Raw genomic sequence first — 57,061 nt, 5'->3', positions numbered from 1 at the left:
TGCTCACCTATCTCGCCGATGTCACCGTCAACGGTCATCCGGAAGCCAAGGGTCGTCCGAAGCCGAATGTCGATGCGGCAAAGCCGGTCGTTCCCTATATCGACGCACCGATCAAGCCGGGCACCAAGCGGAAGCTCGACGAACTCGGACCGAAGAAATTCGCCGAATGGGTGCGTGCGCAAAGCCAGGTGCTGATAACCGACACGACGATGCGCGACGGTCACCAGTCGCTGCTGGCAACGCGTGTGCGTACCTATGATATCGCCCGTGTTGCGTCCACCTATGCCAAGGCGTTGCCGAACCTGTTCTCGCTGGAATGCTGGGGTGGCGCGACTTTCGACGTCTCCATGCGCTTCCTGACGGAAGATCCGTGGGAGCGTCTGGCGAAGGTGCGCGAGGATGCGCCGAACCTGTTGTTGCAGATGCTGCTGCGCGGCGCCAACGGCGTCGGCTACAAGAACTATCCCGACAATGTCGTGAAGTATTTCGTTCGCCAGGCGGCCAAGGGCGGCATCGACGTCTTCCGGGTGTTCGACTGCCTGAACTGGGTCGACAACATGCGCGTGTCGATGGATGCCGTCGCCGAGGAAAACAAGATCTGCGAAGCGACGATCTGCTATACCGGCGACATCCTCAATTCGGCCCGCCCGAAATATGACCTGAAATACTATACGGCGCTTGCCGGCGATCTGGAAAAGGCCGGCGCGCACATGATCGCGCTGAAGGACATGGCGGGCCTTTTGAAGCCAGCCGCCGCGACCGTGCTGTTCAAGGCACTGCGCGAGGCGACCGACCTGCCGATCCATTTCCACACGCATGACACGTCCGGCATCTCGGCCGCGACCGTTCTGGCGGCCGTGGAAGCCGGCGTCGATGTCGTCGATGCAGCGATGGACGCCTTCTCGGGCAACACATCGCAGCCCTGCCTCGGCTCGATCGTCGAAGCCTTGTCCGGTTCCGAGCGCGACCCGGGTCTCGATCCCGAGTGGATCCGCCGCATCTCCTTCTACTGGGAAGCGGTGCGCAACCAGTACGCGGCCTTCGAGAGCGATCTCAAGGGACCGGCATCCGAGGTTTATCTGCACGAGATGCCCGGCGGCCAGTTCACCAATCTCAAGGAACAGGCCCGTTCGCTCGGTCTCGAAACCCGCTGGCATCAGGTGGCGCAGGCCTATGCCGACGCCAACCAGATGTTCGGCGATATCGTCAAGGTGACGCCGTCCTCCAAGGTGGTCGGCGACATGGCGCTGATGATGGTCAGCCAGGACTTGGACGTCGCCGATGTCGAGAACCCGGCCAAGGACGTCTCCTTTCCGGATTCGGTCGTCTCGATGCTGAAGGGCGATCTCGGCCAGCCTCCGGGCGGATGGCCGGAAGGCCTGCAGAAGAAGGCGCTGAAGGGCGAGAAGCCCTACACCGCCGTTCCCGGCTCGCTGCTGGCGCCGGCCGATCTCGATGCCGAGCGCAAGACGGTCGAGGAAAAGATCGGTCGCGAGGTCTCCGACAACGAGTTCGCTTCCTATCTCATGTATCCGAAGGTCTTTACCGAATACGCGCTGGCGGCCGATACCTACGGTCCGGTCTCGGTCCTGCCGACGCCGGCCTATTTCTACGGTCTTTCGGCCAGAGAGGAACTGCTGCCGGAGCTGGAAAAGGGCGTTTCTCTCGTCGTGCTGCATCAGGCGACCAGCGAGCCGGACGAGCAGGCCATGGTCAAGGTGTTCTTCGAGATCAACGGCCAGCCGCGCCTGATCAAGGTTCCCGACCGCAACCGGTCGGCATCCAGCGCCGCGCGCCGCAAGGCCGATCTCGGCAATGCGGCCCATCTCGGCGCACCGATGCCCGGCGTCATCTCCACCGTGTCCGTCACGTCGGGCCAGACCGTCAAGTCCGGCGACGTGCTGCTTTCCATTGAGGCGATGAAGATGGAAACCGCGCTCCATGCCGAGAGGGACGGCACGATTGCCGAGGTTCTCGTCAGGACCGGCGACCAGATCGACGCTAAGGATCTTCTTATCGTGTTTCGCGGCGCGGAGGCGTGATCTAACGTTTGGAACGCCTCGCTACTGCCTGACCGACCATCGCCAACGTTTTCCGAAGGAATGAACGTTCACGACCCCTGATTTCTAGTCTTTGACCAAGGGCGCTCCAACTGGGGCTGAAGCGAAAAAGGCGTTTGACATCGTACTGCCAAAACCTGCACAAATCGCGATGCTCGAACAGGCGTTTCGCCGACCGAGTCGCTCGGACATCGACGTCGCAAGCCATTTGGACTCGCCTAACCTTCCCGACATCACGGTTCATGAAACTAACGATGCGGAAGCCACCGCGAAGCGAGATGAATTCCTGAAGCGCTGGCATTCATACGCCGAAGCCGCGCAGTGAACAATTCCTCCCGAGAACTGGCGTCCCCGGCTAATGGTCATCCAGCCGGGAGATCGAGATAGGAGAGCCTGTCCAGGTGCAGGAATACTGTCCGCAAACTACCGGCCAACCACGAGCATTTTTGGCACCGGCCGGCATGCGCGTCGCCTCTCGATTACACCGGGGCTATGCGCGATTGCCCTCACTGATCAGTGTTGGTATGATGCACCATCTACAGTTGGAACAACCATTAGCGCCACGAATTAGCGGCTGAATAGGCCACATGACGAAGCGCGGACAGAGATATCCAAAGCTGCTTAGCGATGCAGAGCCCATGCACGAAAGGTTACCGTTCTGCACCATCGTAGTCATTGCCACGCTGGCGCGTCTGTTCTGCCTGACGGAGGATCTGCTGACGCTGATCGTCCTAGGCAGCCTTCGAGGCACCGGCATGCTCTCGCGCCGTGCGGGAAGCGCTGCCGGCGGCTATTGCCTGCTGCTGGGTGGCGATCGCAGGATCGACGGCTGTCGGCGCTGGCTGGTCGTGAGTGCCGGCCTCGTCAACAAGCGCCGCCGGCGGCATTCCCCCCTGCCCCCGTTGTGTCGTTGAACGGGCTCGTCTGCTGCATGTCACAGCGCTGATCTTCGAACAGTGCGGAGATCTCGTTACGCATTTCCTCGATCGACGCTTCGCGTGCTGTTGTCGACCATCGTCAGGCGATCCATGGATTTATTCGCCCGCGAAACGCGTTCGTCAAACTGCTCCAAGATAAGGGCATGGCCTCTGCAGTCGCAGGCGATCCTGTCCCTCGTTTCGACCGGGCTCGGCCTAGCGGTCGTGCCAAGCAGCGCGGCCAACGTAAGCTTCGGAAATATCGTCTTCCGGAAGATCAGGCTGCGTCGGCTCGACGACAAGCTTCTACGCGCAGACCTCGTGGCGGCATGGAAGCCCGAGACACGCAATGATGCCCGGGCCTTCCTTCTGGACATCGTGAAGTCCATGCCGCCAGGCTGATCGTGTCAGCCGGCTTCCTCCTGAAAGGCCTCTTCCCGCTTGGCGCGAAGGCTCGGCACGAGAACGAGCATCAGAAGCAGGATGGCGAAGCCGATCAGCGTGGCGCTGATGGGCCGCTGCGCGAAAACCATCGGATCGCCATGCGAGATCATCATGGCCCGTCGCAGGTTTTCCTCCAGCATCGGGCCGAGGATGAACCCGAGAAGCAGCGGCGCCGGCTCACAGTCGAGCTTGCGCATGACGTAGCCGAGCGCCCCGAAGATCGAGAGCAGGACGATGTCGAAGGTCGAATTGCTCAGGCTATAGACGCCGATCGTGCAGAAGGCGAGGATGGCAGGATAAAGGTAGTGATAGGGCACCGCGATCATCTTCACCCACAGGCCGATCAGCGGCAGGTTGAGGATGAGCAGCATCACATTGCCGATCCACATCGAAGCGATGATGCCCCAGAACAGGGCGGGCTGCTCCGTCATGACGGAGGGTCCCGGCTGAATTCCCTGGATGATCATCGCACCGATCATCAGCGCCATGACCGGGTTCGACGGGATGCCGAGCGTCAGCATGGGGATGAACGAGGTCTGCGCACCGGCGTTGTTCGCCGATTCCGGCCCCGCCACGCCTTCGATCGCACCCTTGCCGAACCGCTCGGGGTTTCTCGAGAGCTTCTTTTCGACGGCGTAGGATGCGAAGGAGGCAAGCATCGCGCCACCACCCGGCAGGATGCCGAGAACGGAGCCGAGGCCCGTGCCGCGCAGGACCGGCGCCACCATGGACCGCAGGTCCTTCATCGTGGGCAGCAGGCCGGTCACCTTGCCGCTCAGGATGGAGCGACTGTCCTCCTTGTCGCCAAGGTTCGACAGGATTTCGCCGATGCCGAACACGCCCATGGCGACGACGACGAAATTGATCCCCTCGACCAGTTCCATATAGTCGAACGTGTAGCGCATCTGGCCTGTGTTCACGTCCGTGCCGACCATGCCAAGCAGCAGGCCGAGCACGATCATGCCGACCGCATGCAGCATCGAGCCGGACGCCAGCACGAGGGACGCGACGAGGCCGAGCAGCATGAGCGCGAAATAATCGGCCGGCCCGAATTCGAGCGCGAGATCGGCGAGCGGCGGCGCAAACAGCGCGATCAGGAAGGTGGCGATCGTGCCGGCGACGAAGGAGCCGATCGCGGCGGAGGCGAGCGCCTTGCCGGCCTGCCCCTGACGCGCCATCTGGTAGCCGTCGATCGCCGTCACGACCGAGGCGGATTCGCCCGGAAGATTGACGAGAATTGCCGTGGTCGAGCCGCCGTACTGGGCGCCGTAATAGATACCGGCCAGCATGATCAGCGAGGATTCCGGCGGCAAGCCGAAGGTGACCGGCAACAGCATTGCGATCGTTGCCGTCGGCCCCAGACCGGGCAGAACGCCGATCGCGGTTCCGAGAAACACGCCGATGAAACAGTAGAGCAGATTGTAGAGCGTGCCGGCAGTCTCGAAGCCGAGCAGGAGATTTGCGAATGTTTCCATGATATCAGCCAAAAACTGTGCCGAAGAGCGGCATCGGAACGCCGAGGCCTTCCACGAAGAGCCCGATGCACGCCGCGCTGAAGCAGACGAGAAGCGCGAGCGATTTCAAGGACAGGGAGAACCGGCTGCTCCCCATCGCGCTCATGAGGATCATGAGCGGCAGGGCCACGATCAGGCCGACGAATGGCAGGACAAGCGCGAAGAGCGCGCTGCTGCCGATGACGAGGGCGAACCCTTTCCAGTAGATGGTGCGAAGCGGCCCGGGCTCGCCATCGCCGCCACGGATGAAGGCACGACCGAGGGTAAGAAGACCGATGCCGATCAGGATGTATCCGAGGACGATCGGGAAGAACCCGGCATCCATCTCGGTCAGCGACCCGAAACCGTAATCCTGCCCCATGATCACGGCGACGGCGCCGAATGCCACATAGAGGATACCGGTCAGGAGCTCTTTTTGATTGAAGACACTGCTGTTCATGTGCACTCCGCAGGACGGGCGCCACAGGTGTCCATCGGAAACCCGCAGCGCCCGAAAAAGTCGGTTATCAGTTGACGGTGGCGCCGGACGACTTGGCCGCGGCTTCCCAGTTCTTGATCTCGGATGCGATGAACGCCGTATATTCCTCCGGCGTGTTGCCGCCGACGATATAGCCCTTGGCTTCGAGCGCCTGCTTCAGCGTCGGCTCGTTGAGGACGGCCACCATCTCCTTGTGAAGCCGCTCGACGATTTCAGGCGGCAGGCCCGCAGGCGCGGAAAGCCCCGTCCAGGACATCGCCGAAAAGCCGGGATAGCCTGACTCGGCGATTGTCGGCGTGTCGAGATAGAGCTTGTTTCGCTCCGGGCTGGCGACCGCCAGAATACGCAGCTTGCCCGCCTGGATATGCGGCAGCACGACATCCTGATTGACGAACAGCATCGGCACCTGACCACCCAGCACGTCGGTGATTGCCGGGCCGCCGCCCTTGTAAGGGATGTGCTTGATGTCGAGGCCGGCGGCAACCTTCAGCATCTCCATCGCGAGATGGCCGGACGCGCCGTTGCCCGAGCTTGCGAAATTGTACTTGCCCGGGTTCGCCTTGATCAGATCGATGAATTCCTTGAAGGTCTTCGCCGGAAAATCGGGGTTGACGACAAGAACGTTCGGGCCTGCGGCGAACATCGTGATATGCGTGAAATCCTTGACGCTATCGAACGGCATTTTCTTGTAGAGGCTCGGATTGATGGCATTCGAGCCCACGCCGGTCAGCCCGATCGTATTGCCGTCCGGCTTTGCCCGTGACAGGAGCGACAGGCCGATATTGCCGTTGGCGCCGGGGCGGTTTTCCACCACGACGGTCTGGCCGAGCCGCTTCGACAGGGCCTCCGCCATGATCCGCGAGTTCGCGTCGCTCGTGCCGCCCGGCGGGAACGGTGCGATGAAGGTGATAGTGCCGGATGGCCATTCCTGCGCGTTCGCGTCTGCCGGGCTGAACGGCAAGCCTGCGGCAAGCGCCCCTGCCAGTCCCGCGAGAACCGCGCGTCGTTTGAAAAGATGTTTCATGGAACCTCCCTGTGTTGTTCGGTAGCCGGATACACTTGCATCGGCCCCGCCTCCATGGACGCCGGCCGCTCCTGAAGTTGCCGACGATCCTCCCCTTGATCACGCGATAATCTTGATGGATGCCGCGTCCGCGAACAATGGCACACAGCAAGCCTGCACCATTACCGTCTCACAATATGGACTTTTGGGAGAAATTACTGCTCGTGGCGGCACGCGGAAGCATGTAACGTGGCGATATCGAAGACGTGACTTCAAATTATGAGATGGGAAGAGGGCGCGCCCTTTATCGGCAAGCACACCCGCCCTCCATCGACAACTTTACGGAATTCCATGCTGCACGACGACAGGACCACGTATCTCACCGGCATCGGACTGAAGATCGGGGCAACGTTTTTCACCGCTGCGACGATCGCGGCGGCCAAGCTCCTGGGCGACGACATCCCCCTTGGCCAGATCGTTTTCGCCCGCGCCTTCCCGACGCTGCCGATCGTTTGCTTCTTCCTTGTCTCGAAAGGCACCATGCTCCAGTCGCTTCGCACGCGCGAGCCGTTCAGCCATCTGTTCCGGGGCCTGATCGGCGGCCTGGGAATGCTTGCCTGGTTTTCCGCCGTCCAGCGGCTGCCTTTGTCCGATGCCCAGGCGATCGCCTTCGCGAGCCCGCTGATCGGCGTCATCCTCGCCGTGGTGATGCTGAAGGAAAAGGTGCAGGTCTACCGGTGGAGCGCCGTCGTGATCGGATTTCTCGGCATCACCATGATCCTGTCAGAACATCTTTTCGTCGGCCAGATTTCCGATCGTGATCCGCTGGGCGCGCTTTTAGCCCTCGTGTACGCCGGGCTGCTGGCGCTGGCATCGATCCAGATTCGCAGGATGACCAGTTCGGAAAAAACGGAGACCATCGTTCTCTACTTTGCGCTCGCGACAAGCCTGTTCGGCCTGATGACGCTGCCGTTCGGCTGGGTGGTTCCCGACCTTCGCCAGGCGCTGCTGCTGCTCTTCACCGGCATTGCCGGCGCTGCGGCGCAATTGATGCTGACCCATGCTCTGAAGTTTTCGGAAGCGTCGGCGCTCGCGCCGTTCGACTACGTGTCCATGCTCTGAGTCATCGCCTTCGGCATCCTTATCTTCGACGAGATACCCACGGGCGCCGTCCCCGGCGGCTCGGCGATCATCGCCGCCTCGGGGATTTTCGTCATGCTGCGGGAACGGGCGCTTCGACGGCGCGGACGGCTGTAAGGCTACAGCCTGTAGACAAGCAACTGTCCCGAAAGCGGCGCGTTGTCGAGAACTTCCCTTGCGAGGCCGACACGCGCCGACGTGATAAACAGGCTCCGATTGTCCTCGCCACCGAATGCAAGGCCGGTCGGGCGCGGCACGGGCAAGGCCGCGACATGCTCGATTTCCCCTTCGCCCGAGATGCGCGCGACGCTCCAGCCGTCATAGAGCGCGACCCACAGCCGCCCGCCCGGATCGATCGCGATGGCACGCGGCTCACCCGAGACACGCGCGATACGACTGAAAACCCGGGGCGCCTTCGCGCCGGACTGGAGACTGTAGATGGTTCCCTTCTGGGCATCCGCGGCAAACAGCGACGAACCATCGGGCGCCCAGGCAAGGGCGACGACCTGGCCGTTGAGCGACCATGAGTTGCCGTCAGGTCCCTCTATCCGGCTTCCCTCGCCCTCCCTGATCGAGCGCCAGATCGCGCCGGAGGGATGGACCGCCGTCGCAAGCAGGTCGATTTCGGCGCGCTCGGCCGATGTCGATATCTTGCCGCCTGACAGGATGGTCTTGCCGCCCGGCAGCCAGACGTGCAATGCGCCGTTGACGAAACTCACCGCGCGGACCGGCCCATCCTGGGGCAGCGAATGCGACTTGAATGCCGTCGGGCCTGCCTCGAACACGGCAGGCCCGAGCCGATCGATCCACAGGACCGACTGCCGCGCGTGGTCCCACACAGGATCGCTGCCGTAGAATGCCAGCTTGCCGGCTTTCGGGTGCGCCATCGGATGCCCGGAGGTCACGGCGACATGCTCGCCGCCGCCTCGCATCTGCGCGCTGATGTTGCGCGCGACAAGCGCGATCTCAGGGCCGAGTTGCTCCACCCTTTCGCTGGTCAGCCGCCATACGGGCCCGGCGACGCTAATCGCGGCCACCGGCTTGCCCGCGTGATCGAGGATCGCGGCGCCGACGCAGCGGTTGCCGGCGATAATTTCTTCGTCTTCGATCGCGTAGCCTCGATGCCTCACGATCGCCAGGTGAAGCTTCAAATGCGCCGGTTGAATGATCGTGTTTGCGGTGAAACGCTCAAGTTCCTGGTCCCCCACGAGACGTTCCATTTCGGCCTCTGGCAGAAACGCCAGGATCGCCTTGCCCTGGCTTGTGCAGTGAAGCGGCTTGCGGATCCCAAGTCGCGCCGCAGACCGGACAGGGTGCGTGCCTTCGAATTTGCCAAGCGCCATCATCGCACCGTCATGAGGAACGGCTAGATAGGCCGTCTCTCCGGTCATGTCGCGCAATCGGCGCAATTCGCCACTCGCGATCGCCGCAAGATCCGGTCCCGACCAGACGTTTTGGGCAAGCTCTAGGAAACGGTATCCCAGCGTGTAGCCCTGCGCCACCGGATCAAGCCTGAGATACCCATTCGCTGTAATGGCAGAAAGGATGCGGTAGAGCGTGGGACGTGCCCATCCCGTTTCACGAGCAAGCTGGGGTATACTGACGTGTCCAGGCGCAGCGCCGACAATGTCTATCAGTTGAAAAGCTTTGTCGATGAGCGCTGCACCTTTAACGGTCTCCTTCTCCGGCTTCTCAGTCCACTCAACATTCATGCCAATTTCCCTGTCCATAATATGAGATAAACGCCGGCCTGAAATTCTGTTTTGCTTCAATTCCGTCCGTATCATGGATATATCATAGCTCATCAACCTGAACTTGGGTAGGCCATGCAATGGATATGAAAATGGGCGGAAAATATCAGATCCAACACGAAATCGATGTTCCTACATCAGTCATCAGCAGGCTCAAGGAATGCTCCAGCGGCTCCTTGACGACGGAGCTTTTCAAAAAGGGATTGCGTCAATGCTTCCTCGTAGGCCTCAAGCCTATGAACACTGAGGCCGCACGTTTTGCTGGCGAGGCTTTCACATTGAGGATGATCCCAGCGCGTGAGGATCTCGATACGATTGATACGCTGAAGCCGCATCCAAACAAGGACAACCTTCAATGGGAAGCCGTCGAGAACATCGGCGAGGGACAAGTGTTGGTCATCGATAGCAGGAATGATCCGCGAGCCGCATCGGCTGGCGCGATGTTGCCAACGCGCATGAAGATGCGTGGAGCCGCTGCGATCGTCACCGACGGTTCTTTCCGCGACGGACAGGAACTGGCTCAGCTGGACTTCCCGGCCTATGGCCAAATGGTGGTGGCTTCGACCCGCCTCTCCTATCATCGCGTTGCTGATCTTCAGGTTCCGATCGCCTGCGCGGACGTTGCGGTCTACCCGGGCGATATCATCGTCGGCGACGGCGACGGTATCACAGTCATCCCACGCCATCTCGCGGCCGAAATGGCAGACCTTTGCGAAAAGCGGGACGAGCTCGAAAAATATCTTTCCTACCGGGTCGGCTCGGGTGAGGCGCTCTATGGCGTCTATCCGCCGACAGACGAAACACGCGCCGATTTCGCGGCGTGGAAGGCCGCAGGCTCCAAGCCAGAAGACGCGCCGACAATTCGCGCGGGAAAGTGAAAAATGAGCAAGCTGACACCCAAGCAGATGGAGAAGACCATCCGCGACTATTTCGCGGCCTGTAACGCCGCCGACTATGATGGCCTCGTCAATAGCTTCACGCCTGACGGCGTCCACTACTTCCCGCCTGGATTGCCAGACATCCCGTGGCGTGGCGCGTACACGATCGCGCGCAAATGGATCTGGTGTGTCGAGAGCCTCGGCTCTCAGTGGACGATCGAAAAGATCCTTTGCTCATCGACCGAGCCGGAAGCCGTCATCGAATGGACCCACTGGAAGAACAAGGCCGGTACGGCGCTTCGCGGTGACGAATGGTACATCTTCGACGAGGAGACGAGCCGGATCAAGGAAATCCGCGCATATTACGCCTCGCCCGCCGATTCCTCAGTGGCAATCGCGCAACTGCATGATTTCGACTATGCGGGACGAGGTTATCACCTCAAGTCGCCATAAGGCCTCCCAAAGGCAATGCGGCCCCGCGTCGGCGTGCCCGGCACGGGCGCGGGGCCGACATGATTTGAGGAATTCGAACCAGGGAGAAGCGCCATGGGAGAGGCGACAGCCCCGCGTGCGGGCTTTTACAGATACATCGCTCTTGCTCTGATCACCATCGTGCTGGCATTCAGCACCGGCGACCGCGCAACGCTTTCCGTCGCGGGACCGGGGCTCACGAGTGAGCTCGGCATCAGCAAGATCGAACTCGGCTGGATATTTTCGGCCTTCGCCTGGGCTTACGTTCTCGGGCATCTGCCGGCCGGATGGCTCGTCGATAAGCTCGGCGCGAAACGCACGGTCTTCTACGGGCTGATCCTGTGGTCGGCCGCCACTTTCCTCACCGGCTTCGTGACCCACGTCGCGTTCCCGTTCATCGCGCTGCTGTGCCTGCGCGTCCTGCTGGGGATATTCGAGTCGCCCGTCGGTCCGGCCTCCGGTCGCATCATCGCCGCATGGTTTCCGTCAAGCGAGCGCGGCATTGCCGGCGCCGTCTTCAACAGCGCGCAATATCTCTCGCTGGCGATCTTCACGCCGCTGATGGGATGGCTGAACCATCTGTTCGGGTGGGAACACGTCTTCACCGTGATGGGCGGGTTGGGCTTCATCCTGGCAATCGCATGGTGGCGCTTCTACCACGTCCCCAAAAAGCATCCCAAGGTAACGACGAACGAAATCGCCTATATAAGGGCGGGTGGCGGGCTCGTCGATCTCGGCGACGAACCGCGCGACAAAACGGAAGCCGCCAAGGGTCCGACGAGCGGTCAGATATTCGCGCTGTTTCGCAGCCGCATGCTGGTCGGCATCTTCATCGCGCAATATTGCATCACGGCCATTACCTGGTTCTTCGTCTCCTGGTTTCCGACCTACCTCGTGGAGGGCCTGGGTCTCGACATCCTCAGCGCCGGTTTCGTCGCGTCCATCCCGGCGATAGCAGGCTGCATCGGCGGCGTCTCCACGGGTTTCTTCTCCGACTGGCTGCTCAAGCGGACGGGTTCGCTCAGCATCGCCCGCAAGACGCCGATCACCATCGGGCTCCTGCTGACCGGCGCCATGATCCTGTGCAACTATGTCACCTCCGAATTCATGGTCGTCTTCCTGATGTCGCTCGCCTTTTTCGGCAAGGGCTTCGGCTCTCTCGGCTGGACGGTGATCGCCGATACCGCGCCGCGTGAAATCATCGGCGTGACCGGCGGCGTCTTCAACGCGATCGGCAACACTGCCGGCATCGTGACGCCGCTCGTCATCGGTTATCTGGTGGCGGGATCGGGCTCGTTCGCCAACGCGCTGCTGTTCGTGGGTCTCCACGGCATCGTGGCCGTCTTCAGCTACTGGGTCATCGTCGGCCCGATCAAGCGGGCGGAACTGGAAACCGGACCGTCTTCGGATGACGCGATCGCGTCCTACGGCGCGAGCAAGTCCTGAAATGACGAAGCGCATAAAGACACCCGACACGCTCAGAAGCGCCCGCTGGTTCGCGAGCGACGATTTCCGCAGCTTCAATCATCGCTCGCGCATGATGCAGCTCGGTCTTGATCTCGACGACCTGAACGGCAAACCGATGATCGCCATCATCAACACATGGTCGGACATCAACCCGTGTCATGCGCATTTCCGCGAGCGGGTCGAGGACGTCAAGCGCGGCGTCGCCAAGGCGGGCGGCGTTCCGTTCGAGCTGCCGGCCATTTCCCTGTTCGAGAACCTGTTGAAGCCGTCGGCGCTTCTGTTCCGCAATCTTCTCGCCATGGAAGTGGAAGAGATGGTGCGGGCCTATCCGATCGACGGTGTCATCCTGATGGGTGGCTGCGACAAGTCGACGCCGGGCCTTCTCCTCGGCGCGACCAGCATCGGCCTGCCTGCGATCTTCGTTCCGGCCGGTCCCATGCTGCGCGGCCACTGGCGCGGCAAGACGCTCGGTTCGGGCTCCGATGCCTTCAAATATTGGGACGAGCGGCGGCTGGGCACGATCAGCGACAAGGACATCGGCGACATCACCGCGGGCATCGCGCGGTCCTACGGCACCTGCATGACCATGGGCACGGCGAGCACGATGACGGCGATCGCCGAAGCGATCGGAATGACGCTGCCCGGCGCCTCGGCGATCCCCGCGGTCGATTCCGCCCATATCCGCATGTGCTTCCATGCGGGCCAACGTGTCGTCGCTATGGTTTGGGAAGATCTCACGCCCGCGAAGATCCAGTCGCGCGAAGCTTTTCTCAACGGCATTACCGTGGCGATGTCGATGGGCTGTTCCACCAACGCCATCGTTCACGTGCTGGCGCAGGCGCGCCGCGCGGGACAGGATATCTCGCTCGACGACTTCGACAGGCTGAGCCGCGAGGTGCCGGTCATCGCAAACGTGCGCCCGAGCGGCGACACGTACCTCATGGAGGATTTCTATTACGCGGGTGGTCTGCCGGCGCTCATGAACCGGATGCGCGATCAGCTTCATCTCGGCGAGATGACCGTCAACGGCAGGACAATCGGCGAGAACATCGCGGACGCCACCGTTCATGACGACGACGTCATCCGCCCGCTCGATAATCCGATCTATGCCGAAGGCGCGCTCGCCGTGCTGCGCGGCAACCTGGCACCCGATGGCTGCGTCATCAAGCCGAGCTCCTGCGATCCCCGGTTCCTGACGCATACCGGCCCGGCGCTCGTCTTCGACGACTACGCGACATTGAAGGCGCAGATCGACAGCGACGATCTCGACGTCACCGCCGAGCATGTCATCGTGCTGCGCAACGCTGGCCCGCTTGGCGGGCCGGGCATGCCGGAATGGGGCATGGTTCCGATCCCGAAGAAGCTCCTGAAGCAGGGTGTCCGCGATATGGTCAGGATTTCCGACGCACGCATGTCCGGCACCAGCTACGGCGCGTGCATCCTGCATGTATCGCCGGAAAGCTTCATCGGCGGACCGCTCGCGCTCGTGCGCACCGGCGACATGATCCGGATCGACGTCCCCGCACGCAGTCTCGACCTGCTCGCCTCCGACCAGGAAATCGCTACCCGCAGAGAGCAATGGGTGGCACCGCAACCGCGTTACGAACGCGGCTATGGTTGGATGTTCTCGCGTCACATACAGCAGGCGCATGAAGGCTGCGATTTCGATTTCCTGCAGACGTCCCACGGCCGGCCCGTGGACGAGCCTGCCATCTACTGAGGAGAACACCCGATGCATTTCGCCATCATCGCCCGCGACAGCAAGACCCCCGGAACCCTCGAAAAACGCCTCGCGTCGCGGCCCGAGCATATGGAAGGCCTCAAGACTATGAAGGCGGACGGGCGCGTGGTCGATGGCGGCGCCATGCTGGACGGAGACGGCAACATGGTCGGGTCCGTCATGCTGCTCGACTTTCCCGACCGCGCCGCGCTCGACGCCTATGTCGCCACCGAACCCTACAAGCGCGATGGCGTCTGGGGCGAGGTCGATATCATCGAGATGCGCCTGGTCGATTGGAAAAAGCTGATGGGACAGAGCTGACATCCATCTGCCGCAGAATCCGATTTGAAGACATCACCGAACACTGGAGTAATCCCCATGGAACTGGGCGAACAGATCATCAACCCGACCGAACAGAGGCTTCGCCTGTCGACGCAATACGGCGTCAAGCACCTCGTCATCGACAGCCGCCCGAACGAGCAGCTGAAGAACGATGACGGCGCCTGGGATGCCGCCAAGGTCAAGGCGCAGCGGCAATGGGTCGAAGGCTTCGACATGTCGCTCGACGTTCTCGCGCTCGACGTCGATTCCATCCTGCTGGACAGCATCCACAATCCGGAAAAGGCGAAGAAGACCGGCGAGCGCCTGCGCAAGGACATCCGGGCCGCGGCCGATGGCGGCGTTCCCATCCTCAAGTACAATCTCCAGATGGTCGGCATCACCCGCACCGGCTTCGTCGAGGGTCGCGGCGGCGTTCGCGGCAGTGCCTTTCAGGCGAAGCAGTACGACGCCGATGCCGACGCGAAATTCTCGTACTGGGGCGTCGGCCATCCCGGCGCTGACCAGCACGGCTCCGACATCGCCGCCAACGCGCTCGGTACCAGGGAAGCAGTTGGACAGGTTCGCGGCGACCAGTCGGGCGGCGTGAGCGAACGCCAGGGCTGGGATGCGCTCGAATTCTTCGTCGAGCAGGTCATTCCGACGGCTGGAGAGGCAGGCATCCGTCTCGCCGCGCATCCGCACGATCCGGCCTACCCGCCGGGCGGCCTCAACGGCGTCGAACATGTCGTCGGCTCGATCGAAGGTATCCGCCGCTTTCTCGACATCGCGCCGGAAAGCAAGGCACATGGCCTCAATTTCTGCCAGGGAACGGTCGCGGAAATGTCCGAGGATCCATCCGACTACGTCGTCAAGGCGATCCGCGAGTTCGGTGGCCGCGACCGCATCTACATGGTCCACTTCCGCAACATCAAGGGTGGCTACCTGGACTTCTCGGAATGCTTCCCGGACGACGGCAGCGTCGACATGGCGGCATCGATTCGCGCCTACAGGCACGTCGGCTACACCGGCATCCTGTGCCCCGACCATGTTCCCGTTTCCGATCTCGACCCCGCGCGCGAACGCTTCTTCGGCTTCGCGCTCGGCTATACGCGCGGCCTGCTACACGCCATCCCCGCCTGAAATCGATCAAAGGATAGAACCAATGACCCTGACCGGCACATTGCTGATAGGCGGCGCGGAGACGCGCGGCACGAACGGCGAAATCTTCGCCATCGAGGCCACGAGCGGCGACAAGCTCCCGGTTTCCTTCGGAGGCGCGACGGAGACGGACCTCGAACAGGCGGCGTCCCTGGCCTGGGCCGCGTTCCAGACCTATCGTGAAACGCCGCTGGAAGAGCGGGCGATGTTTCTCGAAACGATCGGCGCCAACATCCTCGATCTCGGCGACGCGCTGGTCGAGCGGGCCATGGCGGAAACGGGCCTGCCGAAGGGTCGGATCGAGGGCGAGCGCATGCGCACCGTCAACCAGTTGAGGATGTTCGCCGCCGAAGTCCGGTCCGGACGCTTCCTCGAACGCCGCGCGGACGCAGCCGATCCGGCGCGCACGCCGCCGAAGCCGGACCTCAAGCTGCGCAACATCCCGGTCGGGCCGGTCGCCGTTTTCGGCGCCTCCAACTTCCCGCTCGCCTTCTCGGTCGCCGGCGGCGATACGGCGTCGGCGCTTGCCGCCGGATGCCCGGTCATCGTCAAGGCGCATTCCGCGCATCCCGGCACATCCGAACTGGTCGGCCGCGCGGTCGCCAGGGCGGTCGCCGACTGCGGCATGCCGGCGGGCACCTTCGCGCTGCTTCATGATTCCGGCCGCACGATCGGTCAGGGGCTTGTCGCCGACAGGCGATTCGCGCCGTCGGGTTCACGGGATCTCGCGGTGGCGGCACGGCGCTGATGAAGATCGCCGCGGCCCGGCCGCAGCCGATCCCGGTTTATGCCGAAATGAGCAGTATCAACCCCGTTATCCTGCTGCCGGAAGCTCTGAAGGCGCGCGGCGCGTCGATCGGCACCGCGTTCGTCGGATCGCTGACGCTTGGCGCCGGCCAGTTCTGCACCAATCCCGGCCTGATCGTCGCTCTGGAAGGCGAAGGGCTGGATGCGTTTCGTGATGCCGCGAAGGTGGCCGTCGAGCGGGCCGCAGCTCAGACGATGTTGACGCCTGGGATATGTAATGCGTTCGTACGGGGAACTCAGTCATTAAATTCCAACGCAAAGGTGAGGACACTGGCGATCGGAATGAGAGGCTCCGAAAATCAAGGACAGGCGGTATTATTCGAAACGACTGCCGCGGACTTTCTGTCTGACCACACCATGCAGGAGGAGATGTTCGGGGCCGCTTCTCTCGTCGTGAAATGCAAGACCCAGACTGAACTTTTTGAAGTTTTGAGCGCTGTAGAAGGGCAGCTGACTGCCGCTATTCACTTAGACGACGGTGACAAGGCCCTCGCGGTCAATCTGATCCCCGAACTCGAACTCCTCGCTGGGCGCGTGCTGGTCAATGGTTTCGGGACTGGCGTCGAGGTATCGGCAGCAATGGTGCATGGCGGGCCGTACCCGTCGACCTCTGACGGCCGCTCCACTTCGGTTGGCACGATGGCAATCTACCGCTTCCTTAGGCCCGTTTGCTATCAAGACATCCCTGCGGATCTCTTGCCGGTGCTTGTCAGCAACTGACATTTTCGAACGTAAGGCGCCCGCGAGGGGTCGGGGCGCCTTACGCATAAAATTGTGTGGCGCGCCGACCGCAGTTACACCGTACTTCGCCTAGGTCTGATGGCGCGCATACAGCTTGCACCCGATCACAACTTTGAAAGTGTTGCACCGAAAAGAGCAGGCTTTCAGGAATGCTCGTCAACTGGCTAATCAGGTCCCGGTATCTCTTGTTCGGATCGATATCCTTTAACAGATCGGGGTGAATCGCTTTTACCTAAAGCTCGAGAGCTACGATGTTGTAGTGTGGTCATAGAACTGGTGACAGACACGACGGACGTTTCCACCCTGAACCGCCTTGATAGATTTGTCCCCTCGCGTTCTGACAACTGCCGCATCGACGCCTTAACTTGTTCGTTTGTGGTCCCTTGGCCGAACGGTACCGCCTTAATTCCTTTGTTTGTCCTTTGAGAACTGGGGACAACGTAGACATCAGGTATTCGGTCGAGAAGCAAAGTTTCAAGAGCTACGTCGCCGTAGCGCTGAAAGGAGGTGAAAACCGACCGGTCCAGCCGTAGGCACCTTTGGCGACGGGCAAATTGCCTGTCTATTATGTGGATGGCGGCCGTCAAAACTTGCTTCAAATGCCGCCAATCGTCGAACATCCAACTCATATTATCACATTGTGATACTTGAGCGGGCGAACGATGGTTGACGTGCTGGCATATGCCGCCTGCGAAATGTATGAAGTGCTCTTGGATGACGTGGAGGTCATCTTCGGAGGAGAATCACATGAAAAACACCATTGGGTTTGAAAGCCGCTCTCGAGTTTTAACGGCATTTCTGGCGCTCGCCTCGACGTGCGCATTCTTGGTACCAGTCAGCGTTTCCGCACAGCCGCAACAGATCAACATTATCGATGTTGCCGGCAACCTCGCACTTACTCAGAAGATATTTGAAAATTACAAGGCTGCTCATCCGGACGCTATCTCTCGGTTCACATTTACCAAGGCACCAGCGCCGGAACTCGCTGGGAAGCTGCAGGCGATGCAGAATGCCGGGCGTCTGGATGTCGACATCGTACTAACCGGCACCGATGGGCTCGCAGCTGGTATGGAGACCGGCGTTTGGGAAGACTTGACGGCCTCTGTCAGCGCATTTGGGAATCCGGACAACATCCTGTCACCTGGCGCCATTGGGCTGCAGAAGCTCGCAAAGATGAATGGCATTGTCATCGCGTACTCTCAGCAAGGTCCTTTCATAGAATATGCTCCAGACAGAGTAAAAGCTGCGCCGACGACCGCACAGGAACTGCTGGCTTGGTGCAAGGCTAATCCGAACAAGCTGGTTTACGCACGGCCGGCCAATTCCGGCGCGGGTAGAACGTTTTTGATGGGTCTGCCCTACATACTTGGAGATAAGGATCCCAAGGATCCGATCGCGGGCTGGGATAAGACATGGTCCTACCTCAAGGATTTGAACTCCTGCATCGAGTACTATCCATCCGGGACCACGGCCGCTTTTAAGGAATTCGCAAACGGAACCCGTGATCTGATCGTCACAACGATGGGATGGGATATCAATCCGCGCGCACTGGGGATCGTTCCAGCCGAAGCTGAGGTCAAAATGCTCGAAAACACGACGTTCGTCGGCGACGGTCAGTTTTTTGCAGTTCCCAAGGGGCTTTCAGACGAGAAGAAAAAGGTCGTTCTCGACATCCTGAAGTTCGCCCTTCAGAAGGATCAGCAAGCCATCATCTACGACAGCGGGTACCTTTATCCTGGGCCATCGGTCAAGGACGTCACACTTGACATGGCGCCTGCGGAAAGCCGCGAGGTGATCGAGAAGTTCGGCCGTCCGATGTACGACGAGTTGATCGTCAAAACTCCCACTGAGGTGTTGCTCGAACCGACCGCGATGGTGAAGGCATTCCGCAAATGGGATGAGGAAATTGGCGCCGGCAAGGGCCAGTGAGCGATGCCGGGTCGTCAGGCGACCCGGCAATCTATCCACCTTTCGGTAGCTCGTTGCCGCGAGCAAGGGTGATCCAAACTGCGAAAACGTTGAGGTGTACCGTGTTTCAGAAATTGGAACTGCGATCAATTACAAGAAGCTTTGGCGGATACAACGCTTTACACAGCATGAACTTATCAATTCGAGCCGGCGAGTTTGTCTCGTTACTAGGACCGTCGGGCTGCGGAAAGTCGACAGCATTAAATTGTTTGTCCGGTCTGCTCTCCCTCTCATCCGGCGAGATATGGTTGGATGATCGACGCGTCGATATCGCGCCACCCGAGAAGCGCGGCTTTGGCATGGTGTTTCAGAACTACGCTCTTTTTCCCCACATGACTGTGGCCAAAAATATTGCATTCGGCCTGGCAATGCGGAACGTTTCCGGATCGGAACAAAAGAAGCGCGTCGATGCGGCTCTCTCACTCATCAAGCTGACCGCTCACGCGGACAAGCTTCCCGGGCAGCTATCAGGCGGTCAACAGCAACGTGTTGCCATCGCACGAGCAATCGTTATCGAGCCTCCACTCGTTTTGATGGACGAGCCGCTATCAAACCTCGATGCAGCGCTTCGTATCGAAATGCGGGAGGAAATCCTCCGCATACACAAGACGCTCGGCCTCACGACCATCTACGTAACGCATGACCAGGACGAAGCACTCGCGATGTCCGACAGGATCGTGGTCATGAAAGAGGGTGTCATGCAACAGCAGGGCTTGCCAAGCGACCTCTATAATCGCCCGACCAATCTCGACGTTGCGCTCTTTATGGGTTACCGAAACCTGCTTCCGGTAACGCCAGCAACATCGCATTCTGGTTTTGCGGTTGGGTTCGACGAAAATGTCCTCCTGGCAACGGCGGTCGGACCAATTCAGGGAGTTGGTAGCATGATCGCAGCCTTTAAGCCTGACGATGTATCGCTGGGCGAGACCGGGCTTCTTGCGACAGTCAGCGAGGTAACCTACGGAGGGCGCGAGAGCACAGTCAAGCTCACACTCGCGAATAGCGTCACAGTGCATGCCCGTGTTCGTGACCGGGTCAATGAGGGTGAAGTCGTGCGTTTCAGCGTACCCGCCGACCATCTCCTAGTGTATCCGGAGCCTGCAAAACCGGCGATGAGGTCTTAAGATGACGGCCTCGATCGCAGCTCGAACAGATAACGATACATCAACTGTTGCTGGCAAGGATCTTCGCCTTCTGATGATCATACCCGGTCTTCTGGTCGTACTCGCTTTATTTCTTTACCCGTTCATCTACGGATTTTTGCTATCTTTCGAACCAAAAATCACAACCGCATCATTCATGGTCAACTATCAACGGTTTTTTTCGGAGCCGCGCCTCTATGAAACGGTCGGTAAAACGCTGGGACTCGCGCTACCAGTTACGATCTTCAACGTCGGTATTGCCGTTCCTTTTGCATTCATGCTGCGCAAGCCGTCGGCCGGGCAACGCGCACTTTCCACGCTGCTGGTCATACCGATGACTCTCGGAACAGTCATGGTTGCCGAAGGCCTCATGCTCTATCTGGCACCGAACGGCTGGTTCAATCGCACTCTCCTCGAGCTCGGTGTGATTGGGTCGCCGGTGCGGTTGCTCAATAACTACTGGGGAGTAGCGCTCTCGCTTGTAATTACTGGCTTCCCGTTCGCCTTCATGATGATGCTGTCCTATACAACAGGGATCGATCCGACGCTCGCAAGAGCCGCAGCCACACTCGGTGCGTCACCGGCCCGGCAGTTCCGCCACATCTATCTTCCACTTTTGGTTCCCGGGCTGGCGATCACGTTTTGCCTCACATTCGTCCAGGCGTTCGCAGTCTTTCCATCGGCGGTGCTTCTGGGCGCTCCGGCTGGCATCACCCGCGTGATTTCAATAGCAGCCTACGAAGCGGCTTACGAAGACTACGATACATCGATGGCATCTACGATTGCGATTTTGATGGGAGCCACGCAACTCGTTGTCGTCGTTACAATCCTTTGGCTTCGAAAACTTTCATATCGCGGCCCGGTCGTTGGAGGAAAAGGCTGATGAACGCTATTCAAGAGCGCTTGGCGCCTACGATCTGGCGCTGGATCGTCTGGGCAGCGATGGCATTTTTTGTCACCAATGTCACGCTGATGATTTCGATGGTGCTTCTAAGCTCTTTCGGGACGAGCTGGTTCTCGGGCTGGCTACCACAAGGTGTGACCACGAAATGGTACTCGTCGGCTTGGGATGAATTCCAGCTCAGATACGTGCTGCTTGTGACGGTGCAAATCACCCTATCGGTGGTCGCCGTCTCCCTCGCCGTCGGCGTCCCCGCCGCCTATGTCCTGGCCCGCATGGAGTTTCGAGGAAAGCAAATCGTGATGCTGTGCTTTCTAGTGCCGCTCATGGTTCCGCCTATGACATACGGCATTCCGATGGCTACCGTCCTCTATCAAGTCGGTCTCGGCGGAACAATGTGGGGCGTCATTCTCGCCAATCTTGTACCGAGTGTCCCGTTCGTTGTCTTGGTCATGACCCCGTTTATCGAACAGATTGATCCTAAACTGGAATCGGCCGCTCGCGTCTTTGGCGCGTCCGCGATGACTACCTTCTTAAGAGTGCTCGTACCTCTTCTCATGCCCGGGATACTTGCTGCGGGTATCCTCGTTCTTATCAGAACCATCTCTATGTTCGAGTTGACTTTCCTGACGGCTGGACCGGACAGTCAGACGCTCATAGTCGCGCTTTATTATTCGATCTTCGCCGCCGGCGTTCGCGCCCAACAGTCAATTGATGCAATGGCAGTCATCTACATGGTCACAACGATGACCGGCCTTCTCATCGCTTTGCGTTTTGTCGATCCTTCACAATTGGTGGGTCGCGTGAAAAGTCAGAAAGTCTGAGAACCAGAATGGCACGAATAGTTGATCTGAAAACGATCTTCACCGAGATCCCGTTTGACGACGGTGGACGAGGCGAAGGGATCACCCCTAGTCGCTGGCACAGCTTCCATAACGTCCTCGTTCGTCTCGAAGACGAAGACGGACTTGTCGGTTGGGGCGAGGCTTTCGCCTATTTCTGCGCGCCTGCGGTCGTCGCCGCCGTCGAGAAGATGGTAGCTCCGCTTGTTGTCGGAAAAGACATTGACGACATTCCAGCATGGAACCAGGCGACCCAGAGAGCGCTTCACATATTCGGCCGGTACGGCATCACGATCTTTGCTCTCTCTGGTGTAGACATCGCCCTTTGGGATCTCAAAGCAAAGCGCGCGGGCAAGCGGTTGGCCGAGCTAGTGTCACAGAGGGCCCGCACTGATGTCGAGGCCTATTCGAGTCTCGTTGCCTACCGTGACCCGGTCCTCGTCGGCCGGTACGCAGGCCAATCGGTAGAAGAGGGTTTCAAGCATGTGAAACTGCACGAAATAGCTGCTGACGCAATCGCCGCCGCCCGCCCGGCTATGGGTGACGGAATTGGCCTGATGGTCGATGTCAACTGCAACTGGACCATCGAATCCACACTCAAGATCCTCCCGCAGCTTATCGCGGACAACACAATGTGGCTTGAAGAGCCAATTTTCCCGCCAGAAGATTATAAGGTAATGGCGCAGATCGAAAAGCAAGGGATTGCAATCGGAGCAGGGGAAAACGCCTGCACCGCTTTTCCGTTCAACGAGTTGACGAGTTCCATCACATACCCACAGCCGAGCCTGACCAAAGTTGGTGGAGTATCCGTATTCCTGGAAATTGCGGCAATCGCTGCCCGAGCCGGTAAGGCGCTCATGCCGCATTCGCCGTATTTCGGGCCCGGCTATTTCGCAACGCTCAACCTGTTCGCCGCATTGGATGAACGAAGCCTCTTCGAGTTCCTGTACGTGAAGCCCCACGCCTTGCTCGGGGTTGAGACGCCCCTCCCAATCAATGGGCGGATCGCACTACCAGCAGGGAAAGGGATCGGGTTTGAACCCGACGAGGATGTACTGCGGGCATTTGCGGCAAAGTAACAAGAGGCCTCTACATGGAAATCCTTATCACCGGTGCCTCCGGCAGCGTAGGCACAGCTCTTCGCCCGCAACTTCGAGACCTTGGATATCGCCTACGGTTACTCGATCTCAACCAACCAGACGACACCGCTCGGGGAGACCTGGTATTCACGGGCAGCATTGCGGATCCAACGCTGCTCCGGGAGGCGTCTGAGGGCGTGGCAGGCATTCTCCATCTGGCGGGATGTACTACCGATGCGCCGATGCCAGACCAAATTCAGGGGAACGTGATAGGAGCTTCAAACGTCTACGAGGCGGCAAGGCAAAACGGAGTTCCGCGCGTTGTTTTCGCCAGTTCTCACCACGTAGTCGGTTTTTATCCGCGCCGGCGTCGGATTGATGAAAATATTCTTTTGCGGCCCGATAGCCGTTACGGCGTCACCAAAGCTTTTGGCGAGCAGTTGGGCGCGTTCTATGCCGACAAGTATGGGATGCGCAATCTCTCAATTCGTATCGGCTTTGCTGATCATGAACCGATTGACCGTCGCCGGCTGTCGACGTGGGTTAGCTGGCGCGATCTCGCCCAACTCGTCGATATTGGGTTTAAGCATCCAAAACTTCGCTTTGCCGTTGTTTATGGGGTGTCAAACAATGATCGGTCTTTTTTCGACAACAGCACCGCATTTGCACTGGGGTACAGCCCAAAGGACAAAGCGGAAAACTTTGCGGAGAAGGTGCTGTCCTCTGTGTCCCCGGAAGATGAAAGTAAAGTCGGGACCCATGTCATCGGCGGACCTTTCGCGGAAGGCGAGTTCGAAGGTTCCTTCGAGCGAATTTACGAATACTAGCCAAGGGACCACCTTATTGCGAATTAGTTCAGAATTCCTGACTGCCGAATTCCGCCCCGAGCTTGGCGGACGGGTCTCGAAGCTAAGGCACTCATCTGGTGTCGATATCCTTGTCCCCCTTGGGATCGATGCCTTTGAGGCACTCTACTGGCCAAAAGCGGGCGCCTATCCCCTCGTCCCCTACCATAATCGAATTTCCAACTCACAATTGCAGACGCAAGAGGGCACGATCTCTCTCCAACCCCATCCGCAGACAATTCCACATACTTTGCACGGACCAGCCCAGTTGCGACCATGGTCGGTAAAAGAACATTCCGCCAATTCACTGACAATGCAGATTGGCTGGAAGCCTGACGAAGCCTGGCCGTGGGATTTTGAAGCCAAGCAAATTTTCACAGTTTCCGGAAATTCGCTTGAACTTCGATTCTTGCTTCAAAATATCGGCCGATCCGCTATGCCAGCTGGCCTAGGATGGCACCCGTACTTCAACTCCGCGTCGCCGGTCGCGCACGATGCCGAATATCTCTGGCCTCATCGAGCAGACTATCTGCCAGAGGGGCGACGCCTGAAGATAAGCAACCCAACGGAGGTCAGCAAACTCAAGACAGCATATCTTGACACATGGTCGACAGTAAGGTTCCCGCTTGGGAACAAGCTATCGGTCACGCTTACAGCGTCATCGATATTTGAGCATTTGGTTATCCATCAAGCGGATGACTATTCATGCATTGAACCTGTTACGCATGTCGCAGACGGCTTCAACTTAAAGGCCTCTGGCGCTGCGAACACCGGTGTATTCCACCTAGCACCCGGCAAGACACTCGATGGCTCAATCTTTATTGTGGTGGACAATGGAAATCTACCTTAAGCTACGGCGATGACAATGCTCTCTGCCCGCAAGAAATCCCCTCTGCCCAAGGCGTCATCCCCCTCCTCCTTGAAGCCGCACAAACCACAGTGTTGATGCCGAGCAAATTATCTGATGCGAACCAAGGCCCCAATGTGGTCTTGCAATGGCTTGAATCGTCGTTGTGGCCGCCTTTGATCGCTGTTCCCAAGTCCGGACATTTGCTTCAGGACGATCGCCCGGAAGTCTTGGTGGCGGAGATCTCGAAAAACCTCGGCTGAAGCTGCCTGGCAAGAAACCATGTCTACGCGTTGTGATCGCACGCTCAACGGTCGCATCAAATAACAAGGAGCCGGGTCTGGCGGACGGACCGGCGTTCAGCAACAGTATAGACAGCGCGATGAGGATAGAGGGCTCCCTAGTCCTCCCAGCAACGCTCAACGCAAACGCCAGATTCCCCTCGGTAAGCGATGCCTATTCCGGTCGTCGCGAGGATCGACGAATAACAACGCAACTTCGTTACGCCGCCCCTTCCCTTTGACCATACACAGTGTATGGTGGTTTGCAATTAGGTCGGGGCCGCCATGTACAGATTCTCGTGTTTCGCATTGATCGGCCTGGGCGTCCTGCATCTGATCGCGCTCGGCGTTGACGCGGCCAGTTACGCGCCCGGCTGGCTAGAGGGCATTCTTTGGACGTTCGAGCATTGGGCAGGGGTTGAGGATCAGCGACGGGATCTGGTTTTAGCCGGATTTGCATTCTGGTCGACGGTGGGAAGCATGGGGGTCGCGCTCGTCGGGCTGGGCTACGTCCTGCTCTGGATCGACGATCAGGGCCTAACGGCGCCGAGGCTCCTCATTGAAGGCCTCGTCGCATGGGCGCTCATTGCCACCCTGCTGATGCCCCCGAGTGGATTTCCGCTGGTTTTGCTAGCCTCGCTCGGACTGCTCACCAAGCAGCGTGGCAATCCGGGGACGAAAGCATGACAAAGCAACCGGCGAAAGCGTCTAAGGAGGATCCGCGGAACCGACTCGGCCCGGAGGAATGGGTCATGGTCGCCTATCAGGCCTTCACCGATGGTGGCGTGGAAGCCGTAAAGGTTGATGCCCTGGCCCGAGCGCTGGATGTGACGCGAGGAAGCTTTTACTGGCACTTCAAAGATCGCGACGCACTGCTCGCCAAGGTCGTCGACCGTTGGCTGCTGGTGGAAACCCTGCGCATCATTGACATGGCCGATGAGGCGGGCGGCACCGCGGCCGACCGGCTCTGGCTCGTCATCGAGAGCGTGCGAAGCGATGACGGCCGTTTCGAGCTTGCGGTCCGCAACTGGGCGCGCCGCAATGCCTATGCCGCGGCGATTGTCCGAAAGGCCGACGAGAAACGGATTGGCTATCTTGAGGGGCTGCTGCTCGAACATGGCGTGACGCCGGCGGTCGCCGCGCGGCGCGCGCGCAATCTCTACCTCGCCTGGCTGGGCCACTACGTCGCCCTGACGGACGCCGGCCTTGCCGAGATGGTCGACGACCTTCGCGAACTCTATCGCCTAATCCTCACCAGATGAGGATTCAGATGCAAGTACCTTGTTGGAGAATAAGATGCTGACGTTTCGGCCCGCTCGCGCCGCCGACCTGCCCGAGCTGGAAGCTTTACAGGCCCGTGCCTCATTGGCCACCGGCGAGAACGTCGACGACCTCATGGCCAATCCCGATGCAATGACGATACCGCCAGAAAATCTGGCTCGATCGGTGGTCGCGGAGATCAGCGGTGCAATTGCCGGGTTTTGCACGATCCTGTCGACATCGCTGTACGAAGCCGAGGTGGATGCTGTGTTCGTTGATCCGAAGGCATGGCGCACGGGATTGGGACGAGCACTGCTGCTCCGCGCCGAACAAGAGATTCTGACGAAGGAGACCCACTCGCTCGAAGTTGTATCCGGACGGTACGCGGTACCCTTTTATGAATCGCTCGGCTTCCAGGAATCCGGCGTTGAAATGACCCGGTTCGGCCCGGCCGTGCGGCTAGTCAAGACTTTGAGCTCGGCCCGTGACGGGATTGCCGACTCACGCGCGGAGCAAACCGAATGAGGGATCGTGTTCGACATCGCCTCGAAACGTCGCAGCACATTACCAAACGGGATTCTCACTTCAGTAAATGATCGGCTTTGCCTTCGGTAGGCGCCGAGAACAATCGGCTGAAGGAAGGGACGTCCTCATCTGGTAGCGTGACATACGTCGGCGATCGTAAGACCAGTTGATTTAAGCAGATGTCTCGCGCGAGAAATTCTTCGCTCGGTGAGCCATTCCTTCGCCGTCAGCCAGATCTCTTCGGAAAATCGCCTGACCATAGTGCGTGGCGATAGAGCCAATCGTTTGACAAGATTGGCCACGCTGACGCATGACATCCCGCTGGGACAGGTCCCCCAGTTCGTCGCGCAGAGAAGTTGTTCGGGTGGCAGTTTGGAGTCCAAGTCGTCATCAATGCGGTATGAGCCTAAGCGGTTCGAGCTTCAAAACTTCGATGTACTGCTCAATGGTCTCGAATCCGCTCGCGCATTCATCGTTACTTCTTCGATCCGCCCAAACCGGAAGAGCCGAGGAGCTCGCGAAGATGCCGCAGCCTCGATCGGCGAAGGCTCCAGGTCGCTGTCGGCAAATTCGTCGCGCTCGACGAATGGCGCGGTGCCGTCGAAGCAACGCTTGAATCACCGGAAGCAGGCAAGCAATTTCCGCTTGACACTTTGATTAACGCGGCCAGGAAAAGCTTGTAAAGTCTAGGTTTTCGGATGAGAGGCCGGCGACTGCTGGCCTCTTAGACCGATAGAGCCTCGACCGTGAACGACAGATCAACGGAGCTCTTTCGCCGCCTGATCGGCATGGACGTTTTTTGGCGGATCGGATCGCCCATCCGCCACAACTTGGCTCGGATGCGGGGCCTCGTTAAGGCACTCATTCTGTAGATCCCACTCTTCATGCGCAACATTTCGTACCGGTCGTCGCGCCGCAACATGAGCTTTCTGACGTAGGCGTTTTTTCGACCCAGCGATCCCGCGGTTTGCAGCTCGACGGACGAGCTTGCAAAGCCACTTCCAACACGCCCGCGTACAATCGGGGGGAAGAAGCGCAATAGAGCGACATCGGCCGTTCGCCGTCGCTGACCTCGAACGTGAGCTTGGCGTCCGGATTCAGACGAACGTGATCGGAAACCTTGCGGATTATCGCGGAAAACTTTCCCGCCGGCATATGGATCTGATTTTCCTCATCGATATCCCAGAGTTGAACAAATATCTCCGACCAGGCCTCGGGATTGGCGCCGCAGTCCAGTGCCGAGAACTGTCCGGCCTTGACTTCTGTGACATGATAGCCCGGCCGCACGGGGTTGCCCTCATAGAAGAAGACCAGTGGCGCGTCCGGCACGACTGAGATGACGTCGAGGAGCTCGCCAAGAGAGATGTCGGGCGAATGTGTCTTGTCGATTGCGTTCATGTGGGTTATCCCTATATACAATAATTCAAGGATTGTTGAATAATGGAAGAACGTCAAGCCCTTTTATCATTCGCTGCGCTGTCCCAAGAAACCCGTCTCGCCATTATCCGTGCGTTGGTCATAGCTGGCCCAAAAGGAATGGCTGCCGGCGCGATCGCGGAACGCATGGGCGTATCGGCGACGAACGTCTCGTTTCATTTAAAGGAGCTGGAGCGGTCGGGATTAATTTCTCAGCGACGAGAATCCCGCTCGATCATCTACAGCGCCAGCTATGACGCTCTAGCCGATCTCGTCAAGTTCCTGATGGAAGACTGCTGCGCCGGACACCCGACAGTGAGGGAAAATGTCGAGCGTAGCGACGGTTGCTGCATCAAAGCCAAAAAGGGTGACGACGTTGCATAACTCGAAAATTCCTGCGGGGATTGTCTCCGCTCTCGGCCTCACACAAATCATAGGATACGGAACCCTCTATTACAGCTTCAGCATCCTAGCCCCCAATATGGCGAAAGACCTCGGCCTTTCGCTTGCAGAAGTGTTCGGCGTATTTTCGGCATCTCTGTTCATCGGCGGTCTGTCAGCTACCTATATCGGCAAACAGATGGATCGGATCGGCGCAGCGACGATCATGACGTTCGGCTCGGCACTTGCGGCTCTCACGCTTACCTTTTGCGCTTGGTCGCCATCGGTCGCGATCTTCGCCGTTGCGATCATCATGCTAGAAGTGTCCTCCGGAATGGTGCAGTATCAGGCGGCATTCGCCGCCTTGGTTGAGAGCGATCCCAAAACGGCCTCCCGAAGCATCACATACCTGACGCTGATCGGCGGCTTCGCATCAACGATTTTTTGGCCGATCTCGGCTGCACTTTCCGGATGGCTGTCCTGGCGCGAAATCTACCTCGTCTTTGCAGGAATGAACCTCTTTCTTTGTATGCCCCTTCACTTCTGGATCATGCGCGTTGGCAGATCTGCATCGAGTGGCGATCCATCGGTCCGCAAGCGTGAGACGGTGATCGGGGCAATCCCTCCTCATGCCCGACGGCGAGGAATGATCCTTGTGTCATCTGCATTCGCGCTCCTCGGCTTTTCGCTGGCGGCAATCCTCGCCCACATGGTGCCGATGCTTGGGTCGCTGGGACTCGGAGCGGCTGCCGTCGTCATTGGTTCAATCTTCGGCCCGGCACAGGTGCTGAGCCGTCTTATCAATATGGTCTTCGGGAAGAACCTGTCACCGCCGGGACTTGCCGTCCTCTCGGCTTTGCTGATCGTCGTCGGTGTCCTGATCCTGCTCGTAACGGATAGCTGGCTACCGGGCGCGGTCGCCTTCGCTATCTGCCTTGGGCTTGGCTCTGGCATCAACAGCATCGCACAGGGTAGCCTGCCGCTCCATTTGTTCGGATCAGATGGATATGGCGCAATCACGGGTAAGATGGCCGCGGCTCGGCTGGCAGTCGGGGCTGGCGCGCCATTCGTGTTTGCGGTCGCCATGGAAAGCATAGGCATGAGCTCGGCGCTTATCGCAAACGCCTGTCTTGGCGCCATCAGCGTCGTGGATTCGTTGCAGTCGCCGCATTGTCGCGGCCAGTATCTACAGGATCGCCTGAGATTCCTAGTTAGCGTTCCGGTGTACCAAGCGCGAGGCCTCTGTTTTGGCTTACCCTTGTCACCCCTGCGTTGCGTTGAATTTGCAAAGTTCTTCATGAGGCATTGACATCGAGACATTTATTTCTACATTTCAATTACTATTGAACTTTCGATGTCCGAATTTGTTTCAAGGCCGCCCCTGGGAGGGGTCCACCTGAAAAGCGAAGTAAAGGGCAACGGTCACCGGTATGTCCGGGGAGCAATCACAGTCTGACGTGACTACGTTGTCCATAATATTCCCAGCGAGCTGAGTTACCGCAATGAATGAGCAACAAATTCTAGACGCGTTCGGCGCACTCTCCCAGCAAACACGGCTACGGGTTTTAAAGAAACTTGTCATTGCCGGACCCGCTGGACTTGCGGCAGGCGCGATCGCAGATGCCGTAAATGTTTCAGCTTCCAACATCTCCTTCCATCTCAAAGAGCTCGAACATGCAGGACTCATCGCAGCGCGGCGCGAAGCACGCTCCATAGTCTATAGCGCCGATTTTGAAGCTCTCCGCCCTCTCGCCCGCTTCATGATGGAAAACTGCTGTGTTGGTGAGAAATTTGACTGTTCAACAGAACCAAAACCCGGCCAACATCTACCGTCGGTCGGAAAGACAATACAAGTATCGTAACTCGGAGCTACACATGGCCGATATACCGGCAGCATCGATTGACTTTATTCGCCAGCCTGACCTGACAGCGCTTCGTCCCGCATTTTCAGCGCACAAGCCACGCATCCTCATCCTGTATGGCTCGCTTCGAAAAATTTCTTTCAGCCGTCTTTTGGCCGAGGAAGCCGGTCGTCTTCTCGACCACCTTGGATGCGAAGTTCGATTTTTCAACCCGGAAGGACTACCTTTACCTGATGGCGCGCCGGAAACCGATCCGAAAGTGAAAGAACTTCGTGAGCTCTCGCTCTGGTCAGAAGGTCAGGTTTGGGTCAGCCCCGAGCGCCATGGGGCAATGTCCGGCATTTTGAAAGCCCAGATTGATTGGATTCCTCTGACGACCGGTTCCGTTCGTCCGACGCAGGGCAAGACACTTGCGGTCATGCAAGTGTCCGGCGGATCACAGTCGTTTAACGCCCTCAATCAAATGCGTGTTCTCGGTCGCTGGATGCGCATGATTACAATCCCAAACCAGTCGTCGGTCGCAAAAGCGTGGCAGGAATTCGGTGAGGATGGCCGCATGAAGCCATCGGCCTATTACGACCGCGTCGTCGATGTTTGCGAGGAACTCGTCAAATTTACGCTGCTTACACGTGATGCATCTGACTATTTGACCGATCGCTATAGCGAGAGAAAAGAGGATGCTGCGAAGCTCGAACAACGGGTTAGCTTAAAATCCATCTGATCTTGGCATCATCGGCAGGCGCAGCGCCAGAAGTGAAGACATTGGATTGGCTCAATGACTGTATCGAGCCGTGGCGCCGTTTATCAGTTTTGTTCCAGGGCGGTGCGCCCAGTGCTGTCGATTAAACTGGATTTTGCCCGAAGCGCACGATTTCTCTTCTCGGTCCTCGCGAATTGAGGGCCGCTGGTAAAACGGAGCGGCTTACGGCTCTGCTCTCTCACCTGCACGCGTGTTCGCAAACAGCCTCCACCGGAATTAAGCATGAGAACTTTTCAGACAGTTATCATCGGTGGTGGTCAGGCTGGCCTGGCGACAGGCTGGCACCTCGCGCAGCAGCAGATCGATTTCCTGATACTGAAAGCCTCCGACCGATCCGGTGGTGCCTGGCGCAATTACTATGATAGCTTGGAATTGTTCTCGCCTGCGGGCTATTCCGCGCTACCCGGCCTAGCGTTTCCAGGACCGCAAGGGCATTACCCACAACGCGACGAAGTCGTCGCTTACCTAGACCACTATGCACGGAAATTTCAGCTGCCGGTTCGCACCGGCCAGAGGGTGCTGAACGTTGTCCGCACCGACAACTTTTTCGAGGTCGTCACTGCGGAAGGTCAACGCTTCCGCGCCAAGGCGCTGGTCGCAGCGTCAGGCGCTTTCGGAATGCGTCACGTTCCCTTGATCGAGGGACAAGAGCAGTTTGGTGGGCGCATGTTGCACAGTTCCCAATACCTAAACGCTAAGGAATTCGGTGGACGTCGATCATCGTCGTTGGCGGCGCGAATTCTGCTGTCCAGATCGCGACGGAGCTTGCTAGCGAGGCCCGTGTGACGCTGGCTACCCTCCGGCCCATTCGCTTTTTCCCACAGCGGATCCTTGGCTTGGACTTTCATTTCTGGGTGAAATGGACTGGCCTCGAGCGAACACGTTGGCTCAACGATCACAGCACGCCGGTCCTCGACAGTGGTAGATATAGGCATGCGATAAAGACTGGACGCGTGCAATGCCGGGAAATGTTCACCCGGATCACGGAACGCGGTGTCGTCTGGCCAGACGGAGCTGAAGAGCAGGTAGATGCTCTCTTGTTCGCGACAGGCTTCCACCCAAATGTGTCCTACCTCAAGGAGCTTGGCGCTGTCGGTGATGACAATCGCTTGGTGCAGCGCAACGGCATCTCGCAGGACGTCCCTGGCCTCTACTTTGTTGGTTTTCCAAGGCAGCGAAACTTCGCTTCCGCTACATTAAGAGGTGTGGGCAGGGATGCCGGCCACATAATGCCACACCTGCTCGCTCATTTGCATGAAAGCGATAAAGCTGACAGTAGCCAGCCCAATTAAGCTTCTGGAGATCGTATCGTCTCCACCCGTCGCTATCACTCTAGCGATGCAACGAGTTGAGGGATCATATCTCGCGCTGTCCTTCCCACGCCGAGCAGCGTGGCAGACGCTGCTCCAGTCCAGCTTCCATAGCCGGCAAGCCAAAGGCGAGGCTGTTTCAGGGATTGTCCGTCCTTAACCTCGATCTGACCATCTGGCGTGATGACATCGAGATCACGGAGGTGATCCAGCGCGGGACGAAACCCGGTACACCAGATGACAGCATCAAGATCGCTGCTTGTTCCGTCCTGCCATATGACACCTTGCGCATGAAAACGCGAGAACGGCCGCACAGATCCGAGTGCACCCCGGTCTCTTGCGTCTTTGACAGGTGGTACCATGACGATGTCGCCAAGACCGCCAATTGGAGACCCATCGTCCTTTCCAAGAGCGCGGGCAGTCGCGCGTTGAAACAGCACGTGCCCATCGACGTCGTCTGCCAAAAAGATTGGAGGCTGAGGCGTCACCCAGACGGTTTCAGCGACCGTCGACACCTCTGCCAGGATCTGGGCACCGGAATTTCCACCACCGACAATGGCAACGCGCTGGCCCGCAAATTCGTCAGCAGAAACATAGTTAGCAGAATGGATCTGCTGGCCTTTAAAATCGGCGGCGCCGGGATACGCCGGTATAAAAGGGTGCCGCCATGTACCCGTCGTGCTCAAAACCGCACGTGCTCGCCATCGTCCTTTATCTGCGATCACTTCCAAAGCTCCAGCAACGCTGGTGACCGACGTGACCACCATGGGGCGCTCTATAGGAAACTTATATCGCTCCTCGTAGCGCGTCAGATAATCGATCACCTCACTCTTCGCCGGATAGCTAGCTTTGGTTCCCGCTGGCATCATCCAGCCGGGCAGCGAACTGAACGATGCCGGTGAAAACAGATGGAGCGAATTCCATCCATGTCTCCATGCGCCACCCGGCCCATCCTCTGCATCGAGCATCACGAAACTGAGGCCGGCGCGACGCAGGTAGTAGGCTGACGCCAGGCCTGCTTGCCCGGCGCCAATCACAACGACATCAAAAGTTTTGGAAGACATTGCGGTCCCTCCCCGTTTTTATTCCGCGGGGCTGCCTGCCGACCTGACAAAGTACTTTCGACCCATCCAAAGCGCCATTTGCACGAGTAGGATCAGAACCGGAACTTCCACGAGAGGACCGATCACCGCAGCAAAGGCAACCGGAGAGGCCAGACCGAATGCTGCGATGGCAACGGCAATCGCGAGCTCGAAATTGTTGCCTGCGGCTGTGAAGGCAACGGCAGTCGTGCGCGGGTAGTTGGTACCGACCGATTTCGCCATCCAAAAACTGACTAGAAACATCACGATGAAGTAAATCGTCAGCGGGATCGCGATCATTACCACGTCACCAGGCAGTTTCACCACATCGCCGCCCTTGAGGCTGAACATCGCCACAATGGTAAACAGGAGTGCAGCCAGCGTAATCGGGCTGATTTTGGGCAGGAAAACGTTCTCGTACCAGTCGCGACCTTTGCTTGCGGTCAGGATACGGCGGGACAGATACCCCGCGAGGAACGGGATTCCGAGATAGATCAGCACGGCCTCGGCGATCGTCCAGAACGACACGTCGATAACGCTACTTTCAAGGCCAAACAGAGGCGGCAAGAAAGTCAGGAAGAACCAGGCGTAAACGCTGAAAAACAGAATCTGGAAAATCGAATTGAAGGCGACGAGGCCCGCAACATACTGGTTGTCACCCTTGGCAAGTTGGTTCCAGACCAGCACCATGGCGATGCAGCGCGCAAGACCGATCAGGATCAGGCCCGTCATGTATTCGGGATAATCCCGTAGAAAAATCACCGCCAGCGCAAACATCAGGACCGGACCGATGATCCAGTTCTGTAACAGGGAAATACCGAGAACACGCTTGTCGGCAAAAACCTGCGGCAACTCGTCAAAGCGGACCTTTGCCAGAGGTGGATACATCATCAGGATAAGGCCGATGGCTATCGGAATGTTGGTCGTTCCGACGGACAGGCTGTCGAGCGCGGCTGGCAGGCCGGTAAAAACTGTGCCGAGAAGCACGCCGAGTGCCATGGCTGCAAAAATCCAGACCGTCAGGTAGCGATCGAGGAAAGAAAGGCGAAGTGTTGGTTCCTTGGGACGCATTGGCGTTCTCCCTGGCAAAGGAACATCGTCCGCAGTCTTCACAGGAAGATTGCGGTGACACGAGTTCGGATTGAAAGTTTCAGACTAGATGACGCGGCGGCCGGCTTCGTCGACGACGACCTCACCATCTTCCTTGGTGAAAGCCGCCCTCTGTTCGGACGGCAAAATATCGAGCACAGCTTCCGATGGACGGCAGAGTTTAACGCCCAACGGAGTGACGACGATTGGACGGTTGATTAGAATGGGATGCTCCATCATAGCATCGACAAGGTGCTCATCCGTCAAAGACGTGTCGCCGAGCCCGAGCTCGGAGTACGGCGTTCCCTTTTCGCGAAGTAATTCGCGTGGGGAAATCCCCATGCGAACAATCAATTGCTCCAAGAGCGGCCTGGAGGGCGGCGTTTTAAGATACTCGACCACATGCGGTTCGATGCCCGCGTTGCGGATCATGGCCAGCGTATTGCGCGAGGTGCCGCATTCGGGATTGTGGTAGATGACGATGTCAATTTGGTTGCCCATAACGATTGGACCCTTTGTCAAATGAATTTGAACTGCGTCGCCAGCAGCCGACGCCGACGCGCTCTTCTCATGCACTGTGTGCCGTCAAGATCGGGAAGCACGAGCCATCGGCTGTCTATTCGCTCACCCTACCGTCTGGATATCAGGCCGACGTCCGTTCAGGGCTGGTGGACCCTTCTATGGTGCCAATCTGCCGTAGCCTGGTCTCGAGCGCCATGCGATCAAGTGATTCCAACGGCAGGCTGAGAAACGCCGCGATCCTGTTTTTCAGGAAACGGGCCGCCTGGGCGAAAGCGCGCTGCACTTCCATCTCTGAGCCTGTAGCGGCCGCGGGATCCTCGATACCCCAGTGAGCGGTCATTGGATGGCCGAGCCAAACCGGACACGCTTCACCAGCCGCGCTGTCACAGACCGTGAAGATGAAATCCATCTGCGGAGCACCCGGCTCGGCGAATACGTCCCAACTTTTCGAGGAGAAGCCAGTCGACGGATAACCAAGAGCGGCCAACTCTATGAGAGCGTGCGGATTGACTTCGCCCTTTGGCTGACTGCCAGCCGAATAGGCGACAAAACGGCCAGCGCCTTCCTTGTTGAGAATCGATTCAGCCAGTATCGAGCGTGCCGAGTTTCCCGTGCAAAGAAACAGCACGTTGAATGTCTTTTCGGTCATGAGAGTACCTTTTCCGGGGTGCAGCATGGAGTGAGTTCAGCAATGAGCGGCGCGCAGAGTTCCGCGTTGCCGCCACAGCAATCCTTGAGGAGAAAAAGCGTCAATTCTCGCAGTCTCTCCATCTCTGCGCGGTACGTAATGACCCTGCTCCGACGCTGAGACGAAACCAGCCCTGCACGTGACAGAATGTTAAGGTGCGCGGACATCGTATTTTGTGGCACGATGAGCGCACGGGCGATATCGCCAGCCGGCAACCCATCAGGCTCGTGCTTGACGAGAAGACGAAAAGTTTCGAGCCGGGTTGGCTGGGCGAGTGCCGCGAGGGCGAGAATTGCGTTTTCCTGTTCCATATATCCAGATTACTGGAAATGTGGACAAAGTCAATTGGCTCGGATTTATTTTACCGTCTACCAGCTGTCCCCATGGGTGCGGCGTCGAGATGGAAGGCGGGGCCAGAACAGAACAGCCGCTTGAGGATCGAAATAAATTGGCCCGGGGGATGCATAATAGATGCAACGACGCGCTCATCTCTTTTTAGAGCCGGCTGCTTCAGCGCATTGAACGCTCCCGTCACGACTGCAATCAGCAGCGCCGCCCTAAGAAGCTCCCAGGAACGACGCGGATGCGTGAGGCGTTTATCCGATGCGCGATGCCTGGAAAGAAAACTCACTTGGTGCGCTTCGCTGATCAGCCCATGGCGCACGCATACGGAAAGCACAATACGTGTGCGAATGAAACCAGTTTGCAGTGTTCGGATTTCCGAACATCATTGAAATAAATGCCGTTATTTTGTGCAGTATAGATTGATTAATATGTTTTATTTATAATATAAATTTTTGCTACATAGCAGTATTCGGATTTAATCGGAGCCAGCATTTGCTTATTGCTACATATATAAACACCTATAAGCTCTAATATGATTCTTTTATGACAATAATATCGAAAAATTAACTATGCGATCCCAGTATACCCTTGCCGAAACCAGGGGGTATCCACGTGTCGAACTACGCAAATCAGCCGCTCATTCCATTTTCGAAAAGTCTGAGAACGCGATTCTTTGCGCTGTTCCTCATGTTTATCCCGCTAGTCGCAGGTCTCGGCGGCTACTTCGCTTACAATTTTTATTGGCAAGAAGTTGGAACGTCGCTCGGTGGACTGATGAATTTCGTCGACGCTAAACAGCAGGGCGTCATTCGGTTTCTCGGCCAGAACGAAAAGCAGGCCAAGCAATTGGCTGGGCTGGCCGAAGACCTGAACGCGACCCAACTTTCAGATCACTTTGCGCGCATCGTAAAATCCGATGTCTTTAATATTGAAGATCACCCTTTCAAAGATGAGATCAAGAGCGGCTCGCGGCACATCGCGGCAACCACCGTCTACCATTACATTGACTACGTCGTTGGCGACAAGATCGCCGCCTCTTCGGACCAGAAACGCATCGGCCAGAGCTTCGACAAACAAACCGACGTGAAGCCAGGCTATTCCGATGTTTGGCGTGATAGCTCCGGCAATGCCGTCTTGACGTTCGCAGCCACAACCAAAAGCGGGACTGTCTATGTCCATGCCAACGCAATGATGTTGAGCAACATTGTCGACGGTGAGATTGGGAACCTTGAGGGTGGAGCTGGCGCATTCTATCTTGCGGGTATCGGCAAGACCTTCGACTATTACATCGTCAACAAAGATAACGTGATGATCACGGAATCTCGAGTCATCCCGAATGCGGTATTGTCCGCAAAGGGCAGCCAGGAACCATGGCAACTGACCATGATGACGGCGGGAGTTGTTTGCTCGTCCAGCGGAAAATATGTCACGAGCGGCAACTGCACCACCGGATGCCGCGAGGCAATGGGCTTTTATACGGGTCCAACGGGGAAAGAAATGCTTGGCGTTTCCATGCCATTTTACGATTCCGGCTGGACGATCGTCGTTGAGCAGGAAGCGTCGGAATTGCTTGGACCAATGCATCGGATGTTTCTGACAGTTGCGGCGATTGCGATTGTTGCATTTTCGCTGCTAGGCGCATTCATCGTTTACATGGTGTTGGGAATGACCGGCCGCATCACAACGCTCACCAATAAAATGGCGGCCCTGGCCGCGGGTGATCTTAGCGTCGAAGTTCCGTTTGCCGATCGGGCCGATGAGATTGGCTCGATGGCAGGCGCGGTTGAAGTTTTCAAGAGAAATGGGCTGGCTGTTCGAGACCTAAATGCGCAAGAAGCTGTTCTTCGCGGTAAAAGTGCTGAACTGCAATCGAGCATCGCGACTGTTGTCGCCGCCGCTGCAGCAGGCGATTTCACAGGAAGAATCGACAAAGACTATGACGATCCTGACCTGAACAGATTCGCTGGGAGCGTAAATGCACTCGTAGAAAGCGTCGATGGCGGAATCAACGAGACAAGAAGAGTTATTGCATCCCTGGCGGCCGGAGATCTTACAGAAAGCATGACGGGCCGATTCCAGGGAGCATTTGCGGAGCTTCAGACGAATGTGAACGAGACCCTTGCCACATTGCAACGAACCTTGACAGAAGTTCGGACGACCAGCGATACCATCAATGGCAACTCGTCTGAACTGAGGTCGGCCGCTGACGATTTGTCGAAGCGAACCGAACAACAGGCGGCTGCACTTGAGCAAACATCCGCCGCTTTGGATGAGATCACCTCAGCGGTCCGCCAGTCCAGTGATCGTGCCCAGGAGGCGACACAGTTCGTCAGTGATACCAAGAAGAGCGCGGCTCAATCGTCAACCGTGGTGAAAAGTGCTGTTGACGCCATGGGGCGCATCGAGCAAGCTTCGGTCGAGATTGGACAAATCACCAACGTAATCGATGAGATCGCTTTCCAAACCAATCTTCTGGCTTTGAACGCCGGCGTCGAGGCTGCACGAGCCGGAGAGGCTGGCAAAGGCTTTGCGGTTGTTGCGCAGGAAGTTCGTGAGCTGGCGCAGCGAGCAGCGTCCGCCGCAAAAGACATCAAGCAATTGATTTCAAAATCAGGCTCTGAGGTCGCAATGGGGGTCAAGCTGGTGCAGGAAACTGGTTCCGCGCTCAGCACAATTGAAACTCAGGTTTTGAAAATCAACGATCACATTCAGGCTATAGCCACTGCCGCGCGAGAGCAGTCCACAGGCCTGGCCGAAGTCAGCAGTGCCGTGAATCAGATGGACCACGTCACCCAGCAAAACGCGGCTATGGTCGAAGAAGCCAACGCTTCGACCCACAAGCTTTCGGCGGAAGCTGACAATCTCGTCACTCTCATTGGAAGATTTAAGCTGGAAAGCGCGTCGCGAAGCGATCTGGAGGACACCACTCGGTTTTCGAAATCGACAGCGCCTTCGCTCCGGCTTGAAAATGGGACTGTGACGCACGCCTTGCCTGTACGGCGCGTGATAGCCAATGTCACTCGCGCTTCCTCGTCCGGGTCGGCAAACTCAGCACTCAAGAGTGAGGCGTGGGAGGAATTTTAAGAAGCTTGCAGCAGATCCGTTCAGGCCTGCCGCATAATAATCAACGAGAAGCAGAAAGTGGAAAATGACGACTGCCCCCATAATGCCCCTTTCACGCATCGAGGTCCCAGGCGGCGGCACCATAGGAATGATGCCATGTCCCGGCAGAAGCGACAGCATATTGGCCGAAGTCAGCAAGTTGAAAGAATTGGGCGTAGATGTCGTTGTCAGCCTGATGCAGGATCAGGAGTTTCCGGACCTTGCTGGTTTTTCAGAAGTGCTGCGGTCCAGTGAGATAGAATGGATACGGCTTCCTATCGTGCCCAATAGTATTCCTGACGCAGCGAGCGATTGGAATTCGGTACGCTCTGTACTTATCGACCGGATCACCAATGGAAAGTTCGTCGCAATTCATTGCTGGGGTGGGCTGGGCCGCACGGGAATGATTGCCGCTGACCTGCTTACTGCGTTCTCATACAAACCCAGCGATGCCATAACTTTGGTACGTCAGGTGAGGCCAGGTACCATCGAGTCTGAAGCGCAGGAACGATGGATTAGCCGAACGCATAGCCCAACGTAACTAGCTAACGAATTCTATAATTAGGGTTGGAAAACCACATTTCATGGCAATCTGAGACCGTTATCGAGCAGTGGCCCACATTTGGGTATCGTCAGCATGCTGATTGGTGGCCAGTGTCCTCTCCGTCGCTGAATGCAGAGCTGTCTTTGCGGAACTCGTTGCCACCTTCGACGGTATTCGAGGTACGAATAAGCCGGTCGAGCAAAGTTATGATTATCGTGGTGTAAATAAGGGGTAACTACGCTCACGCGCGTTGATCTCGCTTTCAGCGAAACCAAAGCCGTGAGATCGCGATAAGATCCGACGATCGACACCGCGGCAGGCCGCGGTGCGTTTACGTAGGGAAGGTCACATGATCACTTTGCGCACCGCAGCCGAGATCCACTCCGAAACTATCACCGTCGCGAGGATAAGAATGAAGATCGTCGTCACCTGCGGCCATGCCAGCATGTTGAGCGACGATTGCAGCTTTAAACCAAGACCGCCCGCGCCAACGAGGCCGAGAATGGCCGATTCGCGGATGTTGATATCCCATCTGAACACGGTCGTGCCGAGAAACGAGGGCAAAACCTGCGGCACGATTGCATAGTCAATCACCTGCATTCGGCTTGCGCCGGTCGCTTCCACCGCCTCGACCTGGGATTGGTCGATTTCCTCGATGGCCTCGTAGAGCAGTTTTCCCACAAAGCCGATCGAGCGCAACGCGATCGCGATGATGCCGGCAAGCAGTCCCGGCCCTAAAATGGAAACGAGGAGCAGCGCCCAGATCAGCGAGTTGATGGACCGCGACGCGACAATGAGAAACAGCGCGATGGGCCTCAGAAAAAGCAGGCTTGGCGTCGTGTTTCGGGCCGCAAGGAAGGCGATCGGTACGGCGAGCATGGTGCCCGCAAGCGTGCCGAGGGTCGCCATGTTGAGTGTGTCCCAAAGCGGGACCAGCAATTCGCTCACATAGGACAGACGCGGCGGGAAGGCGCGGGTCAGGATATCGCCGCCTTGCCTCGGGGCGTCCTGAACGAAGGCCCAGATCGTCTCCTTCGTCATGATCTGCCAGCAGAACATGAAGAGCGCGACGAGAGCGAGCCAGCCCAGCCATTGCAGAAGTTCGGTGCGCGGCTGAAGTTTGCGCCAGCTCTTGCCGCCGTGGATTGCGTTGGAAACCGGCATTACTGAATCCGTTTGCGAATGAGGCTCGAACCGTATTCGGCGAGCATGACGATGACGATGATGAGAATGAGCACGGCACCCGCGCTGTCGTATTCGTAGCGGTCGATGGATGTGTTGAGCGTCGCCCCGATGCCGCCTGCACCGACGATGCCGATGACGGCCGACTCGCGAAAGTTGATGTCGAAACGATAAAGAGACAGGCCGATCAGCCGGGGCATGACCTGCGGCTGAACCGCGTAATTGACGAGTTGAAGCCAGGACGCACCGGTTGCGCGGATCGCCTCGGCCTGCTTTTCGTCGATTTCCTCGATAGCTTCGGCCAGCAGCTTGGCGATGAAGCCGATCGTTGCGAAGGCCAGCGTCAGGAAGCCTGCGAACGGCCCGAAGCCGAACATGGCGACGAGCAGGATGGCAATGATGATTTCCTGAAAGGCGCGTGACACGGCGATGATCGAGCGGCAGACATAATAGACCGGTGCGGGCGCCAGATTACGTGCCGCGCCGACGCCGATCGGAATCGATATCAGGATGCCGACGATCGTCGAGCAGACGGTCATGGTCAAGCTTTCCTGCAGCCCTGCGACGATATCGCGCCAGCGCGTCGTGAAGTCGGGCACCAGAAAGCCCTGCAGGAAGCGCCAGCCCCGGTCAAGACCTTCGTAGGCGCGCGCCCAATTGACGTCGATACTGGCGGTGGCGAGCAGGAGATAGACCAGCGCGCCGCCATAGACGAGCCAGCGCATGCCGGCGTTCCTGATGAACAGCGGCGGGCGGCGCCATGTCGTCGGATAGGTTTTCATGCCGGCGTAGGCCATCAGACCACACCCGCCATACGTTCGTCGGCGCGTTCGCGCTCGGCTGCCGCGATGCGCTCTTCCTCCGCATCGCTTTCGGCCTGCTTCTGCATCGCCGTCCAATCCTCTTCGCCATAAATGCGCGTCAGGGCGGCATTGTCGAGCATGTCCGGGGTGCCGTCGAAGACGACTTCGCCGGCGCGTAACCCGATGATGCGTTCAACGAAGGCCTGCGCGAGCAGGACATCGTGAATGTTGATGATGGCCGGCAGACCACGTTCCCTTGAAATCTCGACGATCAGCCGCATGATCTGGCGAGAGGTCTTCGGATCGAGGGAAGCCGTTGGCTCGTCGATCAGGAGAAGTTCCGGGTCTTGCTCAAGAGCGCGTGCAATACCGACGCGCTGGCGCTGGCCGCCCGATAAGGCATCGGCGCGCTTGTCCGCATGGGCCGTCAGGCCGACGCGATCCAGAAGCGCGAAAGCGTTTTCGACATAGGCGGAAGGATAGCGGCGGAAGAAGCTGCGCCAGAACGGAACGTAGCCAAGCCGCCCGGACAGGACGTTTTCCATCACGGTCAGCCGCTCAACCAGCGCATATTCCTGGAAAATCATACCGATCCGGCGGCGCGCCACGCGCAATTCACTTCTGGACAGAGCGGTTACATCGAGATCGCCGAGAAAGATCTGGCCGGCGCTCGGCTCTATCAAACGGTTGATGCAGCGGATGAGGCTCGATTTTCCGGCGCCCGACGGCCCGATCAACCCGACCACCTGACCCGCCGGTATCTCGAGGCTGATGTTCTTCAGAGCCTTGTCACCGGTCTTGTATGTTTTCGTCAGCTCTGAAATTCTAAGCATTATCGTCCCCTGCCTCTGCGGAATAGTTGAACGCCGGGCCTCCACGACCCGGCGTCCGATAGATCGGCTCATGATTATTTGCAGGTATAGGATACGCCGTTCGCGTCATCGATCTGGCGGACAACGGCCCATTGATCCTTGAAAGTGATCGGGATGAACGCTTCCTGCGGCGGTTCTGAAGTCTGGAACTCCTTCAGCAGGGCCGATCCTTCCCAATTGTAGGAGAAGAACGCATCCTTGATCTTTTCCTGCAATTCCGGGGTCAGGTTATGAGCGACGCCGTAACCGGTCGTCGGGAAGGTCTGCGACTTGTAGATCGAGACGAGCTGGTCCTTCTTGACGACATCGCGAGCAACCATTCGCTTCATCACCGAATTTGCGATAGCGGCTGCCGGATAGTCCTTGTTTGCCACGCCGAGAATCGAGTTGTCATGCTTGCCGGAGAAAACTGGCTCGAAGTCGGTCCCTGCTACGAGCTTGTATTCGGCCTTCAATAGTGCAGAAGGCGCCTTGAAGCCGGAGTTGGACGTTTCTGCGGTGAAGGCGAGCTTCTTGCCCTTCAAGTCTTCGATCTTCTCAATTCCCGAGCCCGGATAGGTGATGATCTCCATTTCGTAACCGAAAGCGCCATCCTTGGACGCCATCATGGCGAAGGGGCGGAAGCCGGCGCAGGCGACGGCGATCGGATTGGAGCCGGTGTTGAAGCCCGAAACGTGCAGGCGACCCGCACGCATGGCCTCGATCTGCGCGGCGTTTTCCTGAACCGGGAAGAACTGGACCTTCTTGCCGGTCTTTTCGGCGAGATGATCGAGGAAGCCCTTCCAGACGTCGGCATAAACGGCCGGGTCTTCGACCGGCGTATAGGCGAAGACGAGGGTTGCCGGATCGACCAGCTTGTCTTTTTCGGTCGGAATGTCGGCGACCATGTCGCCATCAGCATCCGTATAACGAGCATCAAGTTTGAATTCCGCCTGGGCAGGCATTGCAAATGCTACGGAAAGAGCCAGGACGGCCGCGAGCTTCTTCATCGGGTTCTCCATTGATCCAGAAAGGGTCACCCGCTTATTCTGCACTTCCGCTACAGGAATATGACAATTCTGTATATTTCCAGAAATACGGAAATATCGTATGTGACGCCAGTGAACGATCCTTGCTTCCAGACGTGAAAATCGATATATCCAGACTTATGGAAAAATCAGCTATCGTAGAAGCGTTTGCGGCGATTGCCCAAACCACTCGACTCGACGCGCTTCGCCTCCTTCTCGATCACGCGGCGGACGGATTGCCGTCAGGCGATATCGGGAGACTACTTGATATTCCTCAAAACACGATGTCGTCACACCTCAACGTGTTGAAGCGAGCTGGTTTGGTACAGACGCAACGCGTCGGCACCACGATAATTTACCGTCCGAATACGGAGCTTGTCTGGCGGCTTGTGGAGTTTCTGGCGACAGACTTCTCTTCCCTTCCCGGCAAGCGTGCTGATGTCGAGATCGCGCTGAGCCAACCAGCAACGAAAGTCTTCAACGTTCTTTTTCTTTGTCGAGCAAATTCGGCGAGATCGATCATGGCAGAGGCTATCCTCCGCAATATGGCGCCCGATCGTTTCAAGGCGTTCTCCGCTGGTAACCTGCCAGCAAGTGTCGTTCATCCCTTGACGCTTGTTACGCTCCAGAAAATTGAATGCCCGATCGCTGACCTGCGACCCAAGAGTTGGGATGAGTTCAGAGGGGAGAACCGTATTGCGATGGATTTTGTGTTCACCGTATGCGACACACTGACCGGCGAGCAGTGTCCGTCCTGGCCGGGTCAGCCGTTTACCGCACACTGGGGGATCGACGATCCAACCATTGTCGAAGGCACGGAACTCCAAAAGCTCGCCGCCTTTCGCCGGGCAGCCGATGCGATTACCAGCCGGCTTTCCGTGTTCACGTCGCTTCCAATGGAATCGATCGATCGGATGTCTCTTCAGACGCAGCTGAGAGCACTCGGTGACACGAAGCGCTGACGGCGGCTATTGCAGTCCGTAGCCGCAACCCCTTACGGTACGAACGGCGTCTTCCTTGCTTCCTATGTTCAGCGATTTGCGCAGCCGCTTGATACTCACGTCGACAATACGCTCGTCCCTACTGACATCGTTCCAAACCATCTCGAGGATTTCTTGACGCGAAAAAAGACGCGCGGGCTCCTTCAACATCGTCTGCAGCAGGCGGTATTCGGTAGGGCCAAGATGAATTTGCCGACCCTTGCGCGAAACCCTGTGAGTTTCCAGGTTCAGGGATATCTCGCGATGGTTCAAAATCCTTGTGGTTTTCGAGACTGAACGCTCGATGAGGGCATTGCTGCGAGCGAGAAGCTCCTGCATGGAAAAGGGCCTCAGCAGGTAGTCGTCGGCCCCGACGTCGAAAAAGGTGGTGGGGACGGCCTCCCCACCCAGGACGATGATTGCCAGCTGTCTTCGTTGGACGTTCGATCGCATACGAACGAACGATTTGTGCAGAGCGCCGGCTCGCCCAAGAGAATCAACGACGACCAGATCCGGTTGCCGCTCGGCGACCATGCGTTCGCACTGGTCTGCCATGCCACAAACTCCGGCGATGTAACCCTCTTCGCGGAAGCTAGCCTCGAGGATCGAGCCAACGCCTGTATCTTCCTGTACGATAACAACGCTCGGCATGCACGTCACTCCATCGCGACCACGGTTTCAGCGCGCGGCCGATCGGCCGAGACATCATCACCCGTCACAATGTATTCGACCGTCTCAGCCAGATTGGTGGCATGGTCACCGACGCGTTCAAGGTTCTTCGCACAGAAGAGCAGATGAGCGCACAAAGTGATCGAGCGCTGGTCCTCCATCATATATGTCAGGAGTTCGCGAAAGAGCCCGTTATAGAGGACGTCGATATGCTCGTCCTGGCGTCGAACCTCCGACGCCATTTTCGCGTCGTTGTTTCGGAAGGCTTCAAGGGCGCCTGCCATCTGTGTTTTAGCAGCTTCGGCCAGCGTGCCAAAGCCGGCGGAAACGACACCCCTGTTGAGTGACGCATCAACGATCGCAGAGCGTTTGGCAATATTTTTTGCCAGATCGCCCACGCGCTCGAGATTTGAAACCATCCGCATCGCACCGACGATCCGCCTCAGATCGTTCGCCACGGGCTGTCTGCGGGCAATAATTTGAACAGCTGCCGTTTCAGCAGTTCTCTGCATCGCATCGAGTTGAAGGTCAGCCTTTACGACCTCTTCTGCGAGTGCCTTGTCATTACCAATCAGGGCATCAACCGACTTGTCGAGGAGCGAAGCAGCGATGCGCCCCATGGAAGAGACTTGCTCGGTCAGGTCGTGCAGCTCTTCGTCGAAAGCGCGAATAGTGTGATCCATCGTCATGATTTTTTTTCCTCAGCCGAAGCGCCCAGTGATGTAGTGCTGTGTTTTTTCGTTCTGCGGGTTTGTGAAGAACTCATTAGTCGCGTTGTACTCGGTCATCTCGCCAAGGTGCATGTAGGCGGTGTAGGTCGATATGCGTGCAGCCTGCTGCATGTTGTGCGTGACGATGACGATCGTATATTGATCGCGCAATTCAGCGACCAACTCCTCGATTTTCGCCGTGGCGATCGGGTCAAGCGCCGATGTCGGTTCGTCGAACAGAATGATTTCCGGATTTGGAGCGAGCGTCCGGGCAATGCACAGACGCTGCTGCTGTCCTCCAGACAAACCGTAGGCCGACTGATGCAGGCGGTCCTTGACCTCGTTCCAGAGGGCGGCGCCTTGAAGAGCCTGCTCGACCCGCTCGTCGAGCAGGCTCTTCTTGGTGATGCCGCGCACCTTTAGACCCGCCGCAACATTCTCATAGATCGACTTAGGGAACGGATTGGGCTTTTGGAAAACCATCCCGATCCGCAAGCGGATCAAGATCGGATCGATCCCAGGGGAAACCAGATTCTGCTTTTCCGGCAACAGCTCGATCGCACCCTCGTAGCGGTTGCCCGGATAAAGATCGTGCATACGGTTGAATGATCGCAGGAGCGTGCTCTTTCCGCAGCCTGACGGACCGATCAAGGCAGTAACCTGCTTGTCGGCGATCGGAAGATTGACCTTTTTCAGGGCGTGGAAATCTCCGTACCAGAAATCGAGATCCCTTACCTCCGCCCGCAGACGCTCAGGATGGGTCAGAATGTTGCGCGAGGAACTTGTTTCCTGGCCTGCGTTTACAGGCCGCAAGGCGGTTGTTGTATCGTTCATTTTTGGTCCGATCTCTGTTAGAGGCCAAGCTTGCGTCGAAGCCGGAAGCGTATCCAAATGGCGATGGCATTCATGCCCAAGGTCATGAACATCAACACGACGCCTGTCGCCGCAGCATTTACGTGGAACGCTGCCTGCGGCCGCGATATCCAGTTGAACATCTGGATTGGCATCACGGTGAACGGGGCATTCAGCCAATCGAAGTTGATGAACGGAAAGCTCGCGTTCACCGGTGCCGGCGGTAGGAACGCGATAAATGTCAGAGCGCCGATCGTGATGATGGGCGCGGTTTCGCCGATGGCACGAGACAAGCCGACGATCGCTCCGGTGAGGATACCAGGCCGGGCAGCGGGGAGGATGTAGTGCCACATCGTCTGCCATTTATCGGCACCAAGACCAAACGCACCTTCGCGGATTGTCTGCGGTATGGCGCGGATAGCTTCTCTCGTCGCGACGATGACAATCGGCAGGATCAAAAGCGCAAGAACCATGCCTGCGACGAGCACCGTCCGGCCAAGATCGGCAAGGTAGACAAAAAAGCCAAGAGCGAGCAGGCCGTAGATTATCGAAGGTACGCCGGCAAGATTGGTGACGTTGATCTCGATCACATCTGTCAGCCAGTTTTTCTTCGCGTATTCCTCGAGGTACAGACCCGCTCCGACACCGAGCGGAATAGCCAGAAGAGCAGTGACAAACATCACAAGGCAGGTTCCCACCCAGGCAGAGAGAATTCCGGCATCTGCTGCCCGCCTTGAAGGAAATTCCGTCAGAAAAGCGTAATCGATCCGAGCCAGTCCATCACTGAAGAGGTCAACGATGAGCGCGATCAGGAAGGCCATGACGATGAACAGGATGATCAGGCCCATACTCGCAAACACGAGATCGTTTCGTCTCGCTCGATTGACCAGTTGGACTTGGGAAGACGTGTCCTGGAGCACAGTTATATTTTCGGCGCTGATAGCCATCAGTAGGCCTCCCGGAAGCGGCGGCGAAGAAAGAAGCCGATGATGTTGAAAATCAGGGTCAACACGAAGAGCGCGAGGCCAGCTGCGAAAATGGTCTGATATGCCAGCGATCCGTGCGGCAAATCACCGAGGCTCATCTGAACGATGTATGACGTGATCGTTGCAGCACCCTCTCGTGGATCTGCGGTTAGGTTCGGGTTCTGGCCCGCAGCGATGGCAAGCACCATGGTCTCACCGACGGCACGGGACATGCCCAGGAGGTATGCCGCGGTAATCCCGGAGAAAGCACCTGGAATGATGACCCTGAACGACGTTTGCAGCCTGGTCATGCCGAGTGCGTAGGCACCCTCCCTCAGCGAGGCCGGCACGGCGCGCATGGCGTCTTCGCTGATCGAGACGATGTAGGGCATGATCATAATGCCGAGCACGATCCCGGGCGCAAGGAGATTGAAGCTGGTCAAACCGGGGATAAATGTCTGGAGCAAAGGCGTTATGAAGAGGAGTGCGAAGTAGCCGAAAACGACTGTAGGCACCCCTCCAAGCAATTCGAGGATCGGCTTGACTGTCTCTCTAACGGCTGGCCGAGCATACTCACTCAGATAGACTGCCAGACTTGTTCCTAAAGGTATGGCGATCAGGATCGCAATCCCGGCGGCCCAAAGCGTTGCCGTGAGCAGTGGCAGGATACCATATCGCGGCTGAGCGAAGACGGGCGTCCATTCTGTATCGGTCAGGAACGTCCACAGCGAGACCTGCATGAAGAAATTCCACGACTCGCTGACGAGCACATAAATGATCGCGGCAGTCACGAAAACCGAAAGGGCAGCAGACAGAAACAACAAGACACGCATCGACATATCGATGAGACGTCGCCGTTTCAAAAAGGCGTCACTTGGGAGATATGGGTCGAGCGTTGTAGGCATCATGTGCTCCGGTGAGGGCAGCCGCGAACGGTCGCGGCTGCCGGAAAGGTATGGATTTTAGTTGGCTGCGTCGGCGACGAGATCGGAAACCGTCACGCCGACCTTTGAACCACCTTCAAAGTGGCTTCCGGTCTTGCGGTTTTCGAACTTCTTGAGCGCGAGGCCAGCGGCTTCGCAGGCAAAGCCACATAGCCGACTTCACTAACAAGCTCTTCCTGGTTCTTCGCGTCGAAGAGGAACGAAACGAACGAGCGAACGTGCTCTTTCTCATCGGCTGCCTTCTTGGACGCGTAGTAGAACAGCGGGCGGGTCAGCGGCTGGTAGGTTCCATCGGTTGCGGTCTCGATGGACGGCGCCACGCACGATCCATCGGCCTGCTTGATTTCAACAGCCTTCACCTTGCCGGCGTTTTCGCTCAGATAGGCGAGGCCAAGGAAGCCGATTGCGTTCTTGTCGCCGGCAACGCCCTGTACCGTGATGTTGTCATCTTCGGTCGCCGTATAGTCGCCGCGGCTGGAGTGTTCCTTGCCGTTGATGGCAAGTGTGTAATAGTCATACGTACCAGAGTCGGTGCCGGCACCGAACAGGCCGAGCTTGGCGTTGGGGAAGTCACCGCGGACTTGGTTCCAGTTGGTTACCTTGCCCTGAGCTTCAGGCTCCCAGATCTTCTTCAGCTCAGCGACCGTCATGCAGGTTGCCCAGTTATTCTGCGGGCTGACGATCGTCGCCAATGCGTCGATGGCGACCGGCAGCTCGATGAACTCGACCTTGTTCTGCTTGCAGAGTTCGATTTCGTCGGAGCGGATCGGCCGCGATGCGCCGGTGATGTCCGTCTCGCCGCGGCAGAACTTCTTGAAGCCGCCGCCCGTACCCGAAGAGCCAACCGTAACGAGCGTCTTGCCAGCCTGAGCCTTCTGGAACTCTTCAGCCATGGCTTCGGAAATCGGGAAAACGGTGCTTGAACCATCAATCAGCACGGTCGGAGCCTGCTGTGCGTGGGACGGCGCGACAAGAAGACCGAGCGTCAGAACAGAGATTGCGGAGGAAGCGAAGGCGGCGCGCGCCGGGCGAAAGGTTTTCGTGTTGTGTGTCATGACGACCCTCTGTGAATTCAGAAAAGCTGAACGCGACATCCGCGAACGCAGGGCGGTCATAGTATTGTTCGATGACAGTTTTATGTCAATCAAGTATAGTATGGTATATCCAGATGGATTGATATTTATAATATGAGATAACTACTTGCAATGTTCAACAGCACGATATTTATACTCATGAAGAATTGAGGGTCCTAATTGCTGGCATCGGCCGCCAGCAAGCTCAGAGCGAAAGATAGCCCGTCGCGCCCTTTAAGGCAATCATATTTCCAGATTTCTGGATATTTAGTGCCTGTCATAAATTTGCGTTGAAACTGTAATAAATGCCTCCACCAACGAAATTAAGGAAAAGCGGGCGCATGTCTCCAAAGGTATTGATTGTCGAAGATGAGGAAGCGCTGAGCGTCCTTCTCCGCTATAACCTTGAAGCAGAGGGATACCTGGTCGAAGCGATCACTCACGGCGAAGAAGCCGATATCGCACTCCAGGAGAACGTTCCGGATTTGCTGGTTCTCGACTGGATGCTGCCTGGCGTTTCAGGAATTGAACTTTGCCGGCGCCTTCGGGCCCGACCCAATACTGAACGGCTGCCAGTAATTATGCTGACAGCGCGAGGAGAAGAGACGGAGCGTGTCCGCGGACTGGCAACAGGTGCCGATGATTATCTTGTCAAACCGTTCTCGACGCCGGAGCTTATGGCCAGGGTGAGAGCTCTGTTGCGGCGTTCGAAACCCGCGTTGATATCGTCTATTTTGCGTTATGCAGACATCGAACTCGACCGGGAAAGCCACCGCGTCCATCGCGAACGACGTGAGGTCAGACTTGGACCGACTGAATTCCGGCTGCTTGACTTTCTCATGGCTTCACCAGGGCGTGTTTTCTCGCGCGCACAACTGCTCGACGGCGTATGGGGGCACGACCTTTACGTGGACGAGCGGACCGTGGATGTCCACATAGGCCGGCTTCGAAAAGCTCTCAACTTTTCCAATAAGCCGGATCTCATCCGCACCGTAAGAGGCGCAGGATATTCAATGGATACCGGATTAAAATAGCCACCAGCCCCTCATCGTAGATTCGTCAACAGCAATAGGAAAAACGGCGCAAACATATTACAGTTTTATGACGGCTCTGGAGGAGAGCCGTGTGGAGGTCGTCGTTGCCAATTCGACACAAAGAGAACAGTCGGCCCGTAGGTGAAGATGGCATATCGCGCCGGGCGGCGATTGGCGGAGCTTTGTCTGCAATATGCCTGGCGGCATCAAATGCGAGAAGCGAGCCATTATCCCTAGCACCACAGGCAGGCGTGATACGGTTCGGGCTGACACCGGTGTTTCTTTCGAATGACCTGGAAGTTCTTGACGAGTTGCAGGCCTACCTGTCCGGCGCTGTCGGGCAAAAGGTACAACTGGTCACTCAGCGGACCTACCAGGAGGTCACGGCCCTGTTAATCTCGGGTAATCTGGACGCCGCGTGGATCTGCGGCTATCCGTTTATGAAGTACCGCACCGAACTGGAACTGGTCGCGACGCCACTATGGCGCGGCCGTCCGCTTTACCAGTCCTACCTCATCGTTGACCAAAATCGCGACATCAGTACCTTTGACGACTGTCGCGGGGATATCCACGCCTTTTCCGACCCCGATTCCAATTCGGGCTACCTCGTCACAAAAACCTATCTGGCGGAGCGTGCTGTCTCTGAAGAAGCTTTCTTCCGCAAGTCGTTTTTCACCTATGGACACCGCAACGTTATTCGGGCCGTCGCTTCGGGGCTAGCCGATTCCGGAAGCGTCGATGGCTACGTTTGGGAAGTCATGAGACAGACCGAACCCGAATTGGTGTCCAGGACCAAGGTATTGGTAAAGTCCGACTGGCACGGTTTCCCACCCATCGCAGCCGCCGCAGGACAACGGCAGAGCCGGGCGGTTGCCCGGATAAGACACGCTCTGCTGCAAATGGACAAGGACGAGATGGGCCGATCGGTGCTTGAACGCCTACAGCTCGACGGTTTTACCCAGGTCTCACCCGAAAGTTACGACAGTATCGCCGCCAATATGGAACGCGTCCGGAGGCTTGGGTGAGCCTCATCGAGCGTATTCGCAACATTCCGCTGACAGTTCGGGTCCCGTTGATGGTGGCAACCCTGATGATTGTCATAAGCGTCATCATCTCGGAACGGGTTCTAGCGCGCCTTCATGACATGCAGGAACAACACCTGAACGGTGTTGTGGGAACCTATTTCGACGGCTTGTCTACGGCCCTGATCCCGGCGGTCCTGCGTCAGGATGTCTGGGAAACCTATGACCTGCTCGACCGCACCCGCACAATGTTTGAGGCTGTCTCTCCGATCGAGACAGTTGTGACAGGACGGGACGGCACGGTACTCGCTTCCAGTGATCCACGCACCATTCCGGTACTTTCCAAATTGCCGATGGCCTTTGCGGACCAAAGCAATGACGGTGAGATTCGCGTCGAGTGGCAGTCGAACACAGGTTTCGGTGTCAGGCAGCTCCTCTATCAGGGAAAGAGGATCGGAACCGTACACGCCTCGTTCGACATCTCGCATTTGGTTGCGGAGCGGCGCCAGGTTCTCCAGACACTCCTTGCAACGAACGCTGCCCTCGCAATCGTCTTCGCTGCGGTCGGCTACATTCTGACCAGGCGTATGGTCAAGCCAGTCGCAACGCTTGCGCAACACATGCGCTCTGGCGCAGCCGGGCAGCCGTCTACCATCCCGCCCGAAGAGTTTCCGCATCGCAGGGGTGAACTCGCTGATCTTTTTTACGGTTTCAATGCCCTCGTGGAAGCGGAGCAGCAGCGCAGCGCGTTCAGCCGCCGACTGGCCGAGGAGGAGAAACTCGCCAGTCTGGGGCGACTTGCTTCCAGCATGGCCCACGAGATCAACAACCCGCTCGGAGGCCTATTCAACACGATCGATACGTTGAAGCAACACGGGGGAAATGAAGGGGTGCGTAACACCAGCCTGTCCCTTCTGGAACGAGGTCTTGGCGGAATTCGCGACGTGGTACAGGCAACACTGGCAACCTATCGACCCGATCGTTCCGGCCATCCATTGGTCCTCAAGGATCTGGAGGATGTGCGCCTGCTCGCCGGCCCGGTTGTTGCGGGCCGTAGACAGACCTTGAACTGGATGAGCAGGCCAGCCGAGCTCACTATCCCCACCCTGCCTGGCTCGGCTGTCCGGCAAGCACTGCTGAACCTTGTTTTAAATGCGAGCGCGGCTGCAGGCGACGATGGTGAGATTTTTGTCGAGACCCGTCTTGGGGAGGTTGGCTCAACGTTAATCCTCTCTGTTGCCGATACGGGACCAGGCCTGTCAAAGGCCGCAATCGAGGTCCTCACATCAGCAGATCCGTGGCCCGCCGCTCAGTCAGCCGGAGGTCTTGGACTGTGGATGGTGCGCAGGATGGTCGATGAAACAAGCGGACATATCCGCGTTCAGAGTGGTGATGCGGCACATACCGTCATCGAACTACATTTACCGATTTCAATTCCTGGGGAGGAAGCAAGCCATGCAGCGTGAAACAGGACGCATCGCCATACTCGAGGACGATCCGATCATGGGAGAATCGCTCCTCCAACGCCTTTCGCTTGAGGGCCACAGGGTAAAATGGTGGACGAAGGGAGAGCAGGCCATGCGCGAGCTCGCCAGCGGGTCGGAACTCTTCGATCTCGTCGTTTGCGATATTCGTCTCCCGGACATCAACGGCGAGGACGTTTTCCGCCGGGCGAGCCGCGATACCGCAACACCTTTCCTGTTCATGTCCGGCTACGCCGACATAGATCAGGCAGTGCGCCTGATGCGCGGTGGCGCGGTCGATTTCATTACCAAACCCTTCGACATGACGGCTTTCCTCGACCGCGTTTCATCGAGCCTCAGAAGCAAGCCACAGAATGAGCCAAACGGCCCCCTTGGAATTTCCGGTGCGATGCGCAGCACCGAACAGATGTTGCGTCGCTACGCCTCCCATCCCCTCCCCGTGCTCATCCAGGGAGAGACAGGGACCGGCAAGGAGGTCAGCGCCAGGTTCCTGCACCAGATATCAAATCGCCCCCACGCCCCCTTCATCGCCGTAAACTGCGCAGCCATACCAGCCGAACTTCTGGAAAGCGAACTGTTCGGCCACGAGAAAGGGGCCTTCACGGGGGCCCACCAGCTCCATCGCGGTTATGCCGAACGCGCCGGAGAAGGCATTCTTTTTCTCGACGAGATCGGCGACATGCCTCCCGCCCTACAGGCCAAACTTCTTCGTCTCATCGAAGATGGCTGGTTTCACCGGGTCGGCAGTGAAACGACAATCCCGTTTAAGGCACGCATTGTCTGTGCCACGCATCAGGAGATCGGAAGCGAGGCAAGCTCCTTTCGCAAAGATTTGTTCTTTCGTCTTTCCGCCCTTCCGGTCAGGCTCGCACCCTTGCGTGAGCGTCAGGAGGACGTTCTCTGGCTCGCCCAGCATTTCCTCGAAGAGATCATGCAGATCAGGGAAACACGCGTCCGCGGGATCAGTACGCTTGCCGAGGATGCCATGCTCGAACACTGTTGGCCCGGGAATGCGCGCGAACTTCGCAATCGGCTGGAACGCGCCGCAGCGCTTTCGGAAAACCTGCTATTGATGCCGGCGGACATCTTTCCAGACGTTGCTGGCGGATCCGACAAGGCACGGGTCGAAACGCTCTCGGATGCGCGCGACGCCGCAGAACGCCGACAGATCCTGCGGGCGCTCAGCGCAACCGGCGGACAGATTTCCCAGGCCGCGGGCCAACTCGGCATTTCACGCACGACCCTCTGGGAGAAGATGACGCGTTTCGGAATAGAAGCAGCGCACGTTCGGCCAAATGAACAACGGCGGTGAGGCGCTGTTCGGAAAAGTGAACGGGCAGCTGGTCCTCAAACGAGAAAATCTCTAAGTTTCAGTATTTTAGGAACTGGCACAGCAATTGCTGATCATCCTCCGACATCAAATGGAGGAGAAGCGCATGTCACGCTGTCGAAACATGGTCGATCTCGGTCGACGTCAGTTCCTGCGCGGAGGGGCGCTGGCTGCTGCAAGCGCAGGTGTCGCCGTTTCTGGCGTCGGCGCACAACAGGCCAGAGCCGCTACCGCTGCGGCCGGTGTCGAGTATCCTGCCAACCGTCTGGCCAACATCTCCGAACTGACGCTAAACGAGCCGTTCGACGTGAGCTATCCTGACGAGGATGCAGCGGGCGTTCTCATCAAACTCGGGACCCGCGTGGAAGGCGGCGTCGGTCCCGACGGTGACATCGTCGGCTTTTCCACCATCTGTCCCCATAAGGGTTTTCCGCTGAGCTATTCGGCGGACAACAAAACCTTCAATTGTCCCGGCCATTTCTCTGTCTTCGATCCCGAAAAGGGAGGTCAGCAGGTTTGGGGACAAGCCACACAGAACCTCCCCCAGTATGTGCTGCGTGTCGCAAACAATGGCGACATTTTCGCCGAGGGCGTCGACGAGCTCATCTACGGCCGCCTCTCCAACGTCTTGTAAGGGAAGAAGATCATGGCTTTCAAACGTCACATCGACCGTCTGCCGATCATTCCCGCAGACGCCAAGAAGCACAATGTCACCTGCCACTTCTGCATAGTTGGCTGTGGCTACCACGCCTACACGTGGCCGATCAACAAGCAGGGCGGTACCGATCGTCAGAAGAACGTGTTTGGCGTCGATCTGTCGGAACAACAGCAGGCGGAGACTGACGCCTGGTATTCGCCATCCATGTACAACGTGGTCAAGCAGGATGGCCGCGACGTTCATATCGTCATCAAGCCCGATCATGAATGCGTGGTCAATTCCGGTCTGGGTTCAGTGCGCGGCGCCAGAATGGCCGAAACAAGTTTTTCCGAAGCGCGCAACACCCAGCAACAGCGTCTGACAGATCCGCTCGTCTGGCGCTACGGCCAGATGCAGCCGACGAGCTGGGACGACGCACTCGATCTTGTCGCCCGCGTGACAGCAAGGATTGTTAAAGACAAGGGTGAGGACGCACTGATTGTTTCTGCCTTCGATCATGGCGGAGCTGGCGGCGGCTATGAAAACACCTGGGGCACGGGCAAGCTTTATTTCGAGGCCATGAAGGTCAAGAATATTCGAATCCACAACCGCCCTGCCTACAATTCCGAGGTCCACGGCACGCGCGACATGGGCGTCGGCGAATTGAACAATTGCTACGAGGACGCCGAACTTGCCGATACGATCGTCGCGGTCGGAACCAATGCGCTCGAGACCCAAACCAATTATTTCCTGAACCACTGGGTCCCAAACCTGCGCGGCGAAAGCCTCAACAAGAAAAAGCAGGTACTACCGAACGAACCGCATGAAGCAGCCAGAATAATCATCGTCGATCCGCGCCGCACTGTGACGATCAACGCCTGTGAGGAAGTGGCCGGCAAGGACAACGTCCTGCATTTAGCGATCAACTCCGGCACTGACCTCGCGCTGTTCAATGCACTGTTCACATATATTGCGGACAAGGGCTGGGTTGATCGCGAATTCATCGACAAATCGACCTCGCGCCAAGGCGTGGCAAGGCCGCCGCAATATCCCGCGCGTGGCGAATCGGACGCCAAACCGGGACATTTATCCAACTTCGAGGGCGCCGTCGAAGGCTGTCGTATATCCATTGAGGACGCCTCGAAAATAACGGGGCTCGAGCAAGCCCAGATCGTCACGGCCGCCGAGTGGATCGGCATGCCGAAGGAAGGCGGAAAGCGCCGCCGCGTGATGTTCGGATACGAAAAAGGCCTGATCTGGGGCAATGATAACTACCGCACCAACGGCGCCGTGGTGAACCTTGCGCTGGCCACGGGCAATATTGGCCGACCGGGTGGCGGCGTCGTTCGTTTGGGCGGTCACCAGGAAGGTTATGTGCGTCCATCCGACGCTCATGTCGGCCGCCCGGCAGCTTATGTCGATCAGCTTCTGATCGGCGGCCAGGGCGGGGTTCACCACATTTGGGGCTGCGACCATTACAAGACGACGCTCAACGCGCACGAATTCAAGCGTGTCTACAAGAAGCGCACCGACCTGGTGAAAGACGCCATGAGTGCCGCCCCCTATGGCGATCGTGAGGCAATGGTCAACGCCATTGTGGCCGCTATCGATAAAGGCGGCCTCTTTGCAGTCAACGTCGACATTATCCCGACCAAGATCGGCGAGGCTTGTCATGTCATCCTGCCAGCCGCCACATCCGGTGAGATGAACCTTACATCGATGAACGGCGAGCGCCGTATGCGCCTGACCGAGCGTTTCATGGACCCGCCAGGCCAAGCGATGCCAGACTGCCTGATTGCGGCTCGCCTCGCCAACAATATGGAACGTATTCTGACC

The 57,061-nt window shown here is 57.9% G+C and carries 57 protein-coding genes and 2 pseudogenes (2 of these 59 running past the window's edge); 38 read left to right on the top strand and 21 right to left on the bottom strand.

Annotated features, from left to right (window positions below; genetic code table 11):
- The 4 genes from pyc to L901_RS06975 form a co-directional block, all read left to right on the top strand.
- Positions 1-2,042: the 3' portion of a pyruvate carboxylase gene (gene pyc, locus L901_RS06990; protein ID WP_059754828.1), read on the top strand. Its footprint begins 1,426 nt before the window's first position; 2,042 of the gene's 3,468 nt are visible here — the last part of the coding sequence; its start codon lies off the left edge, out of view; its stop codon occupies positions 2,040-2,042.
- 91 nt (positions 2,043-2,133) lie between these two features.
- Positions 2,134-2,385 carry a hypothetical protein gene (locus L901_RS26915; RefSeq protein ID WP_147401463.1) on the top strand — a complete coding sequence of 84 codons (252 nt, stop codon included), beginning with the start codon at positions 2,134-2,136 and terminating at the stop codon, positions 2,383-2,385.
- Positions 2,386-2,647: 262 nt separating this feature from the next.
- Positions 2,648-2,974 (top strand): hypothetical protein, encoded by a 327-nt coding sequence (locus L901_RS06980; RefSeq protein ID WP_147401464.1) that lies wholly within the window; start codon positions 2,648-2,650, stop codon positions 2,972-2,974.
- Between the two features lie 114 nt (positions 2,975-3,088).
- A complete protein-coding gene (locus L901_RS06975; protein WP_020810030.1) occupies positions 3,089-3,379 on the top strand; it encodes a hypothetical protein in 291 nt (96 codons plus the stop codon).
- Between the two features lie 5 nt (positions 3,380-3,384).
- Here L901_RS06975 and L901_RS06970 read toward each other — a convergent pair whose 3' ends face one another.
- The 3 genes from L901_RS06970 to L901_RS06960 all read right to left on the bottom strand — a co-directional run bounded on the left by L901_RS06970 (position 3,385) and on the right by L901_RS06960 (position 6,437).
- Positions 3,385-4,896 carry a tripartite tricarboxylate transporter permease gene (locus L901_RS06970; RefSeq protein ID WP_031233827.1) on the bottom strand — a complete coding sequence of 504 codons (1,512 nt, stop codon included), beginning with the start codon at positions 4,894-4,896 and terminating at the stop codon, positions 3,385-3,387.
- Between the two features lie 4 nt (positions 4,897-4,900).
- On the bottom strand, positions 4,901-5,374 hold the full coding sequence (locus tag L901_RS06965; protein ID WP_059754822.1) for a tripartite tricarboxylate transporter TctB family protein: 474 nt from the start codon (positions 5,372-5,374) through the stop codon (positions 4,901-4,903).
- 67 nt (positions 5,375-5,441) lie between these two features.
- Entirely contained in the window at positions 5,442-6,437 is a 996-nt protein-coding gene (locus L901_RS06960; protein ID WP_020810033.1) for a tripartite tricarboxylate transporter substrate binding protein, read from the bottom strand.
- A 330-nt stretch (positions 6,438-6,767) separates the two neighbouring features.
- Between L901_RS06960 and L901_RS06955 the strand changes: the two genes are divergently transcribed.
- Positions 6,768-7,538 carry a DMT family transporter gene (locus L901_RS06955; protein WP_059754819.1) on the top strand — a complete coding sequence of 257 codons (771 nt, stop codon included), beginning with the start codon at positions 6,768-6,770 and terminating at the stop codon, positions 7,536-7,538.
- 137 nt (positions 7,539-7,675) lie between these two features.
- Here the strand turns inward: L901_RS06955 and L901_RS06950 are convergent, their stop codons facing one another.
- Positions 7,676-9,268 (bottom strand): IclR family transcriptional regulator C-terminal domain-containing protein, encoded by a 1,593-nt coding sequence (locus tag L901_RS06950; protein ID WP_183044075.1) that lies wholly within the window; start codon positions 9,266-9,268, stop codon positions 7,676-7,678.
- Between the two features lie 119 nt (positions 9,269-9,387).
- Between L901_RS06950 and L901_RS06945 the strand changes: the two genes are divergently transcribed.
- From L901_RS06945 to L901_RS06865, 17 genes and pseudogenes are all read left to right on the top strand, one after another.
- The gene (locus L901_RS06945; protein ID WP_082710523.1) at positions 9,388-10,185 is read left to right on the top strand and encodes a ribonuclease activity regulator RraA; all 798 of its coding nucleotides are present in this window, start codon (positions 9,388-9,390) and stop codon (positions 10,183-10,185) included.
- Positions 10,186-10,188: 3 nt separating this feature from the next.
- Positions 10,189-10,638 (top strand): nuclear transport factor 2 family protein, encoded by a 450-nt coding sequence (locus L901_RS06940; protein WP_059754813.1) that lies wholly within the window; start codon positions 10,189-10,191, stop codon positions 10,636-10,638.
- Between the two features lie 93 nt (positions 10,639-10,731).
- Positions 10,732-12,102 carry an MFS transporter gene (locus tag L901_RS06935; protein WP_059754811.1) on the top strand — a complete coding sequence of 457 codons (1,371 nt, stop codon included), beginning with the start codon at positions 10,732-10,734 and terminating at the stop codon, positions 12,100-12,102.
- Position 12,103: 1 nt separating this feature from the next.
- Complete coding sequence (gene araD / locus L901_RS06930; protein WP_059754808.1) at positions 12,104-13,843, top strand: L-arabinonate dehydratase; 1,740 nt, start codon at positions 12,104-12,106, stop codon at positions 13,841-13,843.
- Between the two features lie 12 nt (positions 13,844-13,855).
- Positions 13,856-14,164: a YciI family protein gene (locus tag L901_RS06925; RefSeq protein WP_020810040.1), complete on the top strand. Its 309-nt coding sequence runs from the start codon at positions 13,856-13,858 to the stop codon at positions 14,162-14,164.
- 57 nt (positions 14,165-14,221) lie between these two features.
- On the top strand, positions 14,222-15,304 hold the full coding sequence (locus L901_RS06920; RefSeq protein WP_059754807.1) for a mannonate dehydratase: 1,083 nt from the start codon (positions 14,222-14,224) through the stop codon (positions 15,302-15,304).
- Between the two features lie 22 nt (positions 15,305-15,326).
- Positions 15,327-16,849, top strand: a pseudogene (locus tag L901_RS06915) (aldehyde dehydrogenase (NADP(+))).
- A gap of 768 nt (positions 16,850-17,617) precedes the next feature.
- Positions 17,618-18,799 carry an ABC transporter substrate-binding protein gene (locus L901_RS06910; RefSeq protein ID WP_059754804.1) on the top strand — a complete coding sequence of 394 codons (1,182 nt, stop codon included), beginning with the start codon at positions 17,618-17,620 and terminating at the stop codon, positions 18,797-18,799.
- Positions 18,800-18,900: 101 nt separating this feature from the next.
- On the top strand, positions 18,901-19,962 hold the full coding sequence (locus L901_RS06905; protein ID WP_059754802.1) for an ABC transporter ATP-binding protein: 1,062 nt from the start codon (positions 18,901-18,903) through the stop codon (positions 19,960-19,962).
- A 1-nt stretch (position 19,963) separates the two neighbouring features.
- Complete coding sequence (locus L901_RS06900) at positions 19,964-20,863, top strand: ABC transporter permease (RefSeq protein WP_020810045.1); 900 nt, start codon at positions 19,964-19,966, stop codon at positions 20,861-20,863.
- The gene (locus L901_RS06895) at positions 20,863-21,705 is read left to right on the top strand and encodes an ABC transporter permease (protein WP_020810046.1); all 843 of its coding nucleotides are present in this window, start codon (positions 20,863-20,865) and stop codon (positions 21,703-21,705) included. Before L901_RS06900 ends, L901_RS06895 begins: the two co-directional genes overlap by 1 nt.
- Positions 21,706-21,713: 8 nt before the next feature.
- A complete protein-coding gene (locus tag L901_RS06890; protein WP_059754800.1) occupies positions 21,714-22,802 on the top strand; it encodes a mandelate racemase/muconate lactonizing enzyme family protein in 1,089 nt (362 codons plus the stop codon).
- Between the two features lie 14 nt (positions 22,803-22,816).
- A complete protein-coding gene (locus L901_RS06885; RefSeq protein WP_020810048.1) occupies positions 22,817-23,629 on the top strand; it encodes an NAD(P)-dependent oxidoreductase in 813 nt (270 codons plus the stop codon).
- Positions 23,630-23,645: 16 nt separating this feature from the next.
- Positions 23,646-24,497, top strand: coding sequence for a hypothetical protein (locus tag L901_RS27355; RefSeq protein ID WP_162144078.1), 852 nt, complete (start codon positions 23,646-23,648; stop codon positions 24,495-24,497).
- 563 nt (positions 24,498-25,060) lie between these two features.
- On the top strand, positions 25,061-25,462 hold the full coding sequence (locus L901_RS27350) for a DUF6463 family protein (RefSeq protein ID WP_059754799.1): 402 nt from the start codon (positions 25,061-25,063) through the stop codon (positions 25,460-25,462).
- A gap of 65 nt (positions 25,463-25,527) precedes the next feature.
- Entirely contained in the window at positions 25,528-26,037 is a 510-nt protein-coding gene (locus L901_RS06870) for a TetR/AcrR family transcriptional regulator (RefSeq protein WP_059754796.1), read from the top strand.
- Between the two features lie 34 nt (positions 26,038-26,071).
- Positions 26,072-26,560 (top strand): GNAT family N-acetyltransferase, encoded by a 489-nt coding sequence (locus L901_RS06865; protein ID WP_059754794.1) that lies wholly within the window; start codon positions 26,072-26,074, stop codon positions 26,558-26,560.
- A gap of 125 nt (positions 26,561-26,685) precedes the next feature.
- On the opposite strand, the gene L901_RS27900 is transcribed toward L901_RS06865, so the two are convergent.
- Complete coding sequence (locus L901_RS27900; protein WP_371259708.1) at positions 26,686-26,820, bottom strand: helix-turn-helix domain-containing protein; 135 nt, start codon at positions 26,818-26,820, stop codon at positions 26,686-26,688.
- On the opposite strand from L901_RS27900, the gene L901_RS27610 reads away from it, so the two are divergent.
- Positions 26,768-27,217, top strand: coding sequence for a hypothetical protein (locus L901_RS27610; RefSeq protein ID WP_245289597.1), 450 nt, complete (start codon positions 26,768-26,770; stop codon positions 27,215-27,217). The two genes, L901_RS27900 and L901_RS27610, sit on opposite strands and share 53 nt — an antisense overlap.
- Positions 27,218-27,442: 225 nt before the next feature.
- Here the strand turns inward: L901_RS27610 and L901_RS06860 are convergent, their stop codons facing one another.
- Positions 27,443-27,958: a DUF6428 family protein gene (locus L901_RS06860; RefSeq protein WP_059754791.1), complete on the bottom strand. Its 516-nt coding sequence runs from the start codon at positions 27,956-27,958 to the stop codon at positions 27,443-27,445.
- A 42-nt stretch (positions 27,959-28,000) separates the two neighbouring features.
- Between L901_RS06860 and L901_RS06855 the strand changes: the two genes are divergently transcribed.
- The 6 genes and pseudogenes from L901_RS06855 to L901_RS27820 all read left to right on the top strand — a co-directional run bounded on the left by L901_RS06855 (position 28,001) and on the right by L901_RS27820 (position 32,271).
- The gene (locus L901_RS06855; protein WP_059754788.1) at positions 28,001-28,360 is read left to right on the top strand and encodes a helix-turn-helix transcriptional regulator; all 360 of its coding nucleotides are present in this window, start codon (positions 28,001-28,003) and stop codon (positions 28,358-28,360) included.
- A pseudogene (gene arsK / locus L901_RS06850) lies at positions 28,302-29,572 on the top strand (arsenite efflux MFS transporter ArsK). The gene L901_RS06855 and the pseudogene arsK overlap by 59 nt, the downstream one beginning before the upstream one ends.
- Before the next feature lie 287 nt (positions 29,573-29,859).
- Positions 29,860-30,219 carry a helix-turn-helix transcriptional regulator gene (locus tag L901_RS26055; protein WP_082710520.1) on the top strand — a complete coding sequence of 120 codons (360 nt, stop codon included), beginning with the start codon at positions 29,860-29,862 and terminating at the stop codon, positions 30,217-30,219.
- A 13-nt stretch (positions 30,220-30,232) separates the two neighbouring features.
- Positions 30,233-30,940 (top strand): arsenical resistance protein ArsH, encoded by a 708-nt coding sequence (gene arsH / locus L901_RS06845; RefSeq protein WP_059755052.1) that lies wholly within the window; start codon positions 30,233-30,235, stop codon positions 30,938-30,940.
- Positions 30,941-31,201: 261 nt separating this feature from the next.
- Positions 31,202-31,765, top strand: coding sequence for an NAD(P)-binding domain-containing protein (locus L901_RS27825; RefSeq protein WP_197419695.1), 564 nt, complete (start codon positions 31,202-31,204; stop codon positions 31,763-31,765).
- On the top strand, positions 31,681-32,271 hold the full coding sequence (locus tag L901_RS27820) for an NAD(P)-binding domain-containing protein (RefSeq protein WP_197419700.1): 591 nt from the start codon (positions 31,681-31,683) through the stop codon (positions 32,269-32,271). The genes L901_RS27825 and L901_RS27820 overlap by 85 nt, the downstream gene beginning before the upstream one ends.
- A 35-nt stretch (positions 32,272-32,306) precedes the next feature.
- Here L901_RS27820 and L901_RS06835 read toward each other — a convergent pair whose 3' ends face one another.
- The 5 genes from L901_RS06835 to L901_RS06815 all read right to left on the bottom strand — a co-directional run bounded on the left by L901_RS06835 (position 32,307) and on the right by L901_RS06815 (position 35,981).
- Entirely contained in the window at positions 32,307-33,353 is a 1,047-nt protein-coding gene (locus L901_RS06835; RefSeq protein ID WP_059754786.1) for an ArsO family NAD(P)H-dependent flavin-containing monooxygenase, read from the bottom strand.
- Between the two features lie 18 nt (positions 33,354-33,371).
- The gene (arsB, locus tag L901_RS06830) at positions 33,372-34,442 is read right to left on the bottom strand and encodes an ACR3 family arsenite efflux transporter (RefSeq protein WP_020810061.1); all 1,071 of its coding nucleotides are present in this window, start codon (positions 34,440-34,442) and stop codon (positions 33,372-33,374) included.
- Between the two features lie 84 nt (positions 34,443-34,526).
- Complete coding sequence (gene arsC, locus L901_RS06825; RefSeq protein WP_059754783.1) at positions 34,527-34,961, bottom strand: arsenate reductase (glutaredoxin); 435 nt, start codon at positions 34,959-34,961, stop codon at positions 34,527-34,529.
- Between the two features lie 142 nt (positions 34,962-35,103).
- Positions 35,104-35,631, bottom strand: coding sequence for an arsenate reductase ArsC (locus tag L901_RS06820; protein WP_059754782.1), 528 nt, complete (start codon positions 35,629-35,631; stop codon positions 35,104-35,106).
- Positions 35,628-35,981: a helix-turn-helix transcriptional regulator gene (locus L901_RS06815; RefSeq protein WP_020810064.1), complete on the bottom strand. Its 354-nt coding sequence runs from the start codon at positions 35,979-35,981 to the stop codon at positions 35,628-35,630. Before L901_RS06815 ends, L901_RS06820 begins: the two co-directional genes overlap by 4 nt.
- 721 nt (positions 35,982-36,702) lie before the next feature.
- On the opposite strand from L901_RS06815, the gene L901_RS06810 reads away from it, so the two are divergent.
- A complete protein-coding gene (locus L901_RS06810) occupies positions 36,703-39,099 on the top strand; it encodes a methyl-accepting chemotaxis protein (RefSeq protein ID WP_059754779.1) in 2,397 nt (798 codons plus the stop codon).
- A gap of 64 nt (positions 39,100-39,163) precedes the next feature.
- On the top strand, positions 39,164-39,658 hold the full coding sequence (locus L901_RS06805) for a dual specificity protein phosphatase family protein (protein ID WP_059754777.1): 495 nt from the start codon (positions 39,164-39,166) through the stop codon (positions 39,656-39,658).
- Between the two features lie 348 nt (positions 39,659-40,006).
- Here the strand turns inward: L901_RS06805 and phnE (L901_RS06800) are convergent, their stop codons facing one another.
- The 4 genes from phnE (L901_RS06800) to phnD form a co-directional block, all read right to left on the bottom strand.
- A complete protein-coding gene (phnE, locus tag L901_RS06800) occupies positions 40,007-40,825 on the bottom strand; it encodes a phosphonate ABC transporter, permease protein PhnE (protein WP_059754774.1) in 819 nt (272 codons plus the stop codon).
- Positions 40,825-41,640 (bottom strand): phosphonate ABC transporter, permease protein PhnE, encoded by an 816-nt coding sequence (gene phnE / locus L901_RS06795; protein WP_059754772.1) that lies wholly within the window; start codon positions 41,638-41,640, stop codon positions 40,825-40,827. Before phnE (L901_RS06795) ends, phnE (L901_RS06800) begins: the two co-directional genes overlap by 1 nt.
- Positions 41,640-42,479, bottom strand: coding sequence for a phosphonate ABC transporter ATP-binding protein (phnC, locus tag L901_RS06790; protein WP_059754769.1), 840 nt, complete (start codon positions 42,477-42,479; stop codon positions 41,640-41,642). Before phnC ends, phnE (L901_RS06795) begins: the two co-directional genes overlap by 1 nt.
- A 74-nt stretch (positions 42,480-42,553) precedes the next feature.
- A complete protein-coding gene (phnD, locus tag L901_RS06785; protein WP_059754766.1) occupies positions 42,554-43,507 on the bottom strand; it encodes a phosphate/phosphite/phosphonate ABC transporter substrate-binding protein in 954 nt (317 codons plus the stop codon).
- An 11-nt stretch (positions 43,508-43,518) separates the two neighbouring features.
- On the opposite strand from phnD, the gene L901_RS06780 reads away from it, so the two are divergent.
- Positions 43,519-44,487: a metalloregulator ArsR/SmtB family transcription factor gene (locus L901_RS06780; RefSeq protein WP_245289596.1), complete on the top strand. Its 969-nt coding sequence runs from the start codon at positions 43,519-43,521 to the stop codon at positions 44,485-44,487.
- 6 nt (positions 44,488-44,493) lie between these two features.
- On the opposite strand, the gene L901_RS06775 is transcribed toward L901_RS06780, so the two are convergent.
- The 6 genes from L901_RS06775 to L901_RS06750 all read right to left on the bottom strand — a co-directional run bounded on the left by L901_RS06775 (position 44,494) and on the right by L901_RS06750 (position 49,700).
- A complete protein-coding gene (locus tag L901_RS06775; RefSeq protein WP_059754760.1) occupies positions 44,494-45,156 on the bottom strand; it encodes a winged helix-turn-helix domain-containing protein in 663 nt (220 codons plus the stop codon).
- Positions 45,157-45,161: 5 nt separating this feature from the next.
- On the bottom strand, positions 45,162-45,863 hold the full coding sequence (gene phoU / locus L901_RS06770) for a phosphate signaling complex protein PhoU (protein ID WP_020810073.1): 702 nt from the start codon (positions 45,861-45,863) through the stop codon (positions 45,162-45,164).
- A gap of 12 nt (positions 45,864-45,875) precedes the next feature.
- Positions 45,876-46,718, bottom strand: coding sequence for a phosphate ABC transporter ATP-binding protein PstB (gene pstB, locus L901_RS06765; RefSeq protein WP_236763141.1), 843 nt, complete (start codon positions 46,716-46,718; stop codon positions 45,876-45,878).
- A 17-nt stretch (positions 46,719-46,735) separates the two neighbouring features.
- Positions 46,736-47,683, bottom strand: a complete 948-nt coding sequence (gene pstA / locus L901_RS06760) for a phosphate ABC transporter permease PstA (RefSeq protein ID WP_059754758.1) — start codon at positions 47,681-47,683, stop codon at positions 46,736-46,738.
- On the bottom strand, positions 47,683-48,606 hold the full coding sequence (gene pstC, locus L901_RS06755) for a phosphate ABC transporter permease subunit PstC (protein ID WP_059755046.1): 924 nt from the start codon (positions 48,604-48,606) through the stop codon (positions 47,683-47,685). The genes pstA and pstC overlap by 1 nt, the downstream gene beginning before the upstream one ends.
- Positions 48,607-48,698: 92 nt before the next feature.
- The gene (locus L901_RS06750) at positions 48,699-49,700 is read right to left on the bottom strand and encodes a PstS family phosphate ABC transporter substrate-binding protein (protein WP_245289595.1); all 1,002 of its coding nucleotides are present in this window, start codon (positions 49,698-49,700) and stop codon (positions 48,699-48,701) included.
- A gap of 359 nt (positions 49,701-50,059) precedes the next feature.
- Between L901_RS06750 and phoB the strand changes: the two genes are divergently transcribed.
- From phoB to L901_RS06720, 6 genes are all read left to right on the top strand, one after another.
- A complete protein-coding gene (gene phoB, locus L901_RS06745) occupies positions 50,060-50,752 on the top strand; it encodes a phosphate regulon transcriptional regulator PhoB (RefSeq protein WP_020810080.1) in 693 nt (230 codons plus the stop codon).
- Between the two features lie 104 nt (positions 50,753-50,856).
- Positions 50,857-51,777 (top strand): PhnD/SsuA/transferrin family substrate-binding protein, encoded by a 921-nt coding sequence (locus tag L901_RS06740; protein ID WP_245289594.1) that lies wholly within the window; start codon positions 50,857-50,859, stop codon positions 51,775-51,777.
- Complete coding sequence (locus L901_RS06735) at positions 51,774-53,240, top strand: sensor histidine kinase (protein ID WP_059754755.1); 1,467 nt, start codon at positions 51,774-51,776, stop codon at positions 53,238-53,240. Before L901_RS06740 ends, L901_RS06735 begins: the two co-directional genes overlap by 4 nt.
- A complete protein-coding gene (gene aioR / locus L901_RS06730; RefSeq protein ID WP_059754753.1) occupies positions 53,230-54,570 on the top strand; it encodes an arsenic response regulator transcription factor AioR in 1,341 nt (446 codons plus the stop codon). The genes L901_RS06735 and aioR overlap by 11 nt, the downstream gene beginning before the upstream one ends.
- A 142-nt stretch (positions 54,571-54,712) precedes the next feature.
- On the top strand, positions 54,713-55,222 hold the full coding sequence (locus L901_RS06725) for an arsenate reductase (azurin) small subunit (protein ID WP_059754751.1): 510 nt from the start codon (positions 54,713-54,715) through the stop codon (positions 55,220-55,222).
- Positions 55,223-55,234: 12 nt separating this feature from the next.
- On the top strand, positions 55,235-57,061 hold the 5' portion of the coding sequence (locus L901_RS06720) for an arsenate reductase (azurin) large subunit (protein WP_059754750.1). 711 nt of this gene lie beyond the right edge of the window; the window shows 1,827 of its 2,538 coding nt (coding positions 1-1,827); it begins with the start codon at positions 55,235-55,237; the stop codon falls past the right edge of the window.

The sequence above is a fragment of the Agrobacterium sp. D14 genome, assembly GCF_001526505.1.
Taxonomy (GTDB): domain Bacteria; phylum Pseudomonadota; class Alphaproteobacteria; order Rhizobiales; family Rhizobiaceae; genus Agrobacterium; species Agrobacterium leguminum.
The sequence above is the reverse complement of the archived record's forward strand: the minus strand, read 5'-3'. Positions and strand labels throughout refer to the sequence as shown.

Coding starts and splice junctions, on each gene's coding strand:
- L901_RS06980 (WP_147401464.1), top strand. CDS start 2,648: ATGACGAAGCGCGGACAGAGATATCCAAAGCTGCTTAGCGATGCAGAG.
- L901_RS06975 (WP_020810030.1), top strand. CDS start 3,089: ATGGATTTATTCGCCCGCGAAACGCGTTCGTCAAACTGCTCCAAGATA.
- L901_RS06970 (WP_031233827.1), bottom strand. CDS start 4,896: ATGGAAACATTCGCAAATCTCCTGCTCGGCTTCGAGACTGCCGGCACG.
- L901_RS06965 (WP_059754822.1), bottom strand. CDS start 5,374: ATGAACAGCAGTGTCTTCAATCAAAAAGAGCTCCTGACCGGTATCCTC.
- L901_RS06960 (WP_020810033.1), bottom strand. CDS start 6,437: ATGAAACATCTTTTCAAACGACGCGCGGTTCTCGCGGGACTGGCAGGG.
- L901_RS06955 (WP_059754819.1), top strand. CDS start 6,768: ATGCTGCACGACGACAGGACCACGTATCTCACCGGCATCGGACTGAAG.
- L901_RS06950 (WP_183044075.1), bottom strand. CDS start 9,268: ATGAATGTTGAGTGGACTGAGAAGCCGGAGAAGGAGACCGTTAAAGGT.
- L901_RS06945 (WP_082710523.1), top strand. CDS start 9,388: ATGGATATGAAAATGGGCGGAAAATATCAGATCCAACACGAAATCGAT.
- L901_RS06940 (WP_059754813.1), top strand. CDS start 10,189: ATGAGCAAGCTGACACCCAAGCAGATGGAGAAGACCATCCGCGACTAT.
- L901_RS06935 (WP_059754811.1), top strand. CDS start 10,732: ATGGGAGAGGCGACAGCCCCGCGTGCGGGCTTTTACAGATACATCGCT.
- araD (WP_059754808.1), top strand. CDS start 12,104: ATGACGAAGCGCATAAAGACACCCGACACGCTCAGAAGCGCCCGCTGG.
- L901_RS06925 (WP_020810040.1), top strand. CDS start 13,856: ATGCATTTCGCCATCATCGCCCGCGACAGCAAGACCCCCGGAACCCTC.
- L901_RS06920 (WP_059754807.1), top strand. CDS start 14,222: ATGGAACTGGGCGAACAGATCATCAACCCGACCGAACAGAGGCTTCGC.
- L901_RS06910 (WP_059754804.1), top strand. CDS start 17,618: ATGAAAAACACCATTGGGTTTGAAAGCCGCTCTCGAGTTTTAACGGCA.
- L901_RS06900 (WP_020810045.1), top strand. CDS start 19,964: ATGACGGCCTCGATCGCAGCTCGAACAGATAACGATACATCAACTGTT.
- L901_RS06895 (WP_020810046.1), top strand. CDS start 20,863: ATGAACGCTATTCAAGAGCGCTTGGCGCCTACGATCTGGCGCTGGATC.
- L901_RS06890 (WP_059754800.1), top strand. CDS start 21,714: ATGGCACGAATAGTTGATCTGAAAACGATCTTCACCGAGATCCCGTTT.
- L901_RS06885 (WP_020810048.1), top strand. CDS start 22,817: ATGGAAATCCTTATCACCGGTGCCTCCGGCAGCGTAGGCACAGCTCTT.
- L901_RS27350 (WP_059754799.1), top strand. CDS start 25,061: ATGTACAGATTCTCGTGTTTCGCATTGATCGGCCTGGGCGTCCTGCAT.
- L901_RS06870 (WP_059754796.1), top strand. CDS start 25,528: ATGGTCGCCTATCAGGCCTTCACCGATGGTGGCGTGGAAGCCGTAAAG.
- L901_RS06865 (WP_059754794.1), top strand. CDS start 26,072: ATGCTGACGTTTCGGCCCGCTCGCGCCGCCGACCTGCCCGAGCTGGAA.
- L901_RS27900 (WP_371259708.1), bottom strand. CDS start 26,820: ATGGTCAGGCGATTTTCCGAAGAGATCTGGCTGACGGCGAAGGAATGG.
- L901_RS06860 (WP_059754791.1), bottom strand. CDS start 27,958: ATGAACGCAATCGACAAGACACATTCGCCCGACATCTCTCTTGGCGAG.
- L901_RS06855 (WP_059754788.1), top strand. CDS start 28,001: ATGGAAGAACGTCAAGCCCTTTTATCATTCGCTGCGCTGTCCCAAGAA.
- L901_RS26055 (WP_082710520.1), top strand. CDS start 29,860: ATGAATGAGCAACAAATTCTAGACGCGTTCGGCGCACTCTCCCAGCAA.
- arsH (WP_059755052.1), top strand. CDS start 30,233: ATGGCCGATATACCGGCAGCATCGATTGACTTTATTCGCCAGCCTGAC.
- L901_RS27825 (WP_197419695.1), top strand. CDS start 31,202: ATGAGAACTTTTCAGACAGTTATCATCGGTGGTGGTCAGGCTGGCCTG.
- L901_RS06835 (WP_059754786.1), bottom strand. CDS start 33,353: ATGTCTTCCAAAACTTTTGATGTCGTTGTGATTGGCGCCGGGCAAGCA.
- arsB (WP_020810061.1), bottom strand. CDS start 34,442: ATGCGTCCCAAGGAACCAACACTTCGCCTTTCTTTCCTCGATCGCTAC.
- arsC (WP_059754783.1), bottom strand. CDS start 34,961: ATGGGCAACCAAATTGACATCGTCATCTACCACAATCCCGAATGCGGC.
- L901_RS06820 (WP_059754782.1), bottom strand. CDS start 35,631: ATGACCGAAAAGACATTCAACGTGCTGTTTCTTTGCACGGGAAACTCG.
- L901_RS06815 (WP_020810064.1), bottom strand. CDS start 35,981: ATGGAACAGGAAAACGCAATTCTCGCCCTCGCGGCACTCGCCCAGCCA.
- L901_RS06810 (WP_059754779.1), top strand. CDS start 36,703: ATGTTTATCCCGCTAGTCGCAGGTCTCGGCGGCTACTTCGCTTACAAT.
- L901_RS06805 (WP_059754777.1), top strand. CDS start 39,164: ATGACGACTGCCCCCATAATGCCCCTTTCACGCATCGAGGTCCCAGGC.
- phnE (WP_059754774.1), bottom strand. CDS start 40,825: ATGCCGGTTTCCAACGCAATCCACGGCGGCAAGAGCTGGCGCAAACTT.
- phnE (WP_059754772.1), bottom strand. CDS start 41,640: ATGGCCTACGCCGGCATGAAAACCTATCCGACGACATGGCGCCGCCCG.
- phnC (WP_059754769.1), bottom strand. CDS start 42,479: ATGCTTAGAATTTCAGAGCTGACGAAAACATACAAGACCGGTGACAAG.
- phnD (WP_059754766.1), bottom strand. CDS start 43,507: ATGAAGAAGCTCGCGGCCGTCCTGGCTCTTTCCGTAGCATTTGCAATG.
- L901_RS06775 (WP_059754760.1), bottom strand. CDS start 45,156: ATGCCGAGCGTTGTTATCGTACAGGAAGATACAGGCGTTGGCTCGATC.
- phoU (WP_020810073.1), bottom strand. CDS start 45,863: ATGACGATGGATCACACTATTCGCGCTTTCGACGAAGAGCTGCACGAC.
- pstB (WP_236763141.1), bottom strand. CDS start 46,718: ATGAACGATACAACAACCGCCTTGCGGCCTGTAAACGCAGGCCAGGAA.
- pstA (WP_059754758.1), bottom strand. CDS start 47,683: ATGGCTATCAGCGCCGAAAATATAACTGTGCTCCAGGACACGTCTTCC.
- pstC (WP_059755046.1), bottom strand. CDS start 48,606: ATGCCTACAACGCTCGACCCATATCTCCCAAGTGACGCCTTTTTGAAA.
- L901_RS06750 (WP_245289595.1), bottom strand. CDS start 49,700: ATGACACACAACACGAAAACCTTTCGCCCGGCGCGCGCCGCCTTCGCT.
- phoB (WP_020810080.1), top strand. CDS start 50,060: ATGTCTCCAAAGGTATTGATTGTCGAAGATGAGGAAGCGCTGAGCGTC.
- aioR (WP_059754753.1), top strand. CDS start 53,230: ATGCAGCGTGAAACAGGACGCATCGCCATACTCGAGGACGATCCGATC.
- L901_RS06725 (WP_059754751.1), top strand. CDS start 54,713: ATGGTCGATCTCGGTCGACGTCAGTTCCTGCGCGGAGGGGCGCTGGCT.